Origin of the sequence: Ferrovibrio sp. (assembly GCF_025869515.1) — a bacterium.
In the GTDB taxonomy this organism is placed as follows: Bacteria; Pseudomonadota; Alphaproteobacteria; order Ferrovibrionales; family Ferrovibrionaceae; genus Ferrovibrio.
Genome location: NZ_JAOZVR010000045.1, coordinates 26294 through 69861, shown reverse-complemented (window position 1 = coordinate 69861; position 43568 = coordinate 26294). Strand labels below are relative to the sequence as shown.

Below are 43568 nucleotides of genomic sequence, written 5' to 3'. Positions count from 1 at the left end.
TAAAATGAGCAAAACACCCCTTCGCACTTATCCACATCCCCGTCTCTAGCGGGAATCCAGCACGTTAAAGCCGGGTTAATACTGGCATAGAGCGTGCATACTTCACCCTGTCATTCCATTCCGGCCAAAGTGTTGTCGCACCCATGAAAAAAATCGAAGCCATCATCAAGCCCTTCAAGCTCGACGAAGTGAAGGAAGCGCTCCACGAAATCGGCCTGCAGGGCCTCACCGTCACCGAAGCCAAGGGCTTCGGTCGCCAGAAGGGCCATACCGAGCTGTATCGCGGCGCCGAGTATGTTGTCGACTTCCTGCCCAAGGTTAAGATCGAGGTCGTGCTCGACGATGCCATGGTCGAAAAGGCGGTCGAGGCGATCACCCAGGCGGCCCGCACCGGCCGCATCGGCGACGGCAAGATCTTCATCTCCACCGTCGAAGACGTCATTCGCATCCGCACCGGTGAAAAGGGCGCGGAAGCGGTCTGACGGCGGAGCAGGAACTCTCCGCCTTCATCACTCTCATCGAGTATCGCCCATTATCTCTCCGGGCCTAATCTCCGTGAGTCGTTACCAACCAGGGAAGAACAAGCAGGAAAACAGCCATGGCTGATGCAAAATCCATTGTGAAGCAGCTCAAGGACAAGGAAGTCAAATACGTTGACTTCCGGTTCACCGACCCGCGCGGCAAGTGGCAGCACGTTGCCTTCGACATCACCATGATCGACGAGCCGACCCTGAAGGAAGGCATCATGTTCGACGGTTCGTCGATTGCCGGCTGGAAGGCGATCAACGAGTCCGACATGCTGCTGAAGCCGGACCTCGACAGCCTCACCTACGACCCGTTCTCGGCGCAGACCACGGCCGTGCTGTTCTGCGACGTGCTGGAGCCGCATGAAGGCACCCCGTACAACCGTTGCCCGCGTTCGATCGCCAAGGCTGCCGAAGCCTTCGTGAAGTCGAGCAAGGTCGGCGATGTCGCCTATTTCGGCCCGGAAGCCGAATTCTTCGTGTTCGACGACGTCCGCTTCAAGACCTCGATGAACGAAACCTTCGTCTACATGGACGACATCGAAGGCGACTACAATTCGGGTAAGGTCTACGAAGGCGGCAATATGGGCCACCGCGCCCCGATCAAGGGCGGCTACTTCCCGGTCGCCCCGCTCGATCAGGGCGGCGACCTGCGCTCGGAAATGCTCTCCACCATCGCCGCCATGGGCGTGACGGTCGAGAAGCATCACCACGAAGTGGCGAACAGCCAGCACGAGCTGGGCATCAAGTTCGGCACCCTGCTGAAGTGCGCCGACGGCATGCAGATCTACAAGTACTGCGTGCACAACGTTGCCCATGCCTGGGGCAAGACCGCGACCTTCATGCCGAAGCCGATCAAGGGCGACAACGGCTCGGGCATGCACGTGCACCAGTCGATCTGGAAGGGCGGCAAGCCGCTGTTCGCCGGCAACAAGTATGCCGGCCTCAGCGAGATGGCACTGTTCTACATCGGCGGCATCATCAAGCATGCCAAGGCGCTGAACGCCTTCACCAACCCGCTGACCAACAGCTACAAGCGCCTGATCCCCGGCTTCGAAGCCCCGGTGCTGCTCGCCTATTCGGCGCGCAACCGTTCGGCCTCCTGCCGCATCCCGTTCGGCGCCGGCGAGAAGGCCAAGCGCGTCGAGGTCCGCTTCCCCGATCCGGGCGCGAACCCCTACCTCGCTTACGCCGCCATGCTGATGGCCGGTCTCGATGGCATCAAGAACAAGATCCATCCCGGCCCGGCCATGGACAAGAACCTGTACGACCTGCCGCCGGAGGAGCTGAAGAAGGTTCCGCAGGTGTGCGGCTCGCTGCGTGAAGCCCTGGAGAGCCTCGACAAAGACCGCGCCTTCCTGAAGGCCGGTGGCGTCTTCTCCGACGACTTCATCGATGCCTACATGGATCTGAAGTGGGAAGAAGTGTACGCCTTCGAGCACACCCCGCATCCGATCGAGTTCTCGATGTATTACTCGGTCTAAGATCCAGGACGAACTTCCCTGGGCCGCGGCTTCACAGCCGGGTGTCCAACAAGCCCCGCCGGTTCCTGCCGGCGGGGCTTTCTTTTTGGGCTTCCGCCCGTCGCGCTCTGCGCCTACCATCGGCCGGTCGCCCCCGAATCCGGAATCCGGGCGACGGGGAAACCAATGCGGGCAGGATCGAAAACTCTGGCCGTCCTGACGCTGCTTCTGCTGACCGGCGGCTGCGCCAAGGATTTCAACACCACGAATACCGCCCGGTATTACGATGCCGGCATGCGCGCCGAGCTGATCCGCGATTTCCCGCAGGCCGAAGAGTATTACGAACGAGCCCTGGTCTGGGCCGGCACCGAACGCGTGCCGCCCGCCATGCTGTCGCTCACGCTCTACAATCTCGGCCGCATGAAGGGCCATGGCTGCAAGTTCGACGATGCGCGTGAGCTGCTGCTCACCTCGCTGGCGCTGGAGGAGTCGACCTCCGGTCCGGCCAGTTCGCAGATTTCCCGCCGTCTGTTCGAGCTGGCGCGGCTGTCCTACGATCGCCGGCAGTATGCCCAGGCCCTGCCCTATTATGCCCAGGGCATCGCCATGGTGCGCCGGCTGAAACTGGAAGAGGAAGACCCGCTGGCCTTCACCGACGCGCTGCAGGAATACGCCACCGGCCTGCGCCAGACCGGCGAGTTGCGCATGGCCGATGAAATCGGCGCCGAAGCCGGCCTGTGGCGGGCCCGGCATCCCGATGCCAGGCCGCAATACCTGATCGTCCGCTACAGCCCCACCTGCCGCAGCGGCACGACCCTGGTACAGAGCGGGCGCGCCTGAAGCCGGCCAGCCGTCATGCCGGGCCTTGATTCCCCCGGCATGCCCGACCACACTCCGCGCCAATGAGCAACGCCCGAGTCACCCCGCGCAAGGACGTCACGGTCCGCGCCGCGCCGATCCTGTTTTTCGTCGGCGTGGTCAGCGGCTGTTTCGGCATCGCCATGCTGGCGCCGCTGCTGATCGACGTTGCCGACGGCCATGAGGATTACGCCGTTTTCCTGGTCTGCGCTGCCGGCACGTTGTTCATCGGGGCCGGCCTCGCCTTCGCCACCTATGATCGCGGCCAGCAGATTACTCTGAACGAGACGCTGCTGCTGCTGCCGGCCACCTGGATTACGGTCAGCCTGGTTACCGCAGTGCCCTTCATGCTGTCGGAACTGCAACTGCCGCTGGCGGATGCTGTGTTCGAGGCGGTGTCGGGCCTGACCAATACCGGTTCCACCGTGATTGTCGGTCTGGATGCATTGCCGCGCGGCCTGCTGCTCTGGCGTTTCCTGCTGCAATGGATCGGCGGCTTCGGCGTGGTCACCATCGCCGTGCTGGCGCTGCCCTTCCTGCGCATCGGCGGATTGCAGCTGTTCAGTCTCGACCTGTCGCCCAATTCGACCAAATTCCTGCCGCGCATCACCGAGGTGGTGTCGCAGATCGGCATCATCTACGCCATCCTGACAGCCATCTGTGCCCTGTGCTTCTGGATCGTCGGCATGAGCGGTTTCGATGCCATCGGCCATGCCATGACCGCGCTGGCGACCGGCGGCTATTCCAGCCACGATGCCAGCATCGGCTTCTTCCAGAGCGCGGCGATCGAGTGGGTCGCCATTGTCTTCATGACCCTGGGCGCCATGCCGTTTGGCCTCTATATCGTCGCGGCTTACGGCCGGCCGGGCCGCCTGTTCCAGGACGATCAGGTGCGCCTGTTCCTCGGCATCATCGCGATTGCCACCCTGCTGCTGGTGATCTGGCGTGTGATCGAGCACGACGTTCCGGCCTGGACGGCGTTGCGCCAGTCGCTCTTCGTGGTGGTCTCGACCATCACCACAACCGGTTTCACCGGCCACGACTTTTCCGATTGGGGCGGTTTTGCCGAGGTCATCGCCCTGCTGCTCATGCTGATCGGCGGCTGCACGGGCTCCACGGTCGGCGGCATCAAGGTGTTTCGCGTCTTTGCAATGGTCAAGCTGCTGCGGGCGCAGATGTATCGCCAGATTTTCCCGCATGGCACCTTCCGCGTCACCTTCAACGGCGAGAACATCTCCGATGCGGTGCGGACCGGCATTGCCAGCTACATCTTCATGTATCTGGTGCTGCTCATCGCATTGACGCTGGCCTTCGCCTTTTTCGGGCTGGACTTCCGTGAAAGCCTCGGCGCCGCCGCCACCGCCCTGGGCAATAACGGTCCCGGCCTGGGCTCGACCTACGGTCCCTGCTGCACCTTCGTGGAAGCACCGACAGCGGTGAAATGGCTGATGTCGTTTGGCATGCTGGCCGGGCGGCTGGAAATCCTGATCCTGCTGATCCCGTTCAGCCGCTCCTTCTGGCGCAACTGAGTCATATCTGGCCGTGACGGCGGTCACCGCCGCGTGCCCCTGCCATTGCGCCGGGCCCGCGACGGCCTAATCTCTCTCCCATGCGCCGCCATCTCCGTTCGCTGGTCTCCGCCCTGCCGCTGCCTTTCATGGCCGCCGCAACCGATGCCGTCAGGCTGGACCTGCCCGACCATCACGCCGCGCCCTACTCGCCGCAGCGCGGCGGCCGCTTCCGCAATCCGCCCGGCCTGCCGCAGCGCGAAGATCGCATGCTGCGCGACCGCGTGCCATTTTTCTGGGGCATGACCTGGCGCGGTCGCCAGAAGGTCGACGTGCCCGATGGCCATGTGCTGGAAAAGCACGACGTGCAGGCCGGCCTGCAGCGCCATCATAACAGCGACAGCTACACCTGGCTCGGCCATGCCGCTTTCCTGATCAGGCTCGGCGGCGCCACCATCCTGACCGACCCCTACCTGTCGCATCGCGCCGGCCCGCTCAACCTGCTCGGTCCGAAACGCTATGTGCCCTCGGCGCTCGCGCCGGCCGAACTGCCGCCGATCGACATTTTGACGGTCAGCCACAATCACTACGACCATCTCGATCTCGCCGCGCTGGCGGCACTGCCGAACAAGGAGCGCATCGCCGCCATCGTGCCGCTCGGGCTTGGCCGCTATTTCCACCAGCGCGGCTTCCGCGACATCACCGAACTCGACTGGTATCACAGCACCGAACGGCGCGGCGTCACTGTCACCTTCACCCCGGCGCTGCATTTCTCGCGCCGCGGCGCTTTCGACCGCAACCGCTCGCTCTGGGGCGGCTTCGCCTATCATGCCGGCGAGCGGCGGGTATTCTTCTCCGGCGACACCGCCTACGGCCCGGTCTTCCGCGAGATCGGCGAGCGCCTCGGCCCCTTCGACACGGCCTTTGTCGGCATCGGCGCCTACGAACCGCAGATCATCATGCGCAACAGCCACACCACGCCGGAGGAAGCCGCCATGCTGGCCCGCGATATCGGCGCGCGCCGCGTGGTCGGCATGCACTGGGGCACCGTGGTGCTGAGCGATGAACCGCCCTTCGAGGCACCCGAGCGCCTGCGTGCCGCCGCCGTCGCCGTCGGCTATGCGCCGGGCGAAGCCGATGTCATGCCGGTGGGCGGGACACGCGCTTTCTGAGGGGCTGCACGATCGGGAACTTTGGCGAGTCTCCGCCATTTATCTCCGGTCAGCCCTGAGGAGTCCCCATGTCCAGCGAAACCCTGCACGCCCCCCGCGAACGCCTGTCGGCCAAGACGTTGTCGATGCATCACGCCATCGTCTCGCTGATGGAGGAACTGGAGGCGGCCGACTGGTATCGCCAGCGTGCCGACGACTGCGAGGACGCGGCGCTCAAGAAAATCCTGCTGCACAACATGCGCGAAGAGATCGAGCATGCCGCCATGGTGCTGGAATGGCTGCGCCGCAACGACACCGATTTCGCCGAGCAGCTGAAGGAATACCTGTTCACCGAGAAGGATATCGCCGCCCAGGAAGCCGCGGCGACGGGGAAGATGTGATCAGCCCAGCCGACTGATCGCTCGCGTATCCACTTCCGCCATCGCCGTGGCATAGGCGCCAAGCCGGCCGCGCAGCGATGCCACCGTGGCGGGGTCGGCGGTCGCCGGCGAACCGCCATAGGGCGGCTGCGGCTCGTATTCGATCTGCAGCTGGATTTCGCGCGCCACCGTCTCGCCGGCAATCGCCGTCACCAGTACCAGGCCGAAATCGATTCCGGCGGTGACGCCGCCGCCGGTGACGCGGTTGCGGTCGGTCACCACGCGCTCGGCCACCGGCGTCGCGCCGAAGGCGGCGAGGCGTTCGAGCGACATCCAGTGCGTGGTGGCGCGATAGCCCTTCAGCAGGCCCGCCGCCGCCAGCACCAGCGCGCCGGTGCAGACCGCGGTGACATAGCGGCAGCCCGGCGCCTGCCGCTTCAGGAAATCCAGGGTGGCTGCATCTTCCATCGCCTGCAGATGCCCCGGCCCGCCGGGCACGCAGACAACATCGAGCTGCGGGCAGTCGGCGTAGGTGGTGGTCGGCAGGATGGCGAGGCCGGCGCTGGAGCTCTTCACCGGCTGCAGGTCCGGCGCCAGCAGATGGCAGGTCGCATCCGGCAATTTGGAAAACACCTCCCAGGGCCCGGTCAGGTCGAGCTGGGTCAGGTTGGGAAACAGGATGAAGCCGATCTGCAGGGACATGGGAAATCCGGGATAGTGATGCGACAACAGCCGCAGTGTGGCGACCCGGCCCGGCCACGGCAAGCCGGAAATCCATGCTGTGGCAAAGGCTTGCATGGGCTGGACAGGCAATCTCAGTCGCGATACCGTATGTTATATTATAACATTCAGGATATCCGTATGACCGAGGCCGTCCCCTGCTCCCGCCTGCCCGTCACCGTCCTGTCCGGTTTTCTCGGCGCCGGGAAAACCACGCTGCTCAATCATGTGCTCACCAACCGCGAGGGGCGCCGCGTCGCCGTCATCGTCAACGACATGAGTGAGGTGAACATCGACGCTGCGCTGGTGCGCGACGGCGGAGCGAAACTCAGCCGCACGGACGAGAAGCTGGTTGAAATGTCGAATGGCTGCATCTGCTGCACGCTGCGCGACGATCTGCTGCAGGAAGTGACACGGCTGGCGCAGGATGGGCGCTTCGACTACCTGCTGATCGAATCCACCGGCATCGCCGAACCGATGCCGGTCGCGGCCACTTTCGACTTCCGCGATGAGGCCGGTTTCAGTCTCGCCGATGTGGCCCGCCTCGACACACTCGTCACCGTGGTCGATGCCTATAACTTCATCCGCGATTACGCCTCGACCGATTTCCTGCGCCAGCGTGGCGAAAGCATGGGGCCGGAAGACGAGCGCACCGTCGTCGACCTGCTGATGGAACAGATCGAATGCGCCGATACGATCCTGCTGAACAAGTCCGATCTGGTCACGGCGGATCAACTGGGTTTCCTGGAGGGCCTGATCCGCAGCTTCAACCCGCGCGCCCATATCGTACCCGCCAGTTTCGGCAGGGTCGCACTCGATCAGATTCTCGATACTGGACGCTACGATCCCCTGCACACACAGAGCCTGCCCGGCTGGCAGCAGGCGCTGCTCGGCCATCACCTGCCGGAAACCGAGGAATACGGGATTCGCAGCTTCGTCTACCGGGCACGACGACCGTTCCATCCCTGGCGCCTGCATCGCTGGTTCAACAGCGAATGGAAAAATGTGTGGCGGTCGAAAGGGTTCTTCTGGCTGGCCACGCGCATGCAGCATGTTGGATCCTGGTCGCAGGCTGGCGCGGTGACACGCCATGAACGGGCCGGTGCCTGGTGGGCCGCCATTCCGCAGGAGCATTGGCCTGACGACGATGAGTGGCAGAGCAGCCTCGATGGCATCTGGCATCCAGACTACGGTGATCGCCGCCAGGAAATCGTTCTGATCGGCGCGAACATGGACGAGGCGAGCCTGCGCCGCGGCTTCGATGCCTGCCTGCTGACGGACAAGGAAATGGCCGGCGGGGTCGAAGCCTGGCAGACGTTCCGCGATCCCTTCCCGCGCTGGGAGCGGCCGTCGCAGCCGGAGGCGGCATGACGCAGCATCAGGCCGCTCCACAAGCCCTGCTCGGTCCTGCGCCCGCGGTCCTGGAGGGCATTCGCCATCCCGGTGTCAACCTTGCAGTCTGGACGCGCAGCCTCTCGCCCTGCCTGCGGCTTGCGGCGGCCCAACGGATTGACGGGGGCGTCGCCCCGCTCTGCCTGTATGTCGAACCCGGCGAAGCGGCGGGCCGCCTGCCAGATCTGTTGCCGTCGGCGGCGCTTGCCGCGGATATCGCATATCTGGCAGAGCAGTTCCTGCGGATCAGCGGCAGCCCGCGCGCCCATGTCGACCTCGAAGTCCTGCATCACGATGCCTGTCGTTACTTCCATGTCGATCAGGTCGGTTTGCGCCTGCTCTGCAGCTATGCCGGCCCCGGAACCGAGTGGCTGAGCGAGGACAATCTCAACCGCGCGGCCCTGGGTACCGGCAACAATGCCGCCGTCATCCGCGATCCGCACCGCGTGCATCGGCTGGAAACCGGCTGGGCCGGCCTCTTCCGTGGCGAGGCGGCCGCTCCCGGTCGAGGCATCGTCCATCGCTCGCCGCCGATCCGGCAGAACGGCGAACGACGCCTGCTGTTGCGTATCGACGTGCCGGGACCACATATCCCGGAATAGACAGGCCTGCCACGATTGCGCAGTATGGACGGACCACCGCCGGAGTCCGCCATGGCCCATGCCCTCACACCTGCCGCGCCCGCTGTCATCAGCGGGCATAACCGTCCCGATCTCGACACCGGCGCGATCCGCCAGGCCCGCATCGATCTGGCCGCCTGTTTCCGCATGGCATCCCGGCTTGGTCTGCACGAGGGCATCTGCAACCATTTCTCCGCCATGCTGCCGGGCTATGATGACCTCTTTCTGGTCAACCCCTATGGCTATGCCTTCAGCGAGGTGACCGCCTCGAATCTGGTGGTCTGCGATTTCCACGGCCATGTGGTCGCCGGTGACGGCGTGCCGGAAGCCACCGCCTTCTTCATCCATGGCCGCCTGCATAAAAACGTGCCGCGCGCCCGTGTCGCCCTGCATACGCATATGCCGCATGCCACCGCGCTCTGCATGGTGGAAGGCGATCCGCTGGTCTTCGCCGGGCAGTCGTCGCTGAAATTCTACGGCCGCACCAGGGTCGACCGCGACTATAACGGTCTGGCGCTGGATACCGGCGAGGGCGACCGCATCGCGGCTTCGGTCGGCGATGCCGATATCATTTTCATGCAGCATCATGGCGTGATGGTGCTGGGCGAGACCATCGCCGCGGCCTGGGACGATCTGTATTACCTCGAACGCGCCTGTCAGGTGCAGGTGATCGCCGAAAGCACCGGGCGCAAACTGCTGCCGGTGCCGAAACCCATCGCCGAAGCGACCTACCGGCAGATGCGCGAAGGCGATGGCGAATCCGCCCGCCTGCATCTGGAAAGCATGAAGCGGATTCTGGATCGCGAAGAGCCAGATTATAAGACCTGAAACAATTCTGTCGTCTTGGCTGTGTCGTTTCGGCAACGCCGCGCTGCAATGATCCGGCCCGCGCAGATTCGGAATTGACCTTGCCTGCTGCCCGCCGCTAAATGCCGGCCATGTTGTTCATGGTCTACATGCTCGAAAACCGCTCGACCCACCACATCCGGGGGCCGCAGGATTTCGCCATGTGCTGAACAGGCAACATAGCATTCACTGCATCAGGCCCCGCCGGTATCGGACGGGGCCTTTGCTTTTTGTGGATTTCACCCCTCCGCATATCCGGCGTCGCCTCATTCCAAAGGAGACGACCGATGTGCTTGCCCGATCCATTGCCCGACGCGACACCAAAACGATGGCGTCGCTTGCGCTGCTGGCTGCGCCAGCTATGGGGGCGCGACGACCTCGCCGAGCTGGACGACCAGTTGCGCCGCGATATCGGCCTGCCCCACAGGGACCGACGGCCCGATGCCGCGACCCTGCTCGACATGTCGCGTCCGGGTTCACATCGGGGCGGGCGGCAGTGGTGAACAGGATCCCGCCTTCCACGCGAGACTTTTTTTACAGCATTTCCTCTGTGCTGGCCGCCAGGTCTTCGATCCGGCGCTGGTGCGCCGGCGTAACGGAACAGTCGGACTCCAGTGCCGGAAAGCGCAGCGTCACTACCGTGCCCTCACCCGGCGTGCTGGTCAGCTCGAGCTGCCCGTGATTCAGCTCGGCCATCGCCTTGGCCAGCGGCAGGCCAAGGCCGGTGCCGGCATGCCTGCGGCTCAGCATGCTGTCGACCTGCCCGAACGGCATGAAGGCGGCACGGATATCGGCCGGCGTCATCCCGATGCCGCTGTCGCTCACGCGGATTTCGGCATCGCCGCTCGCTGAGCGCCGCAGGGCAATTCCAACCCGGCCCTGCGGCAGCGTGAACTTGATGGCATTGGACAATAGGTTGATCAGAATCTGCCGCAGCATGCGCTCGATCGCCAGAACATGCAGGCCCGGCGCATCGACATCGATGGAAACGGCAACCTCCTGCTTGGTCGCCAGCGGCCGCAGCAGGCGCACGGCCATCTCGATGGCATCCTCGACCTCGACAGCCGCCATATCGCGGGTATCGAAGCCGCCGGCCTCCAGCTTCGCCAGGTCGAGCAGATTGTTGATCAGGTCGAGCAGATGCTGGGCGCTGTCGTTGATATCGCCGGCGAATTCGAGATAGCGCGCATTCTGCATCGGCCCGAAGCGTTCGTTGCGCAGGATGTCGGAGAAACCGACAATCGCGTTCATCGGCGTGCGCAGTTCATGACTCATGGCGGCGAATTGCGCCGTCCGTGACGTGTTGACGCCCTCCGCATTATGGACCGCGATTGCCAGTTCCCGGGTCATCAGTTTCAGGCGGTATCGCGCGGCACGTTGCGCGCGCAGCATAAGCTGGGCATGCAGGATCACCGGGGTGGCGACCAGGACGGTGATGATCGCGCAGATCAGGTACATCTTGCCGGTCAGCGGCTGCTCGAAGAGCGCGCCGCAGATCACCAGCAGAATCTGGGTGCCGATCGCGCAAACCGCCACCAGGATCGCCGTCGCGAGTGCGGGATGGCAGCGTCCGAGCCAGCGATTGGCGGCATTCACCTGGCGCAGCAATCGGGAGGGTTGGGTAGCGGGATCCGTCATACCCCCGATACTAGGATCAGCCGTACCGCCTGCGGCAGTTGAAAAACAATAATCTGCGCAGCCCGGCGCGCCCTGTCGGATCGGCCCATGCCGCATCCAAAAGTTGAATTTATCCCTCGCCCGGGGATGCAGGCCGACCCGGCGCGGATATCATCCGTGCCGGGTCAGGCCGCCTCAGCTCCTGCCGATCAGCTCTTTCAGCTTCAGGCGTTCGATGATCGCCTTCTCTTCCTCGTAGTTCTGCGCGACGAATTTGCGGTAATCGTCGCCATCGAGATACATCACCACCATGTCGAGGCGGTTGCAGGTATCTGTATGCTCGGCACTCAGGGCCGCCTTGCGGAACGCCGCGCGCAGCCTGGCCGTCACCGCCGGATCGAGGCCTTTGGGTGCACCAACGCCATTCGGCGCCTGCATCACCACCCTGTAGCCGCTCTCCTTCAGGGTCGGCACGTCGGGGAAGCCGGCCAGACGCTGCTCGCTCCAGGTCGCCAGCAGGCGGAAGCGGCCATCGCGCACCAGCGGTGCCCAGGAACTGGAATCGGCCAGCACCTGCACATGGCCGCCCAGCACGGACTGCAGCGCATCGGCGCCGCCCTTGAACGGCACATGGCTCAGCTGGATTTTCGCGGCATGGGAAAACTCTTCCATGCCGATATGGGTCTGCCCGGCGATACCCGACGTGGCATAGGTAATGGTATCGGGTTTGGCTTTCGCCGCCGCCACGAGATCCTGGATTGCTCTGAACGGCGAGTCCGCCCGCACGGCAATGCCGAAGGTCTGGCCCGCCGTCCGTGCGATGAAGGTGAAGTCGCTGCGTGGATCATGCGCGAAGCTGCCAAGCTGCGAGAAGCGCGTCACGCTGAGCGGAATCTGCCCGATGGTGTAACCGTCGGGCTGTGCCGTGGCGATGGCCGCCGCGCCGATCATGCCGGCCGCGCCGGCGCGGTTCTCCAGTGTTATCGGCTGGCCCAGCTCCGCCGCCGCCACGCGGCAGAGCGCCCGCATGGTGGTATCGGCAGTGCCGCCCGCCGGCCAGGGGCAGATGAAACGGATCGGCCGCGACGGATAAGCCTGCGCGAGCGACGGTCTGGCGAATGACAGGGCGGCGATCGACGCAAGCGTTCCCGTCAGGACCCGACGCCTGTCGGGTCCCTTGATGCTTTTCTTCATTGTCGTTTCCTCCGGTTTTTTTGCCTTTTAGTGGCTGCTACCCGTCACCCCACGATGCCGATCTGCCAGGGGACGAATTCATGGTCGCCGACGCCGAGCAACTCGCTCTTGCTCTTCTCGCCGGATGCCGTGCGCAGGATATGCTCGAAAATCTCCTGCCCCATTTCCTGCATCGACCTGGTGCCGTCGAGGATCTGGCCGCAGTTGATATCCATGTCCTCTTCCAGGCGGCGATACATCGGCGAATTGGTGGCGAGTTTCAGCGACGGCACCGGCTTGGCGCCGAAGGCCGAACCGCGGCCGGTGGTGAAGGCGATGATATTGGCGCCGCCGGCAATCTGGCCGGTGGCCGAGCACGGGTCGTAACCGGGCGTGTCCATGATGACGAGGCCCTTGGTCTTCACCGGCTCGGCATATTTGTAGACATCCATCAGCGGTCCAGTGCCGCCTTTCATCGACGAGCCGAGCGACTTCTCGAAGATATTGGCAAGGCCGCCCGCTTGATTCCCCGGGCTGACCACGCCGTTGATCTGCACGTCACGGCCCACGGCATAGACATCCTTCCACCAGCGGATACGCTCGATCAGCTTCTCGCCCACCGCTTGCGTCACCGCACGCCGCGTCAGCGTGTGTTCCACGCCATAGAGTTCCGGCGTCTCGGACAGGATCGCGGTGCCGCCATGACGCACCAGAATATCCATCGCCGCGCCCAGCGCCGGATTGGCGGTGATAGACGAAAAGCCGTCCGACCCGCCGCATTGCAGGCCCACCGTGATATGGCTGGCCGGCACGGTCGTCCGCGTCACATCATTGGCCGATGGCAGGATCTTCTTCACCGCCTCGACGCCGGCCTCGATGGTCTTGCGCGTGCCGCCGGTCTCCTGCATCACGAAGGTGACGAGATTGGCGCTGCGCTCCAGCCCCTGCTCCTCCATCATGCCGCCCAGCTGGTTGCGCTCGCAGCCCAGCCCGATCACCACGACGGCGGCGAGGTTGGCATGGCGGATATAGCCGCCCAGCGTGCGGCGCAGCAGCGCCATCGCCTCGCCCGTCATCTCCATGCCGCAGCCCAGCGCATGGCTGAAGGCCACCACGCCATCCACATTGGGATAATCCGCCAGGCGTTCCTCGGTGAAATGCCGTGCCACCGCATGCACCACGGTGGCCGAGCAGTTCACGGTCGAGACGATGCCGATGAAATTGCGCGTGCCGACGCGGCCGTCCGGGCGCACGATGCCCTGGAAGGTGGCGCGCCCGGCTTCGGGGATCATCTCGACCGGCCTGTAACCCTGGCCGTAGGCATAGTCGCGGTCGAATTCGCGGAATTCGGTATTGTGGCCATGCAGCATGGTGCCGGCGCGAATGTCATCAGCGGCGAAACCGACGGTGACGTTGTATTTCAGGATCGGCTCGCCTTTCTTGAGATCGCGCGCGGCGATCTTGTAGCCGGCCAGCACCTTGTCGCGGATCAGGAAGCCCGGATTGTGGTTGTCGCCCTCCACCGGCATGCCCGGCACCACATCGATGCGGGCGACCACGGTGTTGTCGTCCGGATGCAGGCGGATCACGGGGCCGATCAGGCGTTTGGCATGCAGGTCGATCATGGACATGGGACGGACTCATTCGGAAACTGGAGCGCCGGCTGCTGGCCGGGAAAATGTTACCGGTAACATTTTCGGCGCCGAGCCTACCCCGGAAACCATCGGCTGGCTATAGTGGAATGGTGAAGAAGCCCAGCAAGCAGCCGGCCGAGCGCCGTTCCGCACCTGCGAAGACGCCCACGCTTGCCGATATCGCGGCCGAGGTCGGCGTCACGAAAATCACGGTTTCCCGGGCGCTGAACAACCCTGGTCAGCTCTCCCCCGCCACGCTGGAAAAGGTCCGCGCGGCGATCCGGCGCAGCGGCTATACGCCCAACCTGCTGGCCGGTTCGCTGTCGTCCAACCGCTCGAAACTGGTCGTCGCCCTGGTGCCCAGCATCAGCGGCGCCATGTTCACCGCCACCATGCAGAATGTCGCCGAACACCTGCAGCAGCATGGTTATCAGCTGCTGATTGGCCAGGCCGGCTATGACGATGCACGCGAGGATGCGCTGCTGGAAGCCGTGATCGGCCGCCGGCCCGACGGCATCATCCTCACCGGCATCGTGCATTCGGCGCAGGCCAGGCAAAAACTGCGCGCGGCCCGCATCCCGGTGGTCGAGACCTGGGATCTGACGCCGAAACCGATCGACATGCTGGTCGGGTTTTCGCACCCCGCCATCGGCAGGGCGGCGGCAGAGTATCTGTGGAAACGCGGCTGCCGGCGCCCGGCCATCATCTCGCCCGACGACCGTCGCGCCCGCCTGCGCGCCGAAGCCTTCAGCGCCGTCTATGCCGCGAAGAAATACAGCGTGCCGGTGATCGAGGCGCCGGCCCCGACGCCGATGGGCGACGGTCGCAGCGGTCTCGCCGCGCTGCTGGCAAAGCATCCCGGCATCGATGGGGTCTTCTGCGGCTCGGACAACCTGGCGCTCGGCGCACTGATCGAGGCGAAGGCGCGCGACATCGCGGTGCCGCAGCAGCTCAGGGTGATCGGCTATGGCGACCAGAGCTATGGCAAGGATGCCGACCCGCCGCTGACATCGGTGCGCATCGACGGCGCCGCCATCGGCCGGCTGGCGGCTGAAATGCTGGTGGCGCGCGCCACCGGACAGGCGCCGCGCAAGAAGATCGTCGATATCGGCTTCAGCATCGCCGAACGCGCCAGCGCCTGACGCACCCCAGTCTTGGCCATACCGAGTCTCGGGCCATACCGAGTCTCGGGCCATACCGAGTCTCGGGCCATACCGAGTCCCGTCCCGACGCTGGATAACAAAGCAGGACCATGCGTCAGCCGTTTCGCCTGCACCACTTGAGTTTTGCAACCAAAAGTAATTGTTATTGAATACTTCAAGTATTCATTCATTCTATTCGAACAAGTAGCATGTACTTGGAGTAAAAAATGCTCCCCGCCGCAATTAATACCTAATCCGCTCCGGCTTTTTCTGCGAATAATCTGCACACGCTGATTGTCAGAATCAACGTCCCAGAAACGAAACACCGGCAATGGCGCTGGTGGCACTGCAGAAAAAAAGGATGCGTTGATGTTTCAGTTTTCAACCGGGTCGAACGACCTGAAGGCGCAATTCACTGCGATCAACCGGGCCCAGGCCATCATCGAATTCACGCTCGATGGCAAAATTCTCACCGCCAACGAGAATTTCCTGAACGCCATGGGCTACACGCTGGCCGAAATCCAGGGCCAGCATCACAGCATGTTCGTCACGCCGGCCTATCGCGCCAGCGCCGACTACAAAGCCTTCTGGGCTAAGCTCGGCCGCGGCGAATACGAGGCCGCGCAATATCTGCGCATCGGCAAGGGCGGCCGCGAGGTCTGGATTCAGGCCAGCTACAATCCGATCCTGGACAAGCGCGGCAGGCCCTACAAGGTCGTGAAATTCGCCACCGATATCACCGCGCAGAAACTGCTGATGGCCGATTACGAAGGCCAGCTCGCCGCGATCGGCAAGTCGCAGGCGGTGATCGAATTCACCCTGGACGGCACCATCCTCACCGCCAATGCGAATTTCCTCAATGCGCTCGGCTACAGCCTGGACGAGGTGAAGGGCAAGCATCACAGCTTGTTCGTCGCGCCGGCCGATCGCGACAGCGCGGCCTACAAGGCCTTCTGGGCCAAGCTCGGCCGCGGCGAATACGATGCCAACCAGTATAAGCGCATCGGCAAGGGCGGCCGCGAGGTCTGGATCCAGGCCAGCTACAATCCGATCATGGATGCCAGCGGGCGGCCGTTCAAGGTGGTGAAATACGCCACCGATGTCACCGCCCAGACCAAAGCCGCGCAGATGATGCAGCTGGCCGTGCAGCAGGTGCAGCAGGTGGTGGATGCCACCAAAACCAACGACCTGACGCAACGTATCGATCTCGACGGCAAGAGCGGCGAAATCCGCAGTCTCTGCGCCGGCGTCAACGATCTGGTCGGCGCCATGAGCGGCATCATCCTCAATATCCGCACGGCCTCCGACACCATTGCGGCGGCGTCGGCGGAAATCTCCACCGGCAGCCAGGATCTGGCGCAGCGCACGGAATCGCAGGCCGCCTCCATCGAGGAAACCGCCGCCTCGATGCATGAGGTGACCTCGACCGTGAAACTGAATGCGGATAACGCGCAGGCCGCCAACCAGCTGGCCGTCGCGGCCCGCGACACCGCCGAAAAGGGCGGCAGCGTGGTGAACAATGCGGTCACCGCGGTGACGCAGATCGAGGACAGCGCCCAGAAGATCGCCGACATCATCGGCCTGATCGACGAGATCGCCTTCCAGACCAACCTGCTGGCGCTCAATGCCTCGGTCGAGGCCGCAAGAGCGGGCGAGGCCGGCAAGGGCTTTGCCGTCGTCGCCCAGGAGGTGCGCGCCCTGGCGCAGCGTTCGGCCAATGCCTCGAAGGACATCAAGGCGCTGATCCAGACCTCGAACAGTCAGGTCAAGACCGGCGCCGCGCTGGTCAACCAGGCCGGCCAGTCGCTCACCGAGATCGTCGGCGCCATCAAGAAGGTGTCGGATATCGTCGCCGAGATCGCCGCGGCCAGCCGCGAGCAGGCCACCGGCCTGGAGCAGATCAACACCGCCGTCGCCAGCATGGACGAGATGACCCAGCGCAACGGCGCCCTGGTCGAAGAAACCAGCGCCTCGGCGCAGGCGCTGTCCAACCAGGCGCAGGAACTGGCCGCACTGGTGCAGCGCTATCGCACCGGCGACGCTGCTGCCCCCGCAACGGTCCCGGCGGCACGGCAGCAGGCCGCGGCAGCAGCGGCACCGAAGCCGCGCGCGGCGCTGGCCGTGGCGCCCAGGCCTGCCTCCGGCGGCACCGGTCGCCCAAGTCACCTGCCCGACAGCGCGCCGGCCGCGCCGCAGAAATTCGCCGCCGCCAACAGCAGCGACGGAAACTGGGAGGAATTCTGAGGCGACGTCAGGCTCCGGGGCCACCGGCCTCCGGCGGGCGGGCGATGGCGATCTGCCAGTTGCGGCGGATCGCCAGCACGCGCACCGCGAAACACAGCAGCCCGCCGGCGATCATGCCCCAGTGCGGCGGCAGGCCGGCCGCCTCGCCGGCCACCACCACGGCAGCGCCGGCCAGGGCCGCCACGGCATAGACCTCGGCACGCAGCACGGTGGGAATCTCGGCCAGCATGATGTCGCGCGCCATGCCGCCGCCGATGCCGCTCAGCACGCCGAGCATGACGGCCGCCAGGGGATTCAGGTCGTAGATCAGCGCCTTCTGCGTGCCGAGCACGGCAAACAGCGCCAGACCGGCGGCATCGAACAGCTGCACCGGCTGCTTCAGCCGCTCGATCTGCGCCGGCAGCAGAAACACGATCAGCGCTGCAGCCGCCGCAATCACCGGATAGGCCCAGTCGCGGATCGCCACCGGCGGCAGCGCACCGATCAGCACATCGCGCAGGATGCCGCCTGCTGCCGCGGCAGCAAAGCCGAGCACCAGCACGCCGAACAGGTCGAGCCGCCGGCGCACGCCGGCCGTGGCGCCCGACAGCGCGAAGACGAAAGTACCGGCGAAATCGAACAGCGTGAGCAGCATGGCGTTCCGGCCTCGCGGCCGGCGCAGCCCGCCGGCCCGATCAGGAAGTTTTCTTTTTCGGCTTCGACCAGCCGGCCTTGCTGCCATTTGTAGCAGGCGCGCGGTCGGGCTGGAACGCCCCTTCGCCGCCCTGGCCTTCGGCCCGCGCCTTCTTCTTCCACGGCGGCTTGCCGCCGCCGGACTTGAAGTCGCCCGGCTTGCCGAAATCGCGCTTCTTGAAATCGCCCTTGCGGAATTCGGCCTCGGGGATCCAGGCCTTCTTCTCCCGTGGCGGCGCGGCGGTTTCCGGCGGCGGACCGTCGGCACGGGTGATGGTGATCTGCTTCTCGCCGGTGCCTTCGCGTTCGATGGTCTGGATGAAGCGCTCGGCCACGGCGGCCGTGATCTCGAACTGGCTCTCGGTGTGGAAAATCTTGATCGAGCCGACATCCTTGCGCGTGACATGGCCGACGCGACAGATCAGCGGCAGCAGCCAGCGCGGCTCGGCATTCTGCTTGTGGCCGGCGCTGATCTTGAACCAGACGCCGCCCTTGCTGTCTGACGCGAAGCCGTCGCGCGGAGTCTTGCGGCCATAGGCGGGAGCTTCGCTCTCCACCGCCACGTCGAGCATCTCTTCCGGCGCCGGACGGTTCTTCTGCTGCAGGCGCAGGAAAGCCGCGGCCACCTGTTCGGGACTGTGGGTTTCCAGCAGCTTGGCGGCGAAAGCCTGTTCGTCCTCGCTCAGCGCGCCCTGCAGGGTTTCGTCACTGAGAATGCGCTTGCGGTCGGCGGCGAGGATTTCCGCGACCGAGGGCGGCTGGCCCCATTTGGCATCGATATGCGCCTCCTGCAGCAGGCGCTGCAGGCCGCGGCGGCGATTATGCGGCACCAGCAGCACGCAGAGACCCTTGTTGCCGGCGCGGCCGGTACGGCCCGAGCGATGCAGCAGCCCCTCGGCGTTGACCGGCAGATCGGCATGCACCACCAGTTCCAGGCCCGGCAGGTCGATGCCGCGCGCCGCCACGTCGGTGGCGACGCAGATCTGCGCGCGGCCGTCGCGCATCGCCTGCAGCGCATGGGTGCGCTCGTTCTGGCTCAGCTCGCCCGACAATGCGACTACAGTGAACCCGCGATTTGAGAGTCGCGCGGTCAGATGCGTCACCGCCATGCGGGTGCCGCAGAACACCATGGCGCTTTTCGCGTCATGGAAGCGCAGCACGTTGATGATGGCATTCTCGCGCTCGTTCGGCGCCACGGTCAGCGCGCGGTATTCGATATCGACATGCTGCTTGGCCTCGGCCGCCGTCGAGATGCGCATGGCATCCTTCTGGAACCGCTTGGCCAGCTGGGCGATCGGCTTGGCCACGGTGGCGGAGAACAGCAGCGTGCGGCGTTCGGCCGGCGCGGCATCGAGAATGAATTCGAGGTCTTCGCGGAAGCCGAGATCGAGCATCTCGTCGGCCTCGTCCAGCACCACGGCGCGCAAGGCGCCGATATCCAGCGCGCCACGTTCGATATGGTCGCGCAGACGACCGGGGGTTCCGACGACAATATGCGCGCCGGCATTCAGCGCCTGGCGCTCGCTGCGCATGTCCATGCCGCCGACGCAGGAGACCACGCGGGCACCGGTCTTTTCATACAGCCAGTCGAGTTCGCGGCAGACCTGCAGCGCCAGTTCGCGCGTCGGCGCGATGATCAGCGCCAGCGGCGGTGCCCAACCGCCGGCCCGGAACGGTTCGAAACCGTCCGAGCCCTGCAGCAGCGTGGGCGCGATGTTGAGGCCGAAGGCCACGGTCTTGCCCGAGCCGGTCTGCGCCGAGACGAGAAGATCGGCCTCGGCATGTTCGGGAGCCAGCACGGCGGTCTGCACGGGCGTGAGCGTGGTATAGCCGCGCGCGGCCAGGGCTTCCGCCAACGGCGGAACGGCACCGGCAAAGGCGGCGCCAACGGAATCAGACATGGGAACTCGAACTTTCCAGGAGATTGAGGAACGGCGGGGATCGCAGCGGCCCACCCAGCAGTCGCTCAAGGCATATCGTCGCCAGGGCGCACATTGGGCCGATCAGGGAATGGCGATCATCCTGCGCCGGCCCTGCTGCGGCGGGTTTTAGGCGCCCGCGCCGTCTCCGTCAACCGCAGCCGGCCGCCCTGCGACAATTCAGCGGTTTACCGCGGCGAATGAGCGGACGAATAGCCTTGCGCTTTGTCCGGCCGAGGCAGACACTTGCACAAACACTTCCGACAACTCGAGTCTCCGTGCGCGGCCGGTCTGGCAGGCAGTCTGCCTGCCGGCGCAGCCGTCGCCGCCTGCCCAGCCGAAAGTCAGCTGCATGTCCAGCCGCAGCACCGAAACCACCGTCACCTTCACCCACCCCTTCCTTGTGAAGGGGCTGGACGGGTTGCAGCCGCCGGGCACCTATCTGGTGGTGACGGAAGAGGAGCGGCTTGAAAACCTTTCCTTCCCCGCCTGGCACCGCACCGGCACGCAGCTGCATCTGCCCGCCATCGCGACAGCCTCGGCGACGCGCCAGGCCGTCACCATCGATCCGGCCGACCTTGCCGCGGCGCTGATCGCCGACGGCCGGCCGGGCGCCGGCCCTGCGGATGCCGCCCCTTCCGCCACCGCCACTGTCGGCCCCCTCCCCGCTGGCTTCGGGCGTCGCCTCGGCGAACGCTGACATGCTGCTGCGCATCCAGCATCGCACCATCTATCTCTACAGCCGGCCGGTCGATCTCGGCCCGCATCGCCTGATGCTGCGGCCGCGCGAAAGCCCGGAGCTGAAACTGCTGTCCTTTGCCGTCAGCACCACGCCGCCCAGCCTGTTCAGCTGGAGCCTGGATGTCTACGGCAATGCGGTGGCGCGCGCCCTGCCGATGTGGGCCGCCGACAGCCTGGTGATCGATTGCGAGATCCGCGTCGACAATCTCGCCTTCGCCAACCCGATCCTCAACATCGCCGCCAGTGCCGCGACCTATCCCTTCCGCTATGCCGACAGCGAATGGAACGATCTCGGCCATCTCGCTTTGCCGCTTTATGCCGATCCGCAGGGCGAGCTGCGCGCCTGGGTGCAGCGCTTCGTCGCCGCGCCGCCGACCGGCACGCTGGCGCTGCTGCGCGATCTCAATACCGGCATCGCCGATGCCATCGCCTATCAGAGCCGGCAGGACCATGGCACGCAGACGCCGCTGGAAACCCTGCGGCGCGGCTGGGGCTCATGCCGCGATTTCGCCGTGCTGATGGCGGAAGCGGCGCGCTGGCTCGGCTTCGGCGCGCGGCTGGTGTCAGGCTATCTCTATCTGCCCGATCTCGATCCCGGCCTGCCGGGCGCCGGGCCGCCGCCGGGCCCGCTGCAGGGCGCGCCCGATGACGGCGGTTTCGCTGCGGATGCGCTGCTCGGCGGCGCGACCCATGCCTGGGTGGAGATCTATCTGCCCGGCGCCGGCTGGGTGGCCTTCGATCCCACGCATCGCAGCTATGGCGGCGCCAACCTGATCCCGGTGGCGGTGGCGCGCGGCATCGCCGAACTGCCGCCGGTGGAAGGCAGCTTCACCGGCACGGCGGGCGACTATATCGGCATGCATGTCGGCGTCACCGTCTCGACCGCCATCGCCCAGCGCGGCGTGATCCGCGGGCATTAGGGGCGTCGCTTCCGGGCCGCATATAGCGGTCGTATCCGTCCCCGGATGAATACACTCATATGCAATCTTTGCGCGCAATATGACTCTTGTTGCCCGCTATGGTTATTTATGACTAGCATCGCAACCTATCGGGGTAGGTAAAGAACCGGGTTTTGCTTGCGGGTGGGACTGCAGTCAGAACTCCGGCCGATGGGGGCGACAATGGAAATCCGTGCAACCTGCCGCGGCAGGTCAAGGCGTCATCGCGTCCTTCTGCTGACGACGGTCAGCCTGCTGCTGGCCGGTTGCAGCGTGCCGGACAGCATGCATGTGCGCAAAGGCAGCGATCCGAAATACGAAGATGACGATGTGCGTTTCCGCACCACCTACTATTTCCGCGTCTTCGATCTGTGCGAAGGCCTGACCGAGATGCAGAAGCCCAGGGAAAAACTGCTTTTCGATTCAGCGCAGCGCGGGCCCTACTATCTCAAAACGGACTCGCTCTACCGCTTCGTGATGACCGGCAAGGCCAATGCGCTTGGCAATGATATCCATTTCGAGTCTGGCACCCTGCGCAAGGAACAGATCGATCCGTTTGGCACCGCGATACGCTACAACCAGTCCTCCGGCAGTTTCCTGATCGAGAATCAGGCGGAACTCAAGGCGCGCGCCAAACAGGCCGAAACAGTCGCACGCATCCGCGAACTGGTCGCACTGCGCGCGGAGCTGGCCAAGATCGACGGCAGCAATGTAGCCGTCGATGCCATCGTCAAGCAGCATCTGGATGATCTTGCGCCCAGCGGCAAGGCTATGTCGAAAGAGACGGATTCTATCCCATCCACCGCCAACCAGACCGGGTTGGCGAAAAGCAATGTCGGGTTGAGCAAAGCCATACAGGCGGCTGTCGACCAGGTCGATACCAGCAATGCCCAGCTGAAAAAAATCCTTGCGGATGCAGATGTCTCCCTGAGGGATATCCTCAAGAATCAGGCTTTAAAAATTGCGCAATCCGCCGATACATTGCTCGAGCCCGGCAAATCGGCCGCAGACGCGCACCGGGATCTCACCGATAAGGTGCTGCCGTTTTTCGACAAAGCCGATCAGGCCGTAACGGACAGCACTGCAAGCCGCGCGCAAAAAAATGCTGCGCTGGCACAAGCCAAAACCGCCGAACAGACAGCTGCAAGCGATCTTGACCCCGCCGAGAAAGCCAGGCTTGTCGCCGCACGGCAAAAAGCCGAGGCTGAGGCTAAAGATGCGGGCCAGGCCGAAACCGTGGCAAAGTCACGGCAGGCGGAACTTGCCAAGGCGGCCGCAGCAACCCGAAAGGCCAAAGATTTATTGGCAACTTTAGCCATCGCGACCGACCGGCTGTTTTCATCCGGTTTCCGCAGCACCCTCCTGAGTCAGATCAATGCAGCCGCCGCGCCGCTGTCCGCGGGTGCGGGGGCGGGCTCCACTGCGACTGCGCTACACAAGACACTCGAAGACGCCAAGCAGAAGGATTACGCACTCCCGCCGGAAACTCTCCACGAGGCGCGTCAGCTGATCTATAGCGCCACCCAGGCTCTGGCATCGGCGCCCCAGGACCCAGCAGAGAAACAGGCCAAGGCGGACCTTGAAACCGCCATGGCAAAGACGACCAATGCAGTCACGCTGCGTCCGCTTTACATCGAGACCATCGCCGATCTGGCCGATACTGCGAAGTCAGTGGAGACGACACAGATCATGGCCGATAAACTGACGATTGCCGCCCTTCCCACCAAGGCCCCAGTATTAAAGGCGCAAATTCCGACCGGGGTTCACGAGGATGCCGGCAAAAAAGCCAATACATACAGCGCCGCACTCGCACAACGGATCGCCCTACATAACGTCAGCGTCGCGGGTGCCGCGCCGGACAATCTGGCAACTGTCGACAAAGCCATGGATGAAGCCGCACGCGCGTTTCGCACGGCTGCCGATACGGCGGATACCGAAACAGCCAAGGCGCTGACTGCCGCGAAAGGTCTGCAGACCGATACATCAACTATGCTGGCCCCTTTACGCGACATGCCGAAACTGTCTGACTCAAAAAACCAAGCTCTGATCGTGGCGGTTACGGCAGTCCGCGCCGGTGCAAGCCGTATCAGCACCGCCATGGACGCCGTGGTCAAGGACACCACCCGCCTACAGCAGAATGCCACAGAACTGAAACGGATCGCCGGGCGCCAGATCGATCTGAATATCACAGCGCTCCAGAACGAGACGGCGGCAGGCAACATCCGCTGCGACAACGGATTGTCGGCCCGCCGCGGTTTCCAGGTGCTCGGGCCGGAGGGATTCCGCACTTTCGACCAGGATGAACGCCTGATCATGGCAATGTCGACCAGCGCCAAACCGCTGATCGGCACGCTGACAGATGTGTCCAACCGCATGATCAATGCGCGTAAAGGCACGGTGGATACCGGACGGCAGATCGCCGACGAGCGGCGCCGTGCCGGGCGGGCGCGCGACGTGCTCGATACCTTTACCGTCATCGGAAAGGACAGTAGCTACAGCGCCAGCGATCTGGCGAAACGTGTGAGCGCCGCCTTCAATGAAGCCAGCGACAAACAGAGGAAGTGACGCCATGCTCCGCCGCATCCTTGTTTCCAGCCTGCTGCCCCTCGGCATCGCGTTCACCGCGCCTCCTGCCCTCTCTCAAAGTTCCTTTTTCTCGGGCGCCGCCTCAATGCGCATCGACGTGGAGGTTTACAAGGGCCCATTGTCGAAAGATATCCGCAGCCAGATTGCAGAATTCGATGGGCTTCTCAATCAAACCAGGACGCAGTTCGACCGCTTCGGCAAGCAGATCGACATTTGGCTTCTTAAGCAAGGCACTGGCTGTCTCGCCGATATGCAAGTGTCGCCTGTACCGAGCGATATCCTGAAATCTGCTTTCATCAGAAATACAGACCTGATTTCTGCATACGAATGCGCACTGGTGCGTCAGATATCGGAGGAAACCAACGGTCTAAAACTTGATTTAAACAGGATTCCTTCGACGCTTCAGGAAACACTGAATGGTTTGGATTCCGTGTCATACGCGACTAGTGGGAGCGGCACAGGGCAAATCGCGGCGCCATTGATGCGCAATGTGATTACCCATGCCACATCTTTTGCGAAACGGATCAGCCGCTCCGCTCAGAACTGGCAGGAGATTCAGACCGCCGTGTATTTGCCGGATCCGGTGCTGCGCGCGCTCATCACCAGCTACCAGTTTGCCGCAGCCGAACAGGCCAACCAGATCGCCAGCCGCGCCGATGCCCTGCTGCAGCAGATCGACGGCCTGGATCGCCGCGAACTGCCGCTATCGGCCTTCATCTCGGGCAGCGCGCCGACCGACTTCGCCCGGCTGTTCGAATGGAACAATGCCTACACCTATCCATGGTCTTCCTCCCAGAAAGTTGATGATCGCGTGCAGATACTCGAGCGGCTGCAGGCTGACATGCATTGGGCGCGGGTCAACACCGTCTATGCCAGCGGCCAGGGCAACACGGCGATGGCTTTCATCAAGGACGATATCGGCAACTGGTCGCTCAAGCAGTTCGACAACCAGCCCGGCGAACTGCTGGATGCCTATTCGAAAATGGCCAAGGCCGCCATCGCTTCCGCCACCAGCCTGATCACCAGTGCGGCCACCGGCGGCAGCGCGGCCGGCGTGAAGAGCATGATCAATCTGGCGGACTCGATCGCCTTCGGGAATGGCGGGGCGCCCGACCAGGCCCGCGCCCCGGTCGATTTGCTGCCGGCGCGCGAACGCATAAAGGCCAAGCTGGAAGACATCCGCCTCCTGGCTGAGGCCGAAGAAGTAAAGCGGAAAGACGATCCGGTAAAACTCAAGGAACTGCGCACGGAGACGGAGGCTCAGATTCGCCAGACGCTCGCCGGCTATCAGGCGATGCTCGATCTGCTCGATGATGCGACGCAGCCGGTCAGCAGCACTGCGACGGCTGCGGCTGCGCCCGATATCCCGAAACTCCCGCTGCCTGGCTTGCCAGGCCGCTAAGCTCAGACTCCGCCGGACACCGTCCTCGGATATCTGCCTGCAGCTACCTGCACCCGCTGCCATGCTGCATCTCGTGCAGCAGTTTCAGCTCTTCGCGGTTCGGGCAGAAATACGGCGTCACCGCAGCTATGGCGGCGCCAATCTGATCCCGGTGGCGGTGGCGCACGACATCGCCGAACTGCCGCCGGTGGAAGGCAGCTTCACCGATCGCCCAGCGCGGCGTGATCCGCGGGCATTAGGGGCTGGCGTGAGCGTCCATTTTAATCAAGCGGCAGGCAACAGAATTTTACCTTCTCACCTGAACCACAAGGGCATTGGTCATACAGTGAAATCTTATGCTGGGCGCAAAATTCTTTAAACTCTGCTGCAATTCGCAGCTTCCATCGCCCCATTGCTTTCAAGTCATAGTCGTTATTATTCCACAAAGCGCTGACCGTTAATGGTTGATCACATATCATAAGTCCGGAAAATTTCTTTCTTGCACGATCAAGAATATCATGAGCTATGCAACTCTTCAGGCCACCATTGATCGATGCGCTGACTTCACCTGCTTCATTGGTAGACATTTGCGCCAAAATCTCGCATCTCAAGTTTATGCCTTCTGTTGTTTCACGAAACTTCAGAAGATCAAATATTAATTGAGGACTTTGAATAAAGACCTCCCCGACATGAGCATTTAATTCCCCGGCAACCACATAGCTTGCTATTTGATCCACCCAAAGACCCGCTGAACATGCACTAAACACTGGGCCCGCCAAACCTGAAAGCCCAAATAACAGCTTCGTTGATGGCACATTCAGCAAATTACAAGTAAGCCCCACACGCACTACCTGGGCCAAACGGAGTATTGGGAACATAAGCCAAGGCGGAACGGTTTTCACCGGCACCCCTTCACTTATACCAAGCGACTTTCTTATATCTGGATACACCAAAAGCCCCCGAACAAATTCAGGAACGTTCGAAATATCGCGATCGGAAATGATCGTTGTATTTTTTACCAATAAATCAAAATTCTCTTGAGCTTCTTTCTCTTTTCCCGGAACGGGAAGAATTTGTCGTTTTATTACATTGGATGCGGAGCCGTCTGTGACGTTGCTTATCGAGGCAATGCCACCCAATCCCGAAGGGTCTTCATTTGAAAACATCACGCCATCCTGAGTCTCCCAATGAATGAATTTCAATATATCGAGATCAATGAGCGCCCAGAATACCTGACTCCCCAAGGTGGTGTGCACACGACCGACTGCATTTAGCGGCATTATTACTTGATCAAAACATAACAACCCGACTACTAAATCATGCATAGCAGTGCTGTTTAAATGCGGAAACTCAAAGTCATTTACGCCATGGCCAACATAGCCATACCCTGAAGGAATTTTATCACCGACAGGCGCGAATTCGAATCTTGATGAGCTACTCCATTTTCCGGGCGGCATTACATCAGTAATAAAATGAATACTTTTCGGCACAACTTTGGCAAAGCTCTGAACGCCGTTTAATGGACTATGCGCTGAGATTTTCAGATATTTTGATGCTTCAAGAACTCTAATTGCCGATCTATGATCTTTCTGAGGTTCAGGAGTGTATATAATTTTTTCTACACTCCCTGGAATCTCATTATTGTCGATCGGCAAAATAGCGAAATGCGGTCCATCTCCAAATATTGGTTTCCCATGTGAGCTGCGCTCCAAAAGATTCAAAATGTAATTGTCTCTAATGCTATAACCGATGAAAATTATCGAATATTGCGCAATTACAGGCTTCGGGGAGAATGTCTCCGCAAGCATACGGCGATACATTTCTGGGTTACTTTTTTCGCAGTAGTCAAAAAACGCCGGGAGGGTTTTATTTTTTAGTTCTGATGCTTTGGTTTTATCAAAGCCAACTTGGTGCCTGGAGAATTTTTTATAAAAATCATCCGCCATTTCATCCCATAGCGGATAACCAGACCACTTACTTACCCCCGCCCCAATCCAAACAACGACCGGTCGTCGCCGTTCCTCTAATAGATCGACCAGTTTTCTTAATGCGACGTAAGTATTTTCTGATTTCCAATCGAGCATAATGTGATCGCGCTATTTTAATTATTATTGCAATCCTGCTCCCTATAATTGGGATGATCAAGCTTATAGATATTATTTGCCTGATTATTGAAACGTATATCGTGTCTAGGTGGACTCCACCGCGATGGGAAATGCCGGGGCTTTAAAACTTACTTCGCGCAGCTGCCATGCTGCATCTCGTGCAGCAGTTTCAGCTCTTCGCGGTTCGGGCAGAAATACGGCGTCACCGCATCGTCGCGCGCCTCGGCCGGAATGCTGAGCCAGTCGCGGCATTCGCCGCGCGCCTGGCACAGGCCGCAGACCCGCTGCATGTCGTGCAGCGCGCCATACATCGCCGCCGTCTGCCTGAGCCCGGTGCGGCCGAGCACGTCGTCCAGTTCGGCGCTGCCGCCGCTTTCGGCGATCAGAGTATCCAGCGCGCTACTGGTCATGCCGAGATCATGCGCGATACGGCCGCGCTCCGGGCGGTCGAGCGACTGCCATTCGCGCTCTTCCGCCAGGCGGCGGAAGCTGCCTTTGAACCAGTCCGCCAGAACGGCAATGGCGCGGCTGACCAGATCGTGGTCCTGAGTCTGGGCTTGGGTCATAGCGGCCTCCTCTTCCCGGTCGGATGCAGGGTCAGCCTATGCGTTTCCGCCGGCGCCACCTTGTTCTGGATCAAGCCCGGGCAAGAAAGCCTGTTTACCGCTAAAAACGATAATTAATTACATCTATATTCTATTTAAAATAGAAACGAAGCGCCGCGAAGCATTGCGAAGCGCTCCGACGCAGCCCGGCCCGGGATTGTCGCCGGGATTTCGGCAGCCGGTCAGCCCGGCTTGGCCACCCGCAGGAAAGCCTCGCCGACCAGCAGGTGGGTCACGCTGCCGCCGCCATCGGGGGCGGTTGTCCCGCCATCGTCCAGCGGCAGGATCACCCGGTCGTATTGCAGGATCTTCGGCCCGTCCCAGCGCGTGACGCTGACATGGAAGGCGCCGCGCTGCCTGATCGCCAGGTCGAAATGCTGGCGCACCACCGGCCGCGTCTCCCGCGTCACGCCATCGGGATCGGCGGCCAGGGCGGCGGTGCGGCGATACTGCTCGCCCATGGCGATGTAGGGATAGCGGCCGTCGCCGGTCACCTCGACGATGGCAAGGTCGGTCGGGCCGGGCAGCGTCTGCGGCATGTCTGCCGGGGGCAGCGCGGCAAAGGCCGCCATCGACCGGCCCTCACGCGCCTCGTCATACCAGGCCTTCAGCGCGATCAGCGCCGGGGCCACGATCTCGTCGGCGGCGTAATGGCGCCTGGAGCCGTTGGTCATTTGGCACCCACCGGCACGGGCCGCGGCTTGCCGTTTTCGTCGATCGCCACATAGGTGTAGACGCCCTCGGTCACCTTGATCTCGGTGGGGTCGAGGCGACGGGCAACGATGGTCTCCATCTTCACCGCCATCGATGTGCGGCCGACGCGGATGACGCGGCCGTAAATCGAGACGATGTCGCCGACCTTGATCGGCTGGTGGAAGGTCATCGCATCGACCGCCACGGTGACCACGCGGCCCTGGGCGCGCCGCGCCGCGATGATGCCGCCGGCGATGTCCATCTGGCTCAGCACCCAGCCGCCGAAGATGTCGCCGTTGCCGTTCATATCGGCCGGCATCGGCGCCGAGCGGATCACCGGCTCGCCGCGCTCAGCGACCTGGTCCTGCGATTCGGTTATCGAGTCTCTCGCCATCCCAGCCTCTATATTCCTACCAGATGTTGGTTGTTTCCCGTCTGCGGCACACTATACTGCGGCGCAAAGACGAGTCACCCCTTAATCTTAAATCCGTGAATAGTATGAACGACTTGTTCCAGCAGGGAAGCAAGGGTGGCAGCGATTACACCGCCAAGGACATCGAGGTTCTCGAAGGCCTGGAGCCGGTGCGGCGCCGCCCCGGCATGTATATCGGCGGCACCGACGAGCGCGCCCTGCACCATCTCTTCGCCGAAGTGCTCGACAACTCGATGGACGAGGCCGTGGCCGGCCATGCCGACCGCATCGAGGTGACGCTGCAGGAGGATGGCGCGCTGCGCGTGACCGACAACGGCCGCGGCATCCCGATCGACCGGCATCCCAAATTCAAGGACAAGTCGGCGCTGGAGGTCATCCTCACCACGCTGCATTCGGGCGGCAAGTTCTCGTCCAAGGTCTATTCCACCGCCGGCGGCCTGCATGGCGTCGGCATCTCGGTGGTCAATGCGCTGTCGGACCGCCTGAGCGTGGAAGTGGCGCGCGACCGCGAGCTGTGGCGCCAGGACTATTCGCGCGGCGCGCCGCAGGGCAAGCTGGTCAAGGTCGGCGCGGCGCCGAACCGCCGCGGCACCGCCGTCACCTTCCATCCGGACGAACAGATCTTCGGCAAGGGCGCGCATTTCCGCCCCTCGCGCATCTTCAAGATGGCGCGCTCCAAGGCCTATCTCTATCCCGGCGTGAAGATCGTCTGGGCCTGCGCGCCCGAACTGCTGAAAGGCAGCGAGGAAGTCACCCCGCAGGATGCCGTGCTGCATTTCCCCGGCGGGTTGCAGGATTATCTGTCCGAGCAGCTGGAAGGCCAGCAGACCGTGACGCCGACGCCGTTTGCCGGCCGCGCCGATCTGGCCGGCGAGCGCGGCAAGGTCGAATGGGCGATCCACTGGCCGCAGGATATCGACGAAGGCTGGCTGCAGTCCTACTGCAACACGGTGACGACGCCCGAGGGCGGCACGCACGAGGCCGGCTTCCGCACGGCGCTGCTGCGCGGCCTGAAGGACTATGCCGAGCTGACCAACAACAAGAAGGCGGCGCAGATCACCGCCGACGACATCCTGGGGGCCGGCGCGGCGATGCTGTCGCTGTTCATCAAGGACCCGCAGTTCCAGGGCCAGACCAAGGACAGGCTGGTCACAGTCGAAGCGCAGAAGCTGGTCGAGACCGCGATCAAGGATCATTTCGATCACTGGCTGGCCGGCGCGCCGCAGCATGCCAATGCGCTGCTGACCCGCCTGATCGAGCGCGCCGAAGACCGCCTGCGCCGCCGCGCCGAAAAGGACGTCAGCCGCAAGTCGGCGACGCGCAAGCTGCGGCTACCCGGCAAGCTGGCGGATTGCGCGGACGAAGCCGCCAACGGTTCGGAAATCTTCATCGTCGAGGGTGACTCGGCCGGCGGTTCAGCCAAGCAGGCGCGCGACCGTCGCACCCAGGCTGTGCTGCCTCTGCGCGGCAAGATTCTGAATGTTGCATCCGCAGCTTCGGGCAAGCTCGCCGCCAACCAGGAACTGGCCGACCTGACCCAGGCGCTGGGCTGCGGCACCGGCGGTCGCTATCGCAACGAGGATCTGCGCTACGACAAGGTCATCATCATGACCGACGCCGATGTTGACGGCGCGCATATCGCTTCCCTGCTGATGACCTTCTTTTTCCGCGAGATGCCCAAGCTGATCGAACACGGGCATCTTTATCTGGCGCAGCCGCCGCTCTATCGCCTGAGCGCCGGCGGCAAGACCTTCTATGCGATGGACGATGCCGACAAGGATCGCCTGATCAAGCAGCATTTCGGCAGCCGCAAGGTAGAGATCAGCCGCTTCAAGGGCCTGGGCGAAATGCCGCCGGGCCAGCTGAAGGAAACCACCATGAACCGGAAGAACCGCGTGCTGCTGCGGGTGCAGGTGCCGGTGGAAGAAGTCAGGGAGTCCGAAGATCTGGTGGAACGTCTGATGGGCCGGAAGCCCGAACTGCGCTTCCAGTTCATCCAGGAACGCGCCGCCTTCGCCACCGATATCGACGTGTGATGCCATGCAGGGGGTAATCGGGGCAACAGACCTGCCGGTTGTCGCCCTGGTGACCCTCGCGCTGCTGGGCATCAACGTTCTGGTCGGCGTCGGCGTCAGCGTGGTGCATCCGCGCGAAGAAGGCCCGGCGACCTGGGCATTGGGCAATGTGCTGTTCGCTGTCGGCGTTGCCGTGCTGATGCTGCGCGTACCGCAGAACGAGCCCTATGTGGCGCTGTTCGGCACGGCAGTCTTCGTGCTCAGCTACATCCTGGTCTGGGTCGGCTTCCGGCGCTTCCGTTTCCGCCCGATCCCCTATCGCGCCGCCACCGCGATCTTCCTGGCGTTCTTCTGCGCCTTCACCTGGTTCCTGCTGGTCGATCCGAACCCGGTGATGCGTGCCGCCGTCACAACCAGCACCATCGCCCTGCTCTGCGGCCTGACGACCTGGACCATGCTGTATCGCATCGAACCGGCCCTGGTGCAGACCCAGGCTTTCATCGGCATGCTGGCCGGCGCGCTCGGCATGCTTTACCTGCTGCGCTGCGTCGCCGCCCTCGCCGGTGTCCTGCAGCCGAGCGATTTCGGCGGCGGGCTGCTCGGCGCCAGTATCTTCATCCTGCCCACCATCGCCTCGCTGCTGGTGGCGGCGTCCTGCATCCTGATGCTGAACCAGCGCCTGCAGCAACGCCTGCAGATCAGCGCCCAGACCGACCCGCTGACCGGACTGATCAACCGCGGCCTGCTTGATGATCTGGGTGACAAGGAAATCGCCCGCGCCAAGCGCCATGGCTATGGCCTGTCGGTGGTGGTGTTCGAGGTCGATCATTTCGACACGATCAACAGCGACCACGGCTACGATGCCGGCGATGCGGTGCTGCGCAAGGTTTCCGAGCTGGTGACCAGGAACATGCGGCGCGAGGATTTCGTTGCCCGACTGGATGGCGCCACCATCAGCCTGCTGCTGCCGAGCACGCGCCTGGCCGGCGCCCAGCAGCTGGCCGAGCGGCTGCGCCTGGAGATCGCCGCCACGGCCTTCGAGATCGGGGGCAAAACCTTTTCGCTGACCGCCAGTTTCGGTCTTGCCGCGCTCGGCCTGCACAGCGACGACTGGACTGAGATGATGCAGCGCGCACAGGCGGCGCTGTATCGTGCCAAGGCCGACGGCCGCAATCGCATCGAGATTGCGGCTTTCAGCGACAGCCTGGCGGAACGCCCTGCCTAGATCGGCCGGAGCTTTCTAGGCCGCGAGCCACTGCCGCAGGGCGGCCGCCGTCGCATCGGGCTGTTCCATCGGCGGCAGATGGCCGCAATGCTCCAGCACCACCTGCTTTGCACCGGGGATCAGCGACGCCATCTCGTCATGCAGTTCCAGCGGTGTCAGGACATCCTGCCGGCCGCACAGCACCAGCGCCGGCACCGTGTAGCCCTTGAGGTCGGGGCGGCCGTCGGGCCGGTTGATGATGGCGGTCTGCTGTTTGATGAAACCGTCGCGGCCGATCGCTTCCGCCATCGCCATGATGCGGTCGACCATGGGCTTGTTCGTCTGGTTGTCAGGGTGCAGCAGCAGAGGCAGCAGTTGCGGCGTGACCCCTTTGAACTTGCCGATCTGGCTCAGGTTGATCAAGGCCCTGCGTCGCTCGGTCTGCTCCGGCGTATCGGCGCGCGATGACGTATCCATCAATGCGACACGCGTCACGCGCTGCGGCGCCTGGCGCATGATCTCCTGCGCCACATAGCCGCCCATCGACAGGCCGCAGAGCGCGAAACGATCCGGTGCCTCGGCCAGGATCAGCCGGGCCATGTCGCCGAAATTGTCCTGGTCGTAGTGACAGCGCGGCGACAGGCATTGCGCCACCTCCGACAGCCGGGCGATCTGCTCGCGCCAGAAATCGTCGGTCAACAGCAGGCCGGGAATCAAAACCAGCGGCTCACGCATAGAAAATCCTTTCAACTCACTTGATCAGCCTGGAGAGCGCCCTGAACTCCGGATGCGACGCGCTGCCGAGCCATTCGAAAATACACATCTCTGTGGTGACGAGTTCCACACCGGCGGCCTGCATGCGCGTGCACGCCACCGCCACGCTGTCGGGATGGCGCGAGGAGATCGCATCGGCCACCACCGCCACGCGATGACCGGATTCCGCCAGACCGAGCGCGGTCTGCAACACGCAGACATGGGCCTCGATACCGGCAATCACCACCTGAGATCGCCCCGCCGCGGCAATGCGTTCCTGCACCGCCGGCTCGCCCCAGGCGGAAAAATGCATCTTTTCCAACACCGGACTGTCGCCCGCCGCAACCTTGATCTGCGGCACGGTGGCGCCCAGCCCCTTGGGATACTGTTCGGTCAATATGGCCGGAATCCGCAAATGCGCAGCGGCTTGCAACAGGATTTCCGTATTGCGGACGACACGCTCGCCGTCATGAATCGCCGGCAGCAGGCGATCCTGAATATCGATAGCAAGAAGCAGGGTTTCATTTGCGGAAAGCAGCATGATCGAACTCTGGCGCGGTTCCGGCAAAAATATAGCCTTCATGCGGCAAATACCACAGCACCGGCCGCCCGGCGTTGCATTTTCGCAACCTGCCAGTGCAAAATCACGCGCCCTTTGTCATCGTCAGAGTCATGCATCTCGATACACCGACTGTCGCTTTTATCACCGTGCTTGTGGTGTGTCTGGAATCCGGCATCCTCACCGCCCTGTGGGTAATTCATCGCGGCATGCGCGGGGTCGGGCACTGGGCCGCCGGCGCGCTGGTCATCTCAGTGGGCGTGCTGGGAGTGTATCTGCGCAGTGATGCATTGCCATCGGCCTCACTGGTGGTGGCCAACCTTTTCATCATCGGCGGCTACGTGCTGACCTGGTGGGGCATCGAGGCTTTCTTCGAACGCCCCCTGCCCTACCGCTTCGGTATTGCGATCCTTGTCGTGGCAGCCGTCGCGCTGAGCTATTTCACCGCCACCGACAATTCACGCATCCGCATCGTGGTGCTGCTGGCCTGTTTTGCCCTTCTGTCGGCCTTGCGCATTTACAGCATGCTGCGCGATGTGCGGCCGAGCACGCGGTTTTCGCAGGTCCTGGCGAGCCTCGCACTCGGCATCCATGCCATTTACTTCCTCGCGCTGGCGACCGCCATCTGGACCCTGCCGCCGGTGGAGCGCCCGCTGGCGCAGGTTCCGATCTCCGGCTGGCTGTTCCTGATCCCGATGCTGCTGTCGATCGCGGTGATCTTCACCGCCATCCTGCTGATCAACCAGACCATCGCAGCCCGTCTGCAGGAAGCTGCGCGGCGCGATGCCCTGACCGATGCACTGACCCGCCGCGCCCTTGAAGAAGTGGCGGAAACCGAGATCGCGCGCAGCCGTCGGCATCAAACGCCGCTCAGCCTGCTGCTGCTGGACATCGACCATTTCAAGCTGGTGAACGACCAATACGGCCATGCGGCCGGCGACGCCGCCCTGCGCCAGTTCGCCGCCGCCGCCCGGCGCTGCCTGCGCCGCGAAGATATCTTCGGACGTCTCGGCGGCGAGGAATTCTGCGCCCTGCTGCCCAATACGGCGGTCGCCGGCGCCGCGCAGCTGGCCGAACGCATTCGCCAGTCAGTCGCCGATCTGGCTGTCGATGCCGGCGGGCACCGGCTGTCCCTGAAAGTCAGCATCGGCGTCGCCAGCCTCGGCAGCCATGGCAACACATGGCACGAGCTGGTGCATCAGGCCGACACGGCGATGTATGCCGCAAAACGCGCCGGTCGCAACCGCGTCATCGTCGGCGGCGGTCAGACTGCGGCGGCACCTGTCGCCTGACCTTGCTGATCGACCTCAGACCGGCCGGTCACCCTTCTGCACTTTCAGCGTGCGGTTATCCACGCCGGGCAGCATCCGCCCCGGATCGCGGGTGACAACCACGTCGATGACCGTCGGGCTATCCGTCTTTGCCAGCGCCTCGGTGATGGCCGGGCCCAGCTTTTCCGGATCGACGACACGAATGCCATGGCAACCCATCGCCTTTGCAATATTCGCATAGTCCATCTCGATCAGGTCGGAGGACTGATAGTTCCCCGCTCCGTAGACAGCATGCTGCAGCGCTTTCACATAGCCGGAGGCGGCATTGTTGAAGACGATGGTAATGAAATTCGCTCCCAGCCGCCGCGCCGTTTCAAGATCGCCCAGCGACATGTTGAACCCGCCATCGCCGGTCAGCGCCACGACACGGCGCTTCGAACCGACGCCGATCTGGGCCCCCAACCCACCCGGCACGCCATAGCCGATCGAGGCAAAGCCGCGGTCGGCAACGAAATGACGTCCGGCCGCCTTGGTCTCGAACAACAGGCCACCCCAATGCGCGGCAAAGCCGCCATCGGCAACTAACACGGCGTCAGCCGGCATCCGCTTGTTCAGCTCCCCCATGATGCGCCCGATATTGATCGGCGTCTCGGAGGATTCGAGCCGGTCGGCCGCGCCCTTGCGCCATTCGGTCATCCGTACCGGTACTTCAGCGCAATAGTCCGCCCTCGCCGCGACCCGCTTGTGGCCATCCCCCAGCGCCGCGGCCATGGCTTCCAGCGTCAACCTGGCATCGCCCACCAGCGCTACATCGGTGCGCGTGGTGCGGCCGATTTCCTCTGGCCAGATCTCGACATGGATGACCGGCTTACCGGCACCGATCAGCGAGAAACGGCGGGTGGCGATCTCGCCCAGTTTGCAGCCGACGACGATCAGGCAATCGGAGGCTTCGACCAGCTCGTTGGCAATACGGGAATAGCGGCCGAACACGCCTGCGGAAAGTGGATGGTTGCAGCCGATCGCACCTTTGCCTGACATGGTATGGGCGACCGGGATGCCTTCCTGCTCCGCCAGGGCGATCAGCGCATCATAGGCCTCGGAGACATGGATGCCGCCGCCGACCAGAAGCAGCGGCCGCTTCGCCTTCGCCATCATCTGCACTGCCCGGCTGAGTTCGGCCGGATCGGGCAACGAACGCCGCGCCTGCGCCTTCAGCGTACCGGCGTCGATCCAGAAATCGGCAGCGGAGAAATCATGTTCCGCATGGGCAATGTCTTCCGGAATGTCGATCAGGACCGGGCCCGGCCGACCGGAAGTGGCGACCGCATAAGCACGGCGCACCGCTTCGGGGATGCGCTGGACCATGTCGATGCGGATCACCTCCTTCACCACCGGACGCAGGATATCGATCTGCCGTGCCTCCTGCGTCATATTCTTGAAGGAATGTTCGCGATTGGTGTTGCCGGTGATCGCGATGATCGGAATGCCGGCATTGTAAGATTCCGCCAGGCCGGTAACGATATTCGTGGCCCCCGGCCCCTGCGTCGCATCCACCACACCAGGGCGGTTGGTGACACGGGCGTAAGCATCGGCCGCAAAAGCACCGCAGCGTTCATCGTTGATCAGGGCATGCTTCAGCCCCAGGGCGCGGCAGGCCTCATAGAAGGGCAGCAACTGGAAACCGCCCATTCCGAAAAGAAGGCCTGCATCGCTCAACTTGAGCATTTCGCCGAGGGCGCGTCCGCCTTGCATGGTGCGGGTCGCATTCGTGAACTGGGGGGAAGCTGTCATGATCTCTGCTTTGCTGTGTGTTTGGTGCTTTGGGGTCTGATCATTCCGCCTGGGCGCCGGACTTGCGCACGACCTCGCCCCAGTTGCGGGCTTCCTCTGCGATGAAGGCCGTGAGAGCCGCACCAGTCAGGGAGCGCGGATTGGCGCCGAGGCCGGCAAGCCGCTCGCGGAATTCCGGCACCTCGTGAATGGCTGTCACCTCGCGGGCCAGCCGTTCGGTGATTGCCACCGGGGTGCCGGTCGGCGCAAACAGCACGAACCAGCTTTCCGCCACGAAGTTCGGGAACCCCGATTCCACCATGGTGGGCACATCAGGCAGCACTGGCGAGCGTTGCGCCGCGGTGATCGCCAGCGCCCGCAGGCCGCCGCTCTTCACCAGCTGCAGGGCGGAAGGCAGATTGTCGAACATCAGGTCGACATTGCCACCGACCAGATCGGCCACGGCCGGACCCGAACCGCGATAAGGCACATGGGTCAGCTTCAGTCCGGAGGCGACCTTGAACATCTCGCCCGAGAGATGGATCGAGGTGCCGTTGCCGGCCGATGCGAAGCTGACGCCGTCAGGCTGCGCCTTGATCTCCTTCAGCAGCTCGCTGACGGTCTTGGCCTGGACCCGCTTGGGGCTGACGACCAGCAGATTGGGCACGCCGGCGATATAGGCGATGGGCGCGAAATCCTTCACCGGATCATAAGTGAGCGTCTTGTAGAGTGAGGGATTGATCGCATGGGTGCTCACCGCCCCCATCAGCAGCGTGTAGCCATCCGGCGCGGCCTTGGCCACGACACTGGCACCCACGGCGCCGCCGGCACCGGCGCGGTTCTCGACGACGACCGGTTGGCCGAGCCGGGTGGAGAGCTGCTGCCCCACCAGACGAGCGAGGGCATCCGTCGTGCCGCCCGCCGCGAAAGGCACCACGACGGTGACGGGGCGCACGGGCCATGTCTGCGCCCTGACCGGCCTGGTCGGGACGACAATTGCGAGAAAAGCGGCCGCACAAGCCGCGAGCCAAAGCGCTTTGATCCAGGATTTCATCGTTTCTTCCCCTTGCCGTGCCGATATCGGATGACCGGCACAAAAAAACACTTGTCTCGTTTAATGAGACTATGTATCTATTATTGAGACAGATTCATCTGGCCTTTGTCAAGCCGTCAGTTTTGAGGCCACGCCGTGCCCCGCATTTCCGCGAAAACTCCCGCAGCCCCAGCCTCGGCCGTCGATGGCGGCATGCATCAAAGCATCGCCCGGATTGATCTGCTGATTTCAGCGCTGAGTCAGGCGCCGGAAAAAGGCCTGCGCCTGGTGGAGGTCTGCGCCGCGACAGGGCTCGGCAAGGCGACCGCGCATCGGCTGCTGTCCGGGCTGGTGCAATACCGACTGGTGGATCACGACGCGGAAAGCGGCCGCTATTTCGTTGGCTACAAGATCTTTTCCTGGGCCAGCGGCGTGTCCAACCGCAACGGCCTGGTCGAGCTTCTGCATCCCGCCATGGCCCGTCTGGTCACGCAGTTTGGCGACACGGTCTATCTGGTCGTGCGCAATGGCGACGCGGCGGTCTGTGTCGAGCGGCTGGAGGGCAGCTATCCGATCAAGAGCCTGACCCTGAAAGTGGGCGACCGGCGACCATTGGGCATCGGTGCGGGCAGCGCCGCCATCCTGGCCGCGCTGTCGAAGCCCGAGCGGACGGCAATCATCGCCCAAGACGCTGCGGCACGCCGCGCCTTCCCGCTGTCGGATGCCGGCCTGGCCGCCATTCTCGGGGAGGCCGACGCCAAGGGCTATGCCTGCATTGACGGCGCCATCGTGCCCGGCATCTGCACCATCGGTGTGGCGATCACGCTTGATGACGGCAGCCCGGTCGCGGCAATCAGCGTCTCGGCGATTGCGGATCGCATGAGCGCGGAACGCCGGCTGGAGATCGCCCAGGCGATCCAGGCGGAAATCGAGACATTGCGGGAGACCAATGCCGCCTTTTTCAGGGCGGCGAACCGCTCACGCCTGATGAGCGGCATCGGGGCATAGCCGACGCCGCACCGTCAATTGCTCAGCAAAACCGGCAGCGACATATTGCCCAAAACGGTCTCGGTCACGCCGCCGAACACCATTTCGCGCAGCCGCGAATGGCCGAAGGCGCCCATCACCATCATGTCGCAGCTGCGCGCCTTCGCCTCGCCCAGCAGGGCCTGCCCCACCTTGCTGCCATTGGGAGGGATGACCGCGCTTTCCAGCCGCAACCCGTGACGCTGCATGTGATCGGAAATTTCGGCCAGCGCCGTGCGGCCCTTGCGCTCGGGCCCGATAGTCACCAGGTGCACGATTTCGGCGCCGCGCAGCAGCGGCATCGCATCGTGCAGCGCGCGTGCCGCCTCGCGCTTGCCGTTCCAGGCCACCAGGATGCGGCGACCAAGCTCGGCCGTGCTGCCGGCGTAGGGCACGGCCAGGATCGGCCGGCCGGCCTGCAGCGCCAGTTCATGCGGCAGAACGTCAGTGCCATATGGAATCGCCGCCGGATCGCTCGGATTGGGATCGGGCTGGCCGACAATGGCGATATCGCTGCAGCGCGCCGCCAGGCGCAGTGCCTCCACCGGCGCCAGGTCGCTGCTGAGCCAGCGATGCTCGATGCCGGCACTGCTGCAGGTGGAGAGAAATTCCTCCTTGGCGCCGACCGAGGCCTTCTGCGCCTCGTCCATCTGCTTCTGGATCAGTTCGGTGGGGATATACTCGCCCATGTAATAGGGCACGTTCGGCGGCGGCACGGTGTACAGCCCGCTGATGCGGGCACCGAAGCGCCGTGCCATGGCGATGCCGATCTGGGTGCGCGCAGCATTGCGCGGGTCCAGCGTCAGGTGAACCGTGATATCGCGGTAACTCATCGCCCGGCCTCCTTCGTTATGGCCGTGCCGCTTGTTCCCCCGGCGGCATCGACCGTTGTTTTCGGAAGTGCAGATGATTTACTGGGACAACTGTAGGCAGGTGCGCGCGCCGAGGCAAGGTCGGCGCGTGAGTTTGCGACTGGATGACGCAGTGGCTCAGGCGGCGGCCTTAAGCGGCAGCCTGGGCCTTCCACGGCGGCAGGCGGTTTTCCTCGACCGCATGGCAGGCCACGGCGCCGCCCTCGACGGCAATCGCCTTGGGCACGTCGCGCCTGCAGCGCTCGTTGGCGAGCGGGCAGCGCGGGTGGAAGCTGCAGCCCGGTGGCGGGTTGAGCGGGCTGGGCACCTCGCCGGCCACCGGCGTGCGCGACCGGCCGGTCATGTCGAGGTCGGGAATCGCATCCAGCAGCATGCGCGTGTAAGGATGCAGCGGCCGGTCGAACAGCGTCTGCGTATCGGCCCATTCCACCAGGCGGCCGAGATACATCACGCCGACCTTGTCGGAGACGTGATACACGACCGCGAGGTTGTGGCTGATGAACAGATAGGTCAGGCCGAGCTTGCGCTGCAGGTCCTTCATCAGGTTGAGAATCTGCGCCTGCACCGACACGTCGAGCGCCGAGGTCGGTTCGTCGCAGACCAGGAATTCCGGCTCGCCGGCGAGCGCGCGGGCGATCGAGATACGCTGGCGCTGGCCGCCGGAGAATTCATGCGGGAATTTGCGCGCATCCAGCGGAGACAGGCCGACCTGGCTGAGCAGTTCGCCGACGCGCTTGTCGACCGCGGCGTTGTCGGGGAGCAGTTTGCGGAAGCGCAGCGGCTCGGCGACGATATCGCCGACGCGCCAGCGCGGATTGAGCGAGGCATACGGATCCTGGAAGATCATCTGCATGCGGCCCTGGATATCCGGGTGCTTCGCACGCTCGACCGACGAACCGATTTCCACGCCCTCGAAATTGATCGAGCCGTCGCTCGGCTCATAGAGGCCGACGATCAGGCGGGCGACAGTGGACTTGCCGCAGCCGGACTCGCCCACCAGGCTGAAGGTCTCCCCCTGGTTGATCGAGAAATTCACGCCATCGACAGCGCGCACGATGCTGCGGCCCTTGCCTTCCAGCAGGCGGTTGAGCCAGGGCGCCGAGACATCGAAAACGCGCTTCAGGTCGGTGACGGTGAGCATGGGGACGGTCACTTTGGTCTCGGCGGGCTTAGACATGCGCCGGCTCCTTCACCAGCCAGCAGGCAGCCTGGCTCCGGCCGGCCGGCATCGGATCTGGCCGTTCGACGCGGCAGCGGTCGAAGACTTTCGGGCAGCGCGGGTTGAAGGCACAGCCTTTCGGAATGGCATTGAGGCGCGGCATCGAGCCGTCGATCTGGGTCAGCCGCTCGGTCTTGTGGCCCATGGCCGGAATGGCGCCCATCAGGCCGACGGTATAGGGATGATGCGGCCGCTTGATCACGTCCTGCACCGGGCCGATCTCGGCGATACGGCCGGCATACATGACGGCGACGCGGTCGGCGGTTTCAGCGATCACGCCCATATCATGGGTCACCAGCATCACCGCGGTGCCGTTCTCGCGGCACAGCCGCTTCAGCAGCTGGATGATCTGCGCCTGGATCGAGACATCGAGCGCGGTGGTCGGCTCGTCGGCGATGATCAGCTTGGGTTCGGCAGCCAGCGCCAGTGCAATCACCACGCGCTGGCGCATGCCGCCGGAGAACTGGTGCGGATAGGCATTGATGCGCTCGGCTGCCGAGGGGATGCCGACATCCTCCAGCAGCTTCACGGCGCGGTCGCGCGCCTGCGCATGGCTCATCGGCAGATGGGTCAGGATGGTTTCCACCAGCTGGTCGCCCACCCGGTAGAGCGGGTTGAGGCTGGTCAGCGGGTCCTGGAAGATCGCACCGATCTGGCGGCCGCGGATCTTGCGCATCTCGTGATACGGCAGGTTGTCGATGCGGCGGCCTTCCAGGCGAATCTCGCCAGCCGCGATGCGGCCCGGCGGTTCAAGCAGGCCGATGATCGCCGTACCGGTCATCGACTTGCCGGCACCGGACTCGCCGACCACGCCGAGTACCTCGCCGGCAGAAATGTCGAGCGAGATATCGTCGACAGCGACAAGGGTGCCGCGCCGGGTCGGGAATTCGACCCGCAGGTTTTTCACTTCAAGCAGCTTCGGGCTGGTCATCGAAATCACCGGAGCTTCGGATTGAGCGCGTCGCGCAGCCAGTCTCCCAGCAGATTGACGGCCAGCACGAGAATGGCAAGCACGGCACCGGGGAAGATGGTGATCCACCATTCGCCGGAGAACAGGAAATCGTTGCCGATGCGGATGAGGGTGCCGAGCGAAGGCTCGGTCGGCGGCAGGCCGACGCCGAGGAAACTCAGCGTCGCTTCGGTGATGATGGCCAGCGCCAGGTTGATGGTGGCGATCACCAGCACCGGGCCGAGCACGTTGGGCAGCACATGGCGGATGGCGATCAGCGGGCCCGGCAGGCCGATCACACGGGCGGCCTGCACATATTCCTTGCTCTTCTCGACCAGCACCGAACCGCGCACGGTGCGGGCATACTGCACCCAGTAACTGAGGCCGATGGCAACCACCAGCACGGCTTCGGCGAAATCCGAATGCCGTGCCTCGCCGAGGATGCCGCGCGACACGCCATCGACCAGCAGGGCGATCAGGATGGCCGGGAAGGACAGCTGGACGTCGGCCACGCGCATGATGAAACTGTCGACCGCGCCACCGAGATATCCGGCCACCAGGCCGAGCGTGATCCCGACTCCCATGGCGAAGATCACGGCGAGGAAGCCGACCATCAGCGAAATGCGCGAGCCGTACATGATGGTGGACAGCAGGTCGCGGCCCTGGTCGTCGGTGCCGAGCAGGTATTTGGCATCGCCGCCGTCTTCCCAGACCGGCGGCTTGAAGGCATCCGACAATTCGAGCGAGGCGAGATCGAAGGGATTATGCGGCGCCAGCCAGGGCGCGCCGAAAGCACCGATGAAGAAGATCAGCGTGATCAGGGCGGACAGCATGACCAGCTTGGAGCGGGTAAAGCTCCAGTAGATGTCGCTGTCCGACGTCTTGCGCCAGAATTCGATGACGCGCGCGGTCGGCAGCATCATTTCGCACCTGCCTTGCCGCCCATGCTGCGCAGGCGCGGATCGACCACGAAATACAGGATATCGACGGCCAGATTGATCAGCACGAACAGGAAGCCGATCGCCACCAGATAGGCGGCCATCACCGGAATATCCACGGCTTGCACCGACTGCAGGAACAGCAGGCCGACGCCAGGCCAGGAGAACACCGTCTCGGTGATGATGGCAAAGGCGATGATCGAGCCAAGCTGCAGCCCGGTGATGGTAATGACCGGCACCATGGTGTTCTTCAGCGCATGGCCGAAATTCACGGCGCGATTGCTCAGTCCGCGGGCGCGGGCGAATTTGATGTAGTCGGTACGCAGCACTTCCAGCATCTCCGAACGCACCAGGCGCATGATCAGGGTCATCTGAAACAGGCCCAGCGTGATGGCCGGCAGGATCACGGCTTTCCAGCCGCTGACGGTGAGGAAACCAGTACTCCAGCCACCGAGCTTGACCACGTCGCCGCGGCCGAAACTGGGCAGCCAGCCGAGCATGACAGCGAAGACCAGGATCAGCAGGATGCCGATCAGGAAGGTGGGCAGTGAAATGCCGATCAGCGACACCGTCATCATGCTGCGGCTGATCCAGTGGCGCGGATACAGGCCGGA

Annotated in this window: 38 protein-coding genes; 19 read left to right on the top strand and 19 right to left on the bottom strand. The window is 63.6% G+C overall.

Annotated features, from left to right (window positions below):
• Positions 1 to 143 precede the first annotated feature (143 nt).
• The 6 genes from OJJ21_RS06765 to OJJ21_RS06740 all read left to right on the top strand — a co-directional run bounded on the left by OJJ21_RS06765 (position 144) and on the right by OJJ21_RS06740 (position 5905).
• Positions 144 to 482 (top strand): P-II family nitrogen regulator, encoded by a 339-nt coding sequence (locus OJJ21_RS06765; RefSeq protein ID WP_297684422.1) that lies wholly within the window; start codon positions 144 to 146, stop codon positions 480 to 482.
• Between the two features lie 116 nt (positions 483 to 598).
• Complete coding sequence (glnA, locus tag OJJ21_RS06760; RefSeq protein ID WP_297684421.1) at positions 599 to 2008, top strand: type I glutamate--ammonia ligase; 1410 nt, start codon at positions 599 to 601, stop codon at positions 2006 to 2008.
• 165 nt (positions 2009 to 2173) lie between these two features.
• Entirely contained in the window at positions 2174 to 2827 is a 654-nt protein-coding gene (locus tag OJJ21_RS06755) for a tetratricopeptide repeat protein (protein ID WP_297684420.1), read from the top strand.
• A gap of 62 nt (positions 2828 to 2889) precedes the next feature.
• On the top strand, positions 2890 to 4374 hold the full coding sequence (locus OJJ21_RS06750; RefSeq protein WP_297684419.1) for a TrkH family potassium uptake protein: 1485 nt from the start codon (positions 2890 to 2892) through the stop codon (positions 4372 to 4374).
• Between the two features lie 80 nt (positions 4375 to 4454).
• Positions 4455 to 5525 (top strand): MBL fold metallo-hydrolase, encoded by a 1071-nt coding sequence (locus OJJ21_RS06745; protein ID WP_297684418.1) that lies wholly within the window; start codon positions 4455 to 4457, stop codon positions 5523 to 5525.
• 68 nt (positions 5526 to 5593) lie between these two features.
• Positions 5594 to 5905 (top strand): ferritin, encoded by a 312-nt coding sequence (locus OJJ21_RS06740; RefSeq protein WP_297684417.1) that lies wholly within the window; start codon positions 5594 to 5596, stop codon positions 5903 to 5905.
• Here the strand turns inward: OJJ21_RS06740 and OJJ21_RS06735 are convergent, their stop codons facing one another.
• Positions 5906 to 6586, bottom strand: a complete 681-nt coding sequence (locus OJJ21_RS06735; RefSeq protein WP_297684416.1) for a DJ-1/PfpI family protein — start codon at positions 6584 to 6586, stop codon at positions 5906 to 5908.
• 159 nt (positions 6587 to 6745) lie between these two features.
• Here OJJ21_RS06735 and zigA point away from each other — a divergent pair, with 159 nt between their 5' ends.
• The 3 genes from zigA to OJJ21_RS06720 are packed head-to-tail and all read left to right on the top strand — an operon-like array spanning position 6746 to position 9444.
• The gene (gene zigA, locus OJJ21_RS06730; protein WP_297684415.1) at positions 6746 to 7975 is read left to right on the top strand and encodes a zinc metallochaperone GTPase ZigA; all 1230 of its coding nucleotides are present in this window, start codon (positions 6746 to 6748) and stop codon (positions 7973 to 7975) included.
• Positions 7972 to 8598, top strand: a complete 627-nt coding sequence (locus tag OJJ21_RS06725) for a DUF1826 domain-containing protein (protein WP_297684414.1) — start codon at positions 7972 to 7974, stop codon at positions 8596 to 8598. The genes zigA and OJJ21_RS06725 overlap by 4 nt, the downstream gene beginning before the upstream one ends.
• 51 nt (positions 8599 to 8649) lie before the next feature.
• Positions 8650 to 9444, top strand: a complete 795-nt coding sequence (locus OJJ21_RS06720; protein ID WP_297684413.1) for an aldolase — start codon at positions 8650 to 8652, stop codon at positions 9442 to 9444.
• A gap of 552 nt (positions 9445 to 9996) precedes the next feature.
• On the opposite strand, the gene OJJ21_RS06715 is transcribed toward OJJ21_RS06720, so the two are convergent.
• From OJJ21_RS06715 to OJJ21_RS06705, 3 genes are all read right to left on the bottom strand, one after another.
• Positions 9997 to 11100: a HAMP domain-containing sensor histidine kinase gene (locus tag OJJ21_RS06715; RefSeq protein WP_297684412.1), complete on the bottom strand. Its 1104-nt coding sequence runs from the start codon at positions 11098 to 11100 to the stop codon at positions 9997 to 9999.
• A gap of 174 nt (positions 11101 to 11274) precedes the next feature.
• Positions 11275 to 12273, bottom strand: a complete 999-nt coding sequence (locus OJJ21_RS06710) for a tripartite tricarboxylate transporter substrate binding protein (RefSeq protein WP_297684411.1) — start codon at positions 12271 to 12273, stop codon at positions 11275 to 11277.
• A gap of 44 nt (positions 12274 to 12317) precedes the next feature.
• Positions 12318 to 13883, bottom strand: coding sequence for a UxaA family hydrolase (locus OJJ21_RS06705; RefSeq protein ID WP_297684410.1), 1566 nt, complete (start codon positions 13881 to 13883; stop codon positions 12318 to 12320).
• Between the two features lie 110 nt (positions 13884 to 13993).
• Here OJJ21_RS06705 and OJJ21_RS06700 point away from each other — a divergent pair, with 110 nt between their 5' ends.
• Both OJJ21_RS06700 and OJJ21_RS06695 read left to right on the top strand, forming a co-directional pair.
• Positions 13994 to 15028, top strand: coding sequence for a LacI family DNA-binding transcriptional regulator (locus OJJ21_RS06700; protein WP_297684409.1), 1035 nt, complete (start codon positions 13994 to 13996; stop codon positions 15026 to 15028).
• Positions 15029 to 15397: 369 nt separating this feature from the next.
• On the top strand, positions 15398 to 17272 hold the full coding sequence (locus tag OJJ21_RS06695; protein ID WP_297684408.1) for a methyl-accepting chemotaxis protein: 1875 nt from the start codon (positions 15398 to 15400) through the stop codon (positions 17270 to 17272).
• A 7-nt stretch (positions 17273 to 17279) separates the two neighbouring features.
• Here OJJ21_RS06695 and OJJ21_RS06690 read toward each other — a convergent pair whose 3' ends face one another.
• Both OJJ21_RS06690 and OJJ21_RS06685 read right to left on the bottom strand, forming a co-directional pair.
• A complete protein-coding gene (locus tag OJJ21_RS06690; RefSeq protein ID WP_297684407.1) occupies positions 17280 to 17906 on the bottom strand; it encodes a trimeric intracellular cation channel family protein in 627 nt (208 codons plus the stop codon).
• Positions 17907 to 17946: 40 nt separating this feature from the next.
• Positions 17947 to 19845, bottom strand: coding sequence for a DEAD/DEAH box helicase (locus OJJ21_RS06685; protein WP_297684406.1), 1899 nt, complete (start codon positions 19843 to 19845; stop codon positions 17947 to 17949).
• Between the two features lie 370 nt (positions 19846 to 20215).
• Here OJJ21_RS06685 and OJJ21_RS06680 point away from each other — a divergent pair, with 370 nt between their 5' ends.
• The 4 genes from OJJ21_RS06680 to OJJ21_RS06665 all read left to right on the top strand — a co-directional run bounded on the left by OJJ21_RS06680 (position 20216) and on the right by OJJ21_RS06665 (position 25530).
• Positions 20216 to 20563, top strand: coding sequence for a hypothetical protein (locus OJJ21_RS06680; protein ID WP_297684405.1), 348 nt, complete (start codon positions 20216 to 20218; stop codon positions 20561 to 20563).
• A gap of 1 nt (position 20564) precedes the next feature.
• Complete coding sequence (locus tag OJJ21_RS06675) at positions 20565 to 21524, top strand: transglutaminase family protein (RefSeq protein WP_297684404.1); 960 nt, start codon at positions 20565 to 20567, stop codon at positions 21522 to 21524.
• Between the two features lie 201 nt (positions 21525 to 21725).
• Complete coding sequence (locus OJJ21_RS06670; protein ID WP_297684402.1) at positions 21726 to 24107, top strand: hypothetical protein; 2382 nt, start codon at positions 21726 to 21728, stop codon at positions 24105 to 24107.
• Positions 24108 to 24111: 4 nt separating this feature from the next.
• Complete coding sequence (locus tag OJJ21_RS06665) at positions 24112 to 25530, top strand: hypothetical protein (protein WP_297684401.1); 1419 nt, start codon at positions 24112 to 24114, stop codon at positions 25528 to 25530.
• Positions 25531 to 25790: 260 nt separating this feature from the next.
• Here the strand turns inward: OJJ21_RS06665 and OJJ21_RS06660 are convergent, their stop codons facing one another.
• The 4 genes from OJJ21_RS06660 to OJJ21_RS06645 form a co-directional block, all read right to left on the bottom strand.
• Positions 25791 to 27593 (bottom strand): hypothetical protein, encoded by a 1803-nt coding sequence (locus OJJ21_RS06660; RefSeq protein ID WP_297684399.1) that lies wholly within the window; start codon positions 27591 to 27593, stop codon positions 25791 to 25793.
• 149 nt (positions 27594 to 27742) lie between these two features.
• The gene (locus OJJ21_RS06655) at positions 27743 to 28180 is read right to left on the bottom strand and encodes a DUF6455 family protein (protein WP_297684397.1); all 438 of its coding nucleotides are present in this window, start codon (positions 28178 to 28180) and stop codon (positions 27743 to 27745) included.
• A 221-nt stretch (positions 28181 to 28401) separates the two neighbouring features.
• Entirely contained in the window at positions 28402 to 28893 is a 492-nt protein-coding gene (locus OJJ21_RS06650) for a hypothetical protein (RefSeq protein ID WP_297684395.1), read from the bottom strand.
• Positions 28890 to 29306 (bottom strand): acyl-CoA thioesterase, encoded by a 417-nt coding sequence (locus tag OJJ21_RS06645; RefSeq protein ID WP_297684393.1) that lies wholly within the window; start codon positions 29304 to 29306, stop codon positions 28890 to 28892. Before OJJ21_RS06645 ends, OJJ21_RS06650 begins: the two co-directional genes overlap by 4 nt.
• Before the next feature lie 104 nt (positions 29307 to 29410).
• On the opposite strand from OJJ21_RS06645, the gene parE reads away from it, so the two are divergent.
• Together parE and OJJ21_RS06635 are read left to right on the top strand one after the other, a co-directional pair.
• Entirely contained in the window at positions 29411 to 31381 is a 1971-nt protein-coding gene (gene parE / locus OJJ21_RS06640) for a DNA topoisomerase IV subunit B (RefSeq protein WP_297684391.1), read from the top strand.
• Positions 31382 to 31385: 4 nt separating this feature from the next.
• Positions 31386 to 32585 carry a GGDEF domain-containing protein gene (locus OJJ21_RS06635; protein ID WP_297684389.1) on the top strand — a complete coding sequence of 400 codons (1200 nt, stop codon included), beginning with the start codon at positions 31386 to 31388 and terminating at the stop codon, positions 32583 to 32585.
• Between the two features lie 15 nt (positions 32586 to 32600).
• On the opposite strand, the gene OJJ21_RS06630 is transcribed toward OJJ21_RS06635, so the two are convergent.
• On the bottom strand, positions 32601 to 33299 hold the full coding sequence (locus OJJ21_RS06630; RefSeq protein WP_297684387.1) for an alpha/beta hydrolase: 699 nt from the start codon (positions 33297 to 33299) through the stop codon (positions 32601 to 32603).
• Between the two features lie 16 nt (positions 33300 to 33315).
• Positions 33316 to 33858, bottom strand: coding sequence for a hydrolase (locus tag OJJ21_RS06625; protein WP_297684385.1), 543 nt, complete (start codon positions 33856 to 33858; stop codon positions 33316 to 33318).
• A 131-nt stretch (positions 33859 to 33989) separates the two neighbouring features.
• On the opposite strand from OJJ21_RS06625, the gene OJJ21_RS06620 reads away from it, so the two are divergent.
• Complete coding sequence (locus OJJ21_RS06620; RefSeq protein ID WP_297684383.1) at positions 33990 to 35168, top strand: GGDEF domain-containing protein; 1179 nt, start codon at positions 33990 to 33992, stop codon at positions 35166 to 35168.
• A gap of 15 nt (positions 35169 to 35183) precedes the next feature.
• Here the strand turns inward: OJJ21_RS06620 and OJJ21_RS06615 are convergent, their stop codons facing one another.
• Both OJJ21_RS06615 and OJJ21_RS06610 read right to left on the bottom strand, forming a co-directional pair.
• A complete protein-coding gene (locus OJJ21_RS06615) occupies positions 35184 to 36938 on the bottom strand; it encodes a thiamine pyrophosphate-binding protein (RefSeq protein WP_297684381.1) in 1755 nt (584 codons plus the stop codon).
• Positions 36939 to 36978: 40 nt separating this feature from the next.
• Positions 36979 to 37872: a tripartite tricarboxylate transporter substrate binding protein gene (locus OJJ21_RS06610; RefSeq protein WP_297684379.1), complete on the bottom strand. Its 894-nt coding sequence runs from the start codon at positions 37870 to 37872 to the stop codon at positions 36979 to 36981.
• A 291-nt stretch (positions 37873 to 38163) separates the two neighbouring features.
• On the opposite strand from OJJ21_RS06610, the gene OJJ21_RS06605 reads away from it, so the two are divergent.
• Positions 38164 to 38958, top strand: a complete 795-nt coding sequence (locus tag OJJ21_RS06605) for an IclR family transcriptional regulator (protein WP_297684378.1) — start codon at positions 38164 to 38166, stop codon at positions 38956 to 38958.
• A 14-nt stretch (positions 38959 to 38972) separates the two neighbouring features.
• Here OJJ21_RS06605 and OJJ21_RS06600 read toward each other — a convergent pair whose 3' ends face one another.
• The 5 genes from OJJ21_RS06600 to OJJ21_RS06580 form a co-directional block, all read right to left on the bottom strand.
• Positions 38973 to 39809 carry a universal stress protein gene (locus tag OJJ21_RS06600; RefSeq protein WP_297684376.1) on the bottom strand — a complete coding sequence of 279 codons (837 nt, stop codon included), beginning with the start codon at positions 39807 to 39809 and terminating at the stop codon, positions 38973 to 38975.
• Between the two features lie 169 nt (positions 39810 to 39978).
• Positions 39979 to 41025, bottom strand: coding sequence for an ABC transporter ATP-binding protein (locus OJJ21_RS06595; protein ID WP_297684374.1), 1047 nt, complete (start codon positions 41023 to 41025; stop codon positions 39979 to 39981).
• Entirely contained in the window at positions 41018 to 41998 is a 981-nt protein-coding gene (locus OJJ21_RS06590; protein ID WP_297684372.1) for an ABC transporter ATP-binding protein, read from the bottom strand. The genes OJJ21_RS06595 and OJJ21_RS06590 overlap by 8 nt, the downstream gene beginning before the upstream one ends.
• 5 nt (positions 41999 to 42003) lie before the next feature.
• The gene (locus OJJ21_RS06585) at positions 42004 to 42939 is read right to left on the bottom strand and encodes an ABC transporter permease (protein WP_297684370.1); all 936 of its coding nucleotides are present in this window, start codon (positions 42937 to 42939) and stop codon (positions 42004 to 42006) included.
• A partial coding sequence (locus tag OJJ21_RS06580) for an ABC transporter permease (RefSeq protein ID WP_297684368.1) occupies positions 42936 to 43568 on the bottom strand: 633 nt, incomplete at its 5' end. The genes OJJ21_RS06580 and OJJ21_RS06585, both read right to left, overlap by 4 nt.

Coding starts and splice junctions, on each gene's coding strand:
- OJJ21_RS06765 (WP_297684422.1), top strand. CDS start 144: ATGAAAAAAATCGAAGCCATCATCAAGCCCTTCAAGCTCGACGAAGTG.
- OJJ21_RS06755 (WP_297684420.1), top strand. CDS start 2,174: ATGCGGGCAGGATCGAAAACTCTGGCCGTCCTGACGCTGCTTCTGCTG.
- OJJ21_RS06585 (WP_297684370.1), bottom strand. CDS start 42,939: ATGATGCTGCCGACCGCGCGCGTCATCGAATTCTGGCGCAAGACGTCG.
- OJJ21_RS06685 (WP_297684406.1), bottom strand. CDS start 19,845: ATGTCTGATTCCGTTGGCGCCGCCTTTGCCGGTGCCGTTCCGCCGTTG.
- OJJ21_RS06670 (WP_297684402.1), top strand. CDS start 21,726: ATGGAAATCCGTGCAACCTGCCGCGGCAGGTCAAGGCGTCATCGCGTC.
- OJJ21_RS06720 (WP_297684413.1), top strand. CDS start 8,650: ATGGCCCATGCCCTCACACCTGCCGCGCCCGCTGTCATCAGCGGGCAT.
- OJJ21_RS06615 (WP_297684381.1), bottom strand. CDS start 36,938: ATGACAGCTTCCCCCCAGTTCACGAATGCGACCCGCACCATGCAAGGC.
- OJJ21_RS06710 (WP_297684411.1), bottom strand. CDS start 12,273: ATGAAGAAAAGCATCAAGGGACCCGACAGGCGTCGGGTCCTGACGGGA.
- OJJ21_RS06595 (WP_297684374.1), bottom strand. CDS start 41,025: ATGTCTAAGCCCGCCGAGACCAAAGTGACCGTCCCCATGCTCACCGTC.
- zigA (WP_297684415.1), top strand. CDS start 6,746: ATGACCGAGGCCGTCCCCTGCTCCCGCCTGCCCGTCACCGTCCTGTCC.
- OJJ21_RS06665 (WP_297684401.1), top strand. CDS start 24,112: ATGCTCCGCCGCATCCTTGTTTCCAGCCTGCTGCCCCTCGGCATCGCG.
- OJJ21_RS06635 (WP_297684389.1), top strand. CDS start 31,386: ATGCAGGGGGTAATCGGGGCAACAGACCTGCCGGTTGTCGCCCTGGTG.
- OJJ21_RS06745 (WP_297684418.1), top strand. CDS start 4,455: ATGCGCCGCCATCTCCGTTCGCTGGTCTCCGCCCTGCCGCTGCCTTTC.
- OJJ21_RS06715 (WP_297684412.1), bottom strand. CDS start 11,100: ATGACGGATCCCGCTACCCAACCCTCCCGATTGCTGCGCCAGGTGAAT.
- OJJ21_RS06695 (WP_297684408.1), top strand. CDS start 15,398: ATGTTTCAGTTTTCAACCGGGTCGAACGACCTGAAGGCGCAATTCACT.
- OJJ21_RS06650 (WP_297684395.1), bottom strand. CDS start 28,893: ATGACCAACGGCTCCAGGCGCCATTACGCCGCCGACGAGATCGTGGCC.
- OJJ21_RS06645 (WP_297684393.1), bottom strand. CDS start 29,306: ATGGCGAGAGACTCGATAACCGAATCGCAGGACCAGGTCGCTGAGCGC.
- OJJ21_RS06700 (WP_297684409.1), top strand. CDS start 13,994: ATGGTGAAGAAGCCCAGCAAGCAGCCGGCCGAGCGCCGTTCCGCACCT.
- OJJ21_RS06625 (WP_297684385.1), bottom strand. CDS start 33,858: ATGCTGCTTTCCGCAAATGAAACCCTGCTTCTTGCTATCGATATTCAG.
- parE (WP_297684391.1), top strand. CDS start 29,411: ATGAACGACTTGTTCCAGCAGGGAAGCAAGGGTGGCAGCGATTACACC.
- OJJ21_RS06675 (WP_297684404.1), top strand. CDS start 20,565: ATGCTGCTGCGCATCCAGCATCGCACCATCTATCTCTACAGCCGGCCG.
- OJJ21_RS06620 (WP_297684383.1), top strand. CDS start 33,990: ATGCATCTCGATACACCGACTGTCGCTTTTATCACCGTGCTTGTGGTG.
- OJJ21_RS06735 (WP_297684416.1), bottom strand. CDS start 6,586: ATGTCCCTGCAGATCGGCTTCATCCTGTTTCCCAACCTGACCCAGCTC.
- OJJ21_RS06750 (WP_297684419.1), top strand. CDS start 2,890: ATGAGCAACGCCCGAGTCACCCCGCGCAAGGACGTCACGGTCCGCGCC.
- OJJ21_RS06660 (WP_297684399.1), bottom strand. CDS start 27,593: ATGCTCGATTGGAAATCAGAAAATACTTACGTCGCATTAAGAAAACTG.
- OJJ21_RS06605 (WP_297684378.1), top strand. CDS start 38,164: ATGCATCAAAGCATCGCCCGGATTGATCTGCTGATTTCAGCGCTGAGT.
- OJJ21_RS06600 (WP_297684376.1), bottom strand. CDS start 39,809: ATGAGTTACCGCGATATCACGGTTCACCTGACGCTGGACCCGCGCAAT.
- OJJ21_RS06705 (WP_297684410.1), bottom strand. CDS start 13,883: ATGTCCATGATCGACCTGCATGCCAAACGCCTGATCGGCCCCGTGATC.
- OJJ21_RS06725 (WP_297684414.1), top strand. CDS start 7,972: ATGACGCAGCATCAGGCCGCTCCACAAGCCCTGCTCGGTCCTGCGCCC.
- glnA (WP_297684421.1), top strand. CDS start 599: ATGGCTGATGCAAAATCCATTGTGAAGCAGCTCAAGGACAAGGAAGTC.
- OJJ21_RS06655 (WP_297684397.1), bottom strand. CDS start 28,180: ATGACCCAAGCCCAGACTCAGGACCACGATCTGGTCAGCCGCGCCATT.
- OJJ21_RS06690 (WP_297684407.1), bottom strand. CDS start 17,906: ATGCTGCTCACGCTGTTCGATTTCGCCGGTACTTTCGTCTTCGCGCTG.
- OJJ21_RS06740 (WP_297684417.1), top strand. CDS start 5,594: ATGTCCAGCGAAACCCTGCACGCCCCCCGCGAACGCCTGTCGGCCAAG.
- OJJ21_RS06590 (WP_297684372.1), bottom strand. CDS start 41,998: ATGACCAGCCCGAAGCTGCTTGAAGTGAAAAACCTGCGGGTCGAATTC.
- OJJ21_RS06680 (WP_297684405.1), top strand. CDS start 20,216: ATGTCCAGCCGCAGCACCGAAACCACCGTCACCTTCACCCACCCCTTC.
- OJJ21_RS06630 (WP_297684387.1), bottom strand. CDS start 33,299: ATGCGTGAGCCGCTGGTTTTGATTCCCGGCCTGCTGTTGACCGACGAT.